Source organism: Rhizobium sullae (assembly GCF_900169785.1).
Classification (GTDB): domain Bacteria; phylum Pseudomonadota; class Alphaproteobacteria; order Rhizobiales; family Rhizobiaceae; genus Rhizobium; species Rhizobium sullae.
This window is the reverse complement of record NZ_FWER01000037.1, coordinates 1-57,671: the sequence shown is the minus strand read 5'-3', so window position 1 is coordinate 57,671 and position 57,671 is coordinate 1. Positions and strand designations below refer to the sequence as shown.

Sequence of the window (57,671 nt, the reverse complement as noted above, 5' to 3'; positions counted from 1 at the left end):
TTTCCGTTACCGGATGCGGGACAATGATGACGGGTGCGGACGTAAACGGCTGGATCGCCCGTTTGGTGAATTCCGACGGGACGAAGATCGCATTCATGTAACGCATGGCGTTCCGCCATTCGGCCGGCACTTCTTCCAGTTCCCAGGCCCAGTAACCGATATTGAAGGCACGAGGAAAATTCCCAATACCTTTCCTCAGGATAGCGCGCGGCAACATGGGGGGATTGAGATGCCAGATACGCGTACCCGGACGGGTGGCTGGCACCCGTGACGGCGCCCATTCGACAAGCGAGCTCTCGCCTGAACGTGTGCTGACATCGGCAGACTGGATGCCAAGTCCTGAATCAGACAAGGCGCCAACGCAGAGCCGAGCGGATTCCCCGACCCCCGCGGCCATGGAAAAATAGCCCACGACCTCCAACGGCTTGTCGGGATCGAAGGCGAGAGGTGATTTCGGGACGAGCCGCTGAAGTACATGGGCGCGGAGAAAGCGGTACGTCGTTCTCAAGCTGCAGCCTTTCCGGTTGTGTCGATCTTGGCCTTCTGCATGGATCGTTAAGCCTGAAGCCCGAAACGGCGCGAACTGCCTAGACTTCTGACATCGCCCGTCGGCACTTCATCTTCCGCCATCCCCCGGATGGGTCGCAGCTGCACGCGCTTGGAAGCGCCGGGCGCGAGGTGGAACCAATCCTCATCCACCCGGAAGCCATCGATATCGAGATGCACCGATTGTGCCAGCCGATCGGTCCTCAGATCGATTAGCCAGGCATCGCCATCCCTTAGGACCGATGCCTCGATCGTCGCGTCATGAAGCGCCTTCGACCGTCCGAGCGGGAAATGGAATGCTTCGGCAAGAAGGTCGCCATCGGCGGAGCGCAGCCGTGCGACGGTCACGTCATGGGAAGGCGGACCGAAACGGAAAGCATAAGTCGTGTCAAAAAATGCACCGAAGAGCTCGGTTGCCGCGAGTTTTTCCTTGGATCTTGGCGCGATTGCCAATGCACGGCTGCCGCCGACGGCCCTCTGCTTGCCGTCTCGCAGGCAGACGACTTCAAGTTCAACGGGCAAGCTTTCGCCGGTTTCATTGATGACATGGACGTCGAGGCCGTTCGTGCCCTCGTCCGTCAGCAGCACCTGAACCGTGCGGAAGGCGCGGCGCATGGCATACCAGACCGGCTTCGGCTCCCCGGTGGAATCGACAACGCCCCAGCCGGGACCGGGCAGAATATCTTGAAGCGTCCAGACAAGAGCACCATTGCAGTTCGAACCCTTGCGCCGCCATTCGGCGAAGGTTTCCGTTAGAACCTCGCCGGTGACGGCACGGGACAGATCGAGATAGTGCTCAGGATTTTCGCGGCGCAGCGCCGCTGGGTCGACGTCATAAAGTTCCTCCAGGTAGAAGTCGCGAACATCCTCGAAATCCCAGGAGGCACTTCGATCGCGCGGAACGCGAGCCTTCCACAGCGGACTATGGACCGCCGGGACATCCAGATGCCGCTGCAGCGTCTTTTGCTGCGGAACATGGGCGAAGGCGAGGCTTTCGGCGGCAAAGCGAACATCGGCGCGACGGGCGTCCTCGAGCGGGCGCATGTAGGCGCCGACGCCGTAAAAATGCGTGACGCCGGCATTTGGCGAGAAAGGCATGGCCCCACCATGAGGGGAGTTCGGCACATAGGGCACATCGGGGCGCATACGCGCTGCAATCGCCGGGATGACGTCCTCCGACAGTGGGCTGTTCCAGAATTCCTGCGGTAGCCCAAGCATCGCGGCTTGCTGATGAATCTCGCTCCCGCCGCAAAGAACCGCAAGCGAAGGAGAGGCCTGGACTCCATGAAGGAACCCTTCGACCTCTGCATGAACATGTCCCATGAATGATTTGTCGCTTCGCGGATAGTCGAAATTGGCGAACATGAAGTCCTGCCAAACGAGAATGCCGAGTTCATCGCAGAGCCCGAAGAACTCTGGCGTCTCATAGGCCATCGTGCCGCCGATGCGGATCATGTTCATACCCGCGCCGGCAGCAAGGCGCAGGAAGGGCTCGTAGTCGGCGCGCGCACCCGGCAGTCGAACGATGTCAGCCGTCGTCCAGACAGCACCACGGCAGAAGACGGGCTCGCCATTCACCCGAAGGCCGAACCCGTTGCCATCGACACCATGATCGACTTCGATCCGCCGGAAGCCGGTCTTGCCGAGCGAATATTCGATGCCATCCGCAACGAGCATCGGTCCGTAAAGATGCGGGGTCCCATGCGTATGTGGCCACCACGGCGTGACCTGCGGAAGTTTGAGGATCGCCGAATAATGATTTCCGCCGACCTTCTCGAAGTTTTGCTCCACCTCTCCGCAGCGAAACAGCATCTCGGGATTTTCAGCGTCCGTGTGCAGCGAAACGCTGAGACGGCCGATGCCGCTCTCTTCCAACACAGCCCGGATCGAGACGTTGTCGATCGACATCACGCTGCGGCGGACAAGCGTAATCGGCCGCCAAGGACCGACAGCATGAATTTCGGGGCACCAGCCAGGCATGTAGCCAAACAACGTCGTGCGAACATTCTTGAGCCCTTGCGGTACTATCATCTGGGGACGCCAGCGGGCGCGGGCGCCGGGCTCCGTTAGACGGGGACCGAGGGCACGGAAGCAAAGGGCGACATCATCGCCGCCCACAAGCGTGACCGGGATCTCATGCGCCGCAAACATGCTCTCGGAAAAAAGGATTTCCTGGCCGTTCAGAAAAACATGGCAGAGCGTCGCAAGCCCTTCAAAACGAAGGATAGCGTCGCCAGGCACGGCGTCGAAGAGCCTGCAGACATACCAAGCGTCCTTGGTATTCAGCGGCTCCGGATTTTCGCGATCGAAGAGACCCGCGCGCTCCAGAGCGTCAGCCACTGTACCGGGAACGGGCGCGGCAATGAACTTCGAAGAAGGCGGAATGTCGCGCGGCGTCGCGCAGGTTCCCGGTTCCGTCAAAACCAGATTCCAGCCTTCGGAAAGCAAGACCTCTTCGGCACCGACGCTCGCCAACCGCCCCCGCATGCTCAAGCCCCCGGTATCAAAGCCGATCGGAAATCGACGTCATCATGGCATCCCACGCATCTGCCGCCGGATCAAGCGCCGTCTGCAATGGCTCGAACTTCCTGCGCGTGACGGCCCGGGCAAGCTGGAATTGTACCGACTTCGCCACTTCGGAGATGCGCCGGGCACTCTCTTCGGCTTGCACGAACTTGCCCCGCGAAAGCCACGCGAGATGATCCGCAGCCAGCTCGAAATTGGCGCCGAACTGTCGCAATGTGTTGAAGGCGTATTTGTGAAAGAAGCCGAAAGGCCGCTCTGCGACAGCCTCCACCTGCTGCGGGAATTGTTTGGCGAAGGCGCGGATCGGATTTTCGGCGGGCCGGCGCGAAAAATGGACCTTGAAAAGACGGCCAGCCACATCCCGGATATAATTCTCGCCGGCAAACGTTCGCGGAAATTTTGCAAATTCGGTATAAGGCAGGAAGGGCCGATCCTTGTCCGTCAGTTGCGCTTGGAAGAGACCGTCGAAATCCTCGCCCTCGAGTTCAAAATAGCCGGCATTGTGAAAATACTCGACACGCTTCGCGGCAGTGTCCAGCCGATTGATGGCCACAGTCGTCTTGCCATGCTCGGAACGATAGGCCGTGCCCTGAGTGTCCGGCATATAGAAGGAGTCCATCTCGATCAGGCAGAGACGGCCCCGCCCGATCTGCGTTTCGATGTGATGCTCGACGCGGTCGAAGATTGCGAGTTCGGTGACACGGATGTCGTAGAGCGCCTCGAGATCTTCGAGCCGCACCTTGAAGAAGGTGAACTGATCCCCCTCGAAATCCTGCGTCAGCGTGAAGCCGAGCATCGCTTCAGGCGGCAGACCTAGCGTGTTCAGCACTTCGATCCAGAGGTCGATATAGCAGTTTGTTTCCGGCCACATGCGCTCGCTGGAGTGCAGGGCATGCTGGCGGTAGCCATCTGGACGGATGGCCAGGAAGACGGAGGACATGAGACCGCTCAGCCCCAGAGCGCGTTGCGGACATCCGCCGGCCATTCCTTCACGTCGAGTCCGTGATGATGGAACAGCGCAAGCGCGATGCGCTCGAGACCGAAGCCGACGCAGGCGGTGTGTGCGACGCTGCCGTCTTCGAGATTGAGACCCCACTTCTGGCCGAAGGAGTCCTGATGATAGTTGAAGCTCATGCAGGCCGTCGGCTTGGCGGTCGATGTGATCGGGATCAGCAGCTCGAACTTCAGGTTTTGATCACGCTGGTTATTGACCATCATCTTGCCCGCGCGACCGAAGAATGGGTCGTTGGCGACGTCGATGACGACTTCGAGGCCGACCTGCTTCATCATCTCGACACCGCGATCCATCCAGCGCTGGCGGAAGTCGGTGACGTGGCTTTCCGTGCCCATGCAGACATATTCGCGCATGCGGAAAAGCTGCTGGCGGGCGGGGTCCTTCGATGGTTCATGGCGGAAGCAATAGGACTGCAGGTCGAAGAGACCGCCTTTGGCAGGCAGATTGCCGCGCTTGGCGATCACTGGGTAAAGCGGATAGCAGGCGGCCGGCGTAAGCACGATATCCGTCGCTTCCTGGCCCTTTGTCCAGTCGTCGCCGACTTCTATGCACTGAAGCAGGCTCATGTGGTCAAGTTCGCTGCCGCAGAAGCTGTGGACAGTGCCAGCAAGCTGCGGGAAGCTTTTCATGTAACCACTCTTTTCGAAGAGGGCGCGGTTCATGCCGGGCGGAAAGCGCATGGCTTCGGCACCATCGGCACCGCCGAATTTGTCGATCAGCCGCTCGAAGGCAGTGATGACGTCTTCGAACTGTCCGCTGCGGCCATAAAGACCATCGATACCGGTATCGATCAAAAGGCCGGATTCGAAGAGCCGGTCCAAAAACGAGGTCTGCATATCCATGACTGTCACCCCAATAGGCTAGTGTCCTGCTTGTGGACGAGAAGCATGCTCGACGTGTTGCCGAGGATGCGGTCATTCGAGATCATAAGCTGTGCGGAATGGGCGTCGCGCAAATGACGGCCGAGGCTGAAGGGCGTGCCGTTCTTGTAGCCCATGATGCCGCAGATCAGCATGGCGTGGTTGACGATCTCCAGGATCGTTTCCGACGACGCAATCTTCACGTTGTTCATTGCCACCGCAAAGCCCATCGAGGAAAGCTTGTCCGGATCGGCCTTGGCATCTTCATAGGCTTTGAGACCGGCCACGACGTTCGATTTCACCATCTGCAGCAGGTTGGAGACTTCGGCGAGCCGCAGCGCACCGGGAGGTGGAGTACCGGGAGACTTGCGGGCGGCAGCGCGGACAAAAGCCTGCGCGCGGGAAACGGCATCGACCGCGATGCCATACCACACGCCGCTCCAGAGCAGGTGCGACGAAGCGAGCATCGATTGTGCGGCGATCTCGGCGAAAGGCTTCGGCAGGATCTGAACGGCGGGCGCTTCCCCCTTGAAGAGGAAGCCGTCGGAGCAGGTGCCGCGCATGCCGAGCGTATTCCAGACGTGCGTGCGCTCGAGTGTGTATTGGTCCTTGAGAAAGGCGGTCAGAACTTGATCGGAGGAGGCAGCCTCCGGATGGCTGCGCGAGGTAACAAGGATCGCGTCGGCATGCGAGCCGTAGGAGATGACGGTCGCGTCCTTTTCGAGACGACAGCTGTCGCTGCTGATTTCGATGGCGCAGATGCTGTTGCGCAGGTTGCCGCCGATACCGCCTTCGGTTGTCGCCGATGCGATCAGCAATTGCTCGGCCGCGATGCGCCGCATGAAGCCTGCATGCCATTCGCTTTCGGTACCGTGCTCGGCAACGCTCGAAAGCTTGATGTGGTGCATGGCAAAAACCATGGCACTCGCGGCGCAGGCCTGGCCAAGAACGGAGCAGAGTTCGGCGATTTCGGTCGTTGAAGCGCCCTCGCCGCCGAGATGGCGCGGCACCTGAATGCCGAGCAGCCGCTCGGCTTTCATTGCGTCGACAGCCTCGCGCGGAAAGCGGCTTTCGGCGTCGACATCGTCGGCATATTTCGCGGCGATCTCGGCAACGCGCGCCGTTCTGACGGTAAAACTCTCTTCCGTGATCTTGACCGGAAAGTTCATCATGCGACCTTCCGGTTGTCCTTGATGATATCGACGGTTTTTTCGATCGCGGAGATGCTGGCAAAGGACTTGCGGTTGAGGAGATTGTCCGGGAATTCAATATCGAAGGCTTCTTCGATACCGAGCATGAGTTGCACGGAAGCAAAGGACGTTAGACCAACCGCATAAAGATCGGCGTCGTCGGCCACCTGATCGATCGAAACGGGCAGCTTGCCGAATTTGGCGAGCAGTTCGCGGATTGTCTTGTTCATCCTTAGCACCTCCAAGATGTCATGATCCCGAGCTGGCGATTATCGCCTTCATCATGAGCGTTCTTTTAGGCCGGAAAACCAAATATTCCGCTAACTTGTCTGGTTAAATATGAGGAAGACTCGCACTTAAAGTTTTAGCAACTACCTTGCCGCAACAGCTTTTATCTTTTTCGTGACAGATACTTAGCCGTTACTCCTGCCGCAAATGATAAAATTGGTATCTGGGCTGAAAGTGCGGAAATGAGACATTTGTGTTTGCTTTCTGTCACTCGGAGGGAGGGTAGGAATGTTCGCCGCCCCGGTAATCCGACACGGAGAAGCAGCCATCCGCGCTCTTCCGGATAGCGCTCTCGCCGATCACTGCTTTCCCGTAACCACCTGGAATATCAAGAATATAGGCTGGCTGACAGAGGCCCGAGATGCGCCCGCGCAGCGAAGAAACGATCTTCTGACCCTCCTCGATCGTCAGCCGGAAATGGCTGGTGCCGGGTGCCAGGTCGGGATGATGCAAATAGTAAGGTTTGATGCGCGTCTCGACGAAGGCCTTCATCAAATCTGCCAGAACGGCAGCATCGTCGTTCACGCCTTTCAAAAGTACGGACTGGCTGATCATGACGAGACCGGCATCTACGAGCCGTGCACAGGCTGCGCGGGCCTCGCTTGTCAGCTCGCGCGGATGATTGGCATGGAGCGCGATATAAGTTGTCTTGCCGCTCGCTTTCAAGGCGGCGATCAATGCGGCATCGATCTTCGGCGGATCGACAACGGGTACGCGCGTGTGGAACCGGACGATCTTCACATGATCGATAGCTGCAAGCTCCCGCGTGATCTCATCAAGCCGCCGCGACGAAAGGACGAGCGGGTCGCCGCCCGTGAGGATTACTTCCCATATCTCCGGATGGCTGCTTATATAGTCGAAAGCAGCCTTCATCGCCGCCGGCTCAAGCGTGCCAAGCCCTTGAGGACCGACCATCTCTCGCCTGAAGCAGAAGCGGCAATAGACCGGGCAGACGTGCACGGCCTTCAGCAGCACGCGATCCGGATAGCGGTGTACGATGCCCTCAACCGGGCTGTGCGCATGATCGCCGATCGGGTCGGCGCGCTCTTCAGGTGTTGCAATAAGCTCGGCTATATCGGGCACGAATTGACGCGCGATCGGATCGGCCGCATCGGTCCGATCGATTAGCTTGGTAACGGTGGGTGTCAGAGCGATCGCATATCGTGCGGCCACCTCTTCCAATGCCTGCCGATCGCGATCGGATACCAACCCGGCGTTCGCCAGGTCATCGACGCTTTTGATCGGCCGGACGATATTCATCGACCGTACTCCGCAACCGGCGTCCAGAGCACCTGGTCGATACGCGATGCGCCCGTTGCCAGCATCACTAGCCGATCAAAGCCAAGCGCAATGCCGCTTGCCTCCGGCATGATCGAAAGCGCATCAAGGAAATCCTCGTCGAGCGGGTAGCGTTCACCGTATATGCGCGCTTTTTCAGCCATCTCGATCTCGAAACGGCGGCGTTGTTCTGCCGCATTAGTAAGTTCGCCGAAGCCGTTCGCCAACTCGACACCGCAGGCATAGAGCTCGAAACGCTCCGCAACTCGCGGATCGCGCGCCGAGGGACGGGCAAGTGCGGCCTCGGAAACCGGGTACTCGTCAAGAATGGTCACCCGCCCGAAACCTAAGTGCGGCTCTATCTTTTCAACAAGCGCGCGGCTGAAAAGATCAGCCCAGCCGTCGTCGGCAGAAACGCGGATGCCATTCCGGCGCAGTTCGGAGGCCAAATACTCCCGGTCCGTCGATCCATCTGCGGCGATCGACGCCAGCAGGTCAATGCCTCCATAGCGCTCGAACGCCTCTGCGACACTGATGCGTTCAGGCCCAGCAAAGGGGTCGGTCTCGGCGCCCCGGTAGGCCAGCTTCGGCGTCTTGATGGTTTCGGCGGCCAGCGCCAGAAGCCGCACGCAATCCATCATCAGCGTCTCGTAGCTTTCGCCGGCGCGATACCATTCCAGCATCGTGAATTCGGGATGATGCAGCGGGCCGCGCTCGCGGTTGCGATAGACATGCGCGAAGCAGGCAATGCGCTGCTCGCCGGCTGAGAGCAGCTTCTTGCAGGCAAATTCCGGCGAGGTGTGCAGGTAGAATGGCGTCGCCTGCCCGTCTGTCGTCAGCGCCTCGGTTGCGAAAGCGTGCAGATGCGCCTCGTTTCCCGGCGAAACCTGCAGTGTCGCCGTGTCAACCTCGATGAAATCCTCGCGAGCGAAGTAGCCGCGCAGCGCCCCCTGGATTGCATTCCGCCCGATCAGGAAAGGGCGGCGATCCGCATGGACGCTCGGCGTCCACCAGGGAGACGCTTTGGCGCTGACAAGGTTCATACTCAGCTTTCTTCGTCTAGCCAGCCAATGCGAGGGCTGGCCTTTTGCCGGATTTTAGGTTAGTTGCGCCCCAACGAAAAACAATGTGCGTCATTGAGGCCCTTTCGACAGTCCCTCTACGACGCCAAAAGCCGAGTTACAAGGAAGTCTTATGGTCAAGGTCATCGCCTCTTCGGTCCGCAAGGGCAACGTTCTCGACGTAGACGGCAAACTCTACGTCGTTCTCACCGCGCAGAACTTCCACCCTGGCAAGGGCACGCCAGTCACCCAGGTGGACATGCGCCGGATCGTTGATGGCGTAAAGGTGTCCGAGCGCTGGCGCACGACAGAGCAGGTCGAGCGCGCCTTCGTCGAAGACGTGAACTTCCAGTTCCTTTACGAAGACGGCGAAGGCTTCCACTTCATGAACCCGGCGAACTATGACCAGGTTGTCGTCGACAATGAAACGATGGGCGACCAGAAGGCTTACCTCCAGGAAGGTATGACGTGCGTTCTGTCGATCCATGAAGGCATTCCGCTGGCGATCCAACTGCCGCGCCACGTCACGCTCGAGATCGTCGAGACGGAACCGGTCGTCAAAGGGCAGACGGCGTCTTCCTCCTACAAGCCGGCAATGCTTTCGAACGGCGTGCGCACCATGGTGCCGCCGCATATCAACGCCGGCACCCGCGTCGTTGTCGCAACGGAAGACAACTCCTACGTCGAACGCGCCAAGGATTGATCCTTCGGACATGTCAGACAGAGAGGCCGGCCTGACGCCGGCCTTTTTTGTTGGGCTCAGAGGTGAGGATTACGCGGCCGGTATTTCTTGACGAGCTGCTGGTTGACGGCAGCAGCCCCCGGCATGTTGGCACTGAGATAGACCGGTGCATCGCCGGACTTCGAAAGCTCCGCCGCGACTTCCGCAAAGATCGCGTTCAGCACCGTTGCTCCGACTGCCGTCGACACCGGGCCGACCTTGAGGCCGCTTCCAGCCAGATCGAGCACGGCATCGCCGGGCGGAAGGCCGTTGTCCAGCACTACATCTGCGATATCCGCGAGCCGGCGGCGGCCGTTGGCAATCGCGCTTGAATAGGCAAGCGAGGTAATGGCAATCACCTTGGCGCCGATCTCCCGGCCATAATCCGCAGCCTCGATCGGTGCGGCATTCACGCCCGAGTTCGAAGCGATGACGATGACATCGCCCGGTTGCATGCCGTAGCGCTCCAACACCGGGCGGACGAGACCCTCTGTGCGCTCATAGACTGAGCTGATCACCGCCCCCTCGTGCAGCATGGCAGAGCCGACCAGAACTGGCACGGTGAAGGCCAGACCGCCGGCGCGATAGTGCACCTCCTCAGCCAGCATATGCGAATGGCCAGTGCCGAATACATAAACGCGCTTGTCGTTACGTGCCGCATCGAGGATTGCTGCGGCCGCCTTCGCCATCGGTTCTTCAAGACTTTTCTTCAAAACCTCCAAACGGCCGATCAGATTGGAAAAATAAGCATCCGTAACCGCGGTCATGGCATTTCCTTCACTTCAGGCCGCTTCGCCGCCGATCCAAGTGGCAGTAACTTCGATCGCATCCGTCAGATGCACGAGGTCGGCACGCGCTCCCGGCGAAAGATGGCCATAATCATCGAGCCGGAGAGAGCGGGCCGGATAAAGCGTTGCCATGCGCAGTGCCTCGGAAAGCGTCAGATCGAGATAGGTGACGCCATAGCGGATGGTCGACGCCATATCGACGTCGGATCCGGCAAGCGTTCCGTCCGAAAGCACCAGCTTCGAGCAGAAGCCCCCCTTCTCACGCCGCACGGTGCGGCCGTTCAATGTGAACGTATCTTTTTCGGAGCCAACCAGCGACATGGCGTCCGTCACGAAGAAGAGCTTACCCTCCCCGCGCTTGGCACGAAGTGCCGTGCGCAGCGCTTTCGGATCGACATGGTGGCCGTCGGCGATGATGCCGCACCACGTCGACGGATGGTCGATCGCGGCCCCGACCAGACCGGGCGCGCGATGGCCCATCTGGCTCATGGCGTTGAAAAGATGGGTGACGCCGCGTGCACCGGCATCGAACCGCTCTTCCGCGGCTTCGCTGGAACAATCCGAATGACCGATGCTAACGATGACGCCGGCTTCGCTCAGTTCGCGAACCTGCGCGACCGTCACCTGCTCGGCCGCCATCGTCACGAGCAGCGTACCGATGGCCTCGCGGGCTCGGATTAAGGCTTTGACATCCCTGTCTTCGACCGGGCGCATCAGTTCGGCAAGATGCGCACCTTTACGGGCGGGTGCCAGATGCGGACCTTCCAGATGAAGACCGGCCACGCCGCGGTTGGTTTTGACCGCATCCTTCGCTGCCTCGATCGCCGCCGCCGTCGCCTCTGCCGTATCGGTGATCAGCGTCGGCAGCAGTGCCGTCGTGCCGTAACGCCGGTGCCCCTCGGCGATGATATGCATTGACGATGCCGACGGCTCATCATTCAGCATACGCCCACCGCCGCCATTCACCTGCGCATCGACGAAACCTGCCGAAAGCACGCCGCCGTCAAGCAAGATCGTCTCGCGCTCGGGCAATCCGTTTCGCGGAACGATGGCCTCGACCCGGCCATTGACAACGATCAGCGCTCTTCCGTCGTGGAACCTCTCGCCATCGAAGATGCGGGCACCGGTGAAAATCTTGCGGGGCATCATATCGTCTCCGTGACTTTGAGCAGGTTCGCCGGCTTATCCGGATCGAAACCCTTGCGACGCGTAACCGACTCGATCAGGCGATAGTAGACGAGAAGCGACACCAGCGGATCGAGCAGGCCGCTGCCCGTCGTCGGCACGCGCAGATTGACGCCGGACAGCGGTTGCGCCGAAAACGGCACCGTCGTTGCGCCGAGCTTCTGCAACCGTTCCAGCGCCTGAACATTGTTGGCATAGGCCGCATCATCGGGCATGAAGGCGACGATCGGGAAACCCGGCTGTACGAGACGCATCGGGCCATGCATCAGTTCGGCCAGCGAGAAGGCTTCCGCGTGAAGGCCGGATGTTTCCTTGGCTTTCAGCGCGGCCTCAAGCGCGATCGCGAATGCCGGACCGCGGCCTGCTATATAAAGCGAGGTTGCATCGAAGAGCACGTCTTCTGCCGCACCCGTATCGATACCCACAGTCGCCGATAGAGCCTCCGGCAATTTCTCCAATGAGGCTTGGAGATCAGCCTTGCTGCCAATCGCAGCCGTCACGCCGGCAAGCGCTGCGACCGAGGCAATGAACGACTTGGTCGCGGCAACGCTCTTTTCCGCACCCGCATTGAGGTCCAGAACGATATCCGCCTGCTTCGCAAGCGGGCTGTCAGTGACGTTCACGACTGCGATCGTCTTCGCGCCGCCGCGTTTGGCGGCTTCCTGAAGGGCGACGATATCCGGGCTGGCGCCCGATTGCGAAACCGTGAAGTGAACGCCACCCTTCAGCTGCAGAGGTGTACCATAGACAGACGCGATCGATGGGCCGATCGAGGCCACGGGAACACCGGTGGTGATTTCAAAGAGATACTTGAAGAAGGTTGCGGCATGGTCCGAAGAGCCGCGCGCGGCCGTCGTCACCACGCTCGGACGAGCCGAGGAAAACAGCTTGGCGATCTCGGCGAACACCGGCTTTTCCTTTTGAAGCAGCGAGGCGACCACGTCCGGCGACTGACCCGCCTCCTGCAGCATCAGCGACTGGTTCTCACTCATAGGTCATCTCCAATTCTCAGTTCGGCTACGAAATCATAGGCATCGCCGCGGTAATGCGAGCGGGTGTATTCCACGACCCGCTGATCTTCCAGGCGGGAAATCCGTTCGATCAAAAGCGCCGGCGCACCGGTCTTCACATTCAGCATCGAGGCCGAGGAAGGGTCGAGCGTCACGGCGGTTAGCCGCTGCAGAGCACGCACCGGCTTGTGGCCGCTTGCCGCCAGCGCATCATAAAGCGATCCCTCGCCGCCGGCATTGTTGCCGAGGAACTTGACCGGCACAACCGCCCGTTCGATCGCCAGCGGCAAGCCATCCGCAAGGCGCAAACGATCCAAGCGCAGAACGGTCTCATCCTGCCCCAAACCGAGGAGGAAGGATTCTTCCGGCGACGGCGAATTGATCGTACGGGACAGTATCCTTGCGGCCGGCGAACGGCCACGTGACCGCATATCGGCCGAGAAAGACGAAAGACGCCAGAGCGGCTGCTCCATGCGCTCGACCTTGCTGGAAACGAAAGTACCGCTGCCGTGTCGCGACTCCAATGCACCGGAACTCATCAGATCACGATAGGCGGTCCGCACTGTCACGCGGCCAAGCTTCAGGGCCTCGGCGAGGTCACGCTCTCCGGGAAGAGGCGCCCCCGGCTTAAGAAGGCCTTCCTGAATGAGGCCCGTCAAAGCCAGCGCCAACCGCTTGTACAGCGGTCCCGCCATCACGTCATCGCGCAGACCGCGGGCATTGAGCTCCGCTACCAGACTGGTTCTATCCATGGATAGGCAATAGAACCTATTTAGAACCACTTTTCAAGTTGAATCTATATAGGCAAAATAAAACCCTCGTGACGGGCACGAGGGTTCAAGGGCGAGGCAATATCCCCGCAGAGATCAGCTCTTCGTGAAGATGTAGTCCGTCTCCTGCCGCAGCACGTCGCCTGGGCGCAGCACCGCATTCGGGAAGCCTTCGTGGTTGATTGCATCCGGCCAGACCTGCGTTTCAAGGCAGAAACCGGCAAAGGGCCCGTATTTCCGGCCGCCGATGCCCGGTACCGCAACGTCGAGCTTGAAGCCGGCATAGAACTGCACTCCCGGTTCAGTAGTCCGAACCTCCAGCGAGACACCTGAATTGACGCTGCGTGCCAGTACGACGGAGCGCTTTGCCATGCGTTCCGTCGAAAGGCAGAAATTATGATCGTAAAGCGCCTGCTCNGCGTGCCAGTACGACGGAGCGCTTTGCCATGCGTTCCGTCGAAAGGCAGAAATTATGATCGTAAAGCGCCTGCTCTCCACCTTCGAGCCGCTTCATCGGCGCCATTTCGCGGAAATCGAACACCGTGCCTTCGACGGGACGGACCTCGCCGGTCGGAATCTGCCTGTCATTGGTCGGTAGATAATGATCGGCAGCGATCATGATGTCGTGGCCGAGCGCATCCTCGCGGCCGTCGAGGTTGAAATAGGCATGCTGGCAGACATTGGCGAGCGTCGGCTGGTCGGTGGTCGTTTCATAGAGAACCGAGAACTCGCCATTGCCATGGACCCGGTAAGTCGCTTGGACCGTGCAATTGCCCGGATAGCCGGCACGGCCATCCGGGTCGACAATCTTCAGCACGACGCGATCGACCTCATGCTCGACGATCGTCCAGTTGCGCTTGGCGATATTGTCGCTTCCGCCATGCAGATGCGAAACGCCCTTCTCGTTGAGTTCGAGCTGATAGGCCTTGCCATCGAGCATGAATTTGCCATCGCCGATGCGGTTGGCGCAGCGGCCGGGCGTCGCGCCGAAATAGGCGGAATGGGCCGGATAGCTGGCAAAGTCGTCGAAGCCGAGCAGGAGAGGGGCATCATGCCCATCGAGCCGGAGATCCTGTATGACCGCACCCCAAGTCATGATCTTGGCGGTGAGACCACCGCCCTTGATCTCGACGCGATAGACGGTTTCGCCGTCTTTCGCCGTTCCGAAAACTTCCCGTTCGAGCTTTTCTGACATGGTCCGCCATTCCCAAATCTGTGTTGATTTCAGGTCGCGAACCTGCCCCCATTTGCCAAGGACCGCAACCACCAAGCACAAAAAGAAACGCTGCAGCCGCAAGGTCAGCGGCGGCTGCAGCTCAGATTTTTGTGCCGATTTCGTCGAGATTATAAGGCGTCGTCTGGTAAATCTCGTTGATCCAGTTGCCGAAGAGCAGATGCGCGTGGCTGCGCCAGCGGTTCTGGGGTGCGAGCGACGGATCGTTATGCGGGAAATAATTGTGCGGCATCTTGATCGGCACCCCGGCATTCACGTCGCGGAAATATTCGTCCGAAAGCGATGTGGAGTCGTATTCCACATGGTTGAACATGTAGAGCCGCTTGCCTTTTTCCTCGTGCGCGAGACACACGCCCATCTCATCGGATTCCATGAGGATTTCGAGGTTTGCGGATTTTTCGATATCGGCGCGCCGGACCTCGGTCCAGCGTGAAACCGGCACCTCGAAATTATCGGAAAAGCCGTTGAGGTAGACAGATGAGGGCTTGAGGTTCTTGTGACGATAGACGCCGAAGGCCTTTTCCTTGAGCTCGTATTTCGGAACCTTGTGGAAATGGTAGATCGCCGCCATTGCGCCCCAGCAAACATTCATGCTCGAATGAACGTTCGTCTCGGTCCAATCGAAGATCTGCTCCATTTCTTTCCAATAGGTCACGTCCTCGTAAGGCAGAGCCTCGATCGGTGCGCCCGTGATAATGAAGCCGTCGAACTTGCGATGCTTTACCTCTTCCCAGGTCTGGTAGAAGGCAAGCAAATGATCTTCGGACGTATTCTTGGCCCTATGGTTTCCAATGCGGACCAGCGAGAGCTCCACCTGCAGCGGCGAAGCGCCCACGAGGCGTGCCATCTGCAACTCCGTCTTGATCTTGTTCGGCATGAGATTGAGAAGCCCGATCTGCAAAGGGCGGATATCCTGACGGATCGCCGCCGTTTCGGTCATCACTCGCACGCCCTCATGAACGAGAGTTTCGAAAGCGGGCAGGGTATCGGGGATCTTGATAGGCATTGCGGTCACTCGATCAAACAAAGGTACCGGCAAACAAAAACCGGCGGCGAAAGAATCGCTACCGGTCCGCACGCGGCCCTTTAGCGATTTATTTAACGTGGCTGCAAGCCGGCCGGCCAAATCACCACGGAGCACACTAAATAGCGCTGGAGCCCACGCGAATCAATCGCGATTCTCGAAGTGGCGCGTTGAACCAAGGTAACTCACGCGTTAATGACTGGTAGAATCTGTTGATAGACAGGGCGCGTCACCATGTTAATCAAAGATCATGGTTCGCATGGAAGAGCATAATGGCAGACGACGTCAAAGTCAGACCGAGCATTCAAGGACAGGATAGGGTAGGTTACGATCTGAGCCTCGGATATCGCCTGAAGCTGATGTTTGCGGCATTCTGGAATTCGAAGGTCCGCAGCAAGATCGTACTTCTCGCGCTGATTCTAGTTGCTGTGATTCTGGCGACCGCTTATGGCCAGGTTATCTTGAATCGCTGGAATGCGCCGTTCTACGATTCCCTACAACGCCGGGACGTCACCGAATTCTTCCATCAGCTTGAGGTTTTCGCACTGATTGCCGGTTCACTGCTGCTCCTGAACGTCGGCCAGGCGTGGCTCAATCAGATGACCGCGCTTTACATGCGCGAAGGGTTAACCCGCGATCTCGTGGATCAATGGCTGAAGCGCAAGCGTGCGCTGCGCCTCGCTTCAACCGGCCTGATCGGCGTCAATCCGGACCAGCGATTGCATGAAGACGCCCGCAATCTTGCGGAAAGCACGACCGGCCTCACGCTCGGCCTCCTCCAGTCGACGATCCTGCTTGTCAGCTTCATCGGCGTTCTCTGGGAGCTTTCGAGCGGCTTCGTCTTCCATTTCCGCACCTATGCCTTTGCCATCCCAGGATATATGGTCTGGGCCGCGATCTTTTATGCGGCGTCCGCCTCGATTCTCAGCCAGATCGTCGGCCGGAAACTGGTGAGGCTGAACGCCGACCGCTTTTCCAAGGAGGCGGAGCTTCGCTTTTCGCTGATGCATGCCAACGAAAATATGCCAGCGATTACCGTTGCCCGCGGCGAGGAAAACGAACGTGAGCGGATCAATGGAGACATCACCTCGGTACTCGCCATCCTGAAGCGCCTGACGATGGCGACCACCAACCTCACCTGGGTTTCGGCCGGCTACGGCTGGCTGGTCATCGTCATTCCGATCATCGTTGCCGCTCCCGCCTATTTTTCGGGAAGCCTGACCTTCGGTGAACTGATGATGTCCGTCGGCGCCTTCAACCAGGTGAACACCGCACTGCGCTGGTATGTCGCCAATTTTGGTCCGATTGCCGAATGGCGTGCCACGTTGATGCGCGTGACTGATTTCCGCNCACTGCGCTGGTATGTCGCCAATTTTGGTCCGATTGCCGAATGGCGTGCCACGTTGATGCGCGTGACTGATTTCCGCCACGCCTTGCAGGGCATGGACGAGCCGCTCAATCCGAAGAATGCGATCGCCTACGAGGATAACGCGGATACGCTGACCCTCAGGAATGTCACGATCGCAGCCAAGCTCGGCGAGGAGATCGACCAGTGCGGCGGCTTTGCCGTTCGCGAGACGGATGTCACGATCAGGGCTGGCGAGAAGGTCATGATCAATGGCGATCACAATGTGAATCGCAAACTGCTGTTCCAGGCGCTCGCCGGCCTCTGGCCCTGCGGCCACGGCAAGATAGGGCTGCCGCCTGCCAAGGACATTCTCTTCTTTCCGCAGGTAGCCTATGTACCGGGCGGCACGCTACGCGAAGCACTGTCCTTCCCGGAGCCGGCGACCACCTACAATAAGGAAGATGTCGAAACAGCACTTGAAAAAGCCGGCCTTGGTCACCTCGTCACACGTCTCGATACACGAGCCCGCTGGGACAAGGTGCTGGATTCCGACGAGCAGAAGGCGATCGGCTTTGCCCGCCTGCTGCTCGTTCGCCCGCGCTGGATCATTTTCGATGAAGTGCTGGAAGGGCTTGAGCTGGAATGGCAATCAACGCTGATTGAGGTACTAACGATGCTGTCCGGGTCCACCATGATCTATATCGGAAGATCCGACGCTTACCTCGAAGCGTTCAATCCGCGCACCTTGCATTTGCACCCGCTGGCGGCAAAAATCGAGCAACCGACTGTTCCAAAGACCGGGACTGGCACAGCGCATGCACCGGCTCCTGCCCTTTGAATAGTTGGTTAACATCTGCCACATGAAACAGTAAGGCGCAATTTCCTATCAGCCTTCCAGCTCTTCGCGCAGCATTTCGAGCTCCAGCCATTCCTCTTCCATTGCCGTCAGGCTGTCGCGTAGCTTTTCCATCTCCGCCGCAAACCGATTGAAGGTGGCGGGATCCTTGCTGAATAGATTGGGGTCTGCCATCTTTTCTTCGCGCTTTGCGATTTCAGCTTCTGCTTTGGCTATCTCCTTCGGCAGGTTTTCGAGGGCGAATTTCTGCTTGTAGGAGAGCTTGACCTTGCCCTTCGAGGCGTCTGCTGCAGGTGTCGTGGGCTCAGCTCTCGGCTTTTCCGCGGCCTTTTCGGCCCTCCTTCGCTCCTCCATTGCGCCCTTGCGCTGGGCAAGCATGTCGGAATAGCCGCCGGCATACTCGATCCAGCGCCCATCGGGCGCATCGGGAACGGTGGGTGCAATGGTCGATGTCACCGTACGGTCGAGAAAATCGCGGTCGTGGCTGACGACGATGACGGTGCCGGGGAACCCGGCCACGATTTCCTGCAGCAGGTCCAGAGTCTCGAGATCGAGATCGTTGGTTGGTTCGTCGAGGATCAAAAGGTTGGTCGGCCGAGAGAGGATGCGCGCCAGCATCAGCCGCGCGCGCTCGCCGCCCGACAAGTTCTTGATCGGCGTGCGCGCCTGTTCCGGCTGAAAGAGGAATTCCTTCATGTAACCGGTCACATGCCGCTGCTCGCCGTTCACCAGCAGGCTCTCGCCGCGCCCGTCTGTCAGGTAGTTCGCGAGCGTATTCTCTGGATCGATATCGTCGCGCTTCTGGTCGAGTGTTGCAATTTCGAGGTTGGTGCCGAGCTTCACCGTGCCGCTATCCGGCGCGAGCTGTCCCGTCAGCATCTTCAGAAGCGTCGTCTTGCCCGCGCCGTTTGGCCCGACCAGACCGATGCAATCGCCGCGATGGACGCGGATTGAAAACGGCGCCACGATCAAACGGTCGCCGAAGGTCTTGGTAATCTTCTCTGCTTCGATCACGAGCTTGCCGGATTCCTGCGCGTCGGACACGGCAGCCTGCACAGTTCCCTGCGGCCNTCTTCTCTGCTTCGATCACGAGCTTGCCGGATTCCTGCGCGTCGGACACGGCAGCCTGCACAGTTCCCTGCGGCCCCTTGTGGCCCCGATACTGGGAGCGCATGGTTTGCAGTTCGCCGAGGCGGCGCATATTGCGCTTGCGCCGCGCCGTCACGCCGTAACGCAGCCAATGCTCCTCGCGCTCGATCGCCTTACCAAGTTTGTGTTGTTCCAGCTCTTCCGCCTCAAGCACTTGATCGCGCCACGCTTCGAAATGCGCAAAGCCACGGTCGAGCCGCCGCGACGTGCCGCGGTCGAGCCAGACGGTCGCGGTCGAGACCTTTTCGAGGAAACGACGGTCGTGGGAAATTAGGACCAGAGCGCTCCGGCTTTTCTGAAGTTCACCTTCCAGCCATTCGATGGTCGGAAGGTCGAGATGGTTCGTCGGCTCATCAAGTAGGAGAATATCCGGTTCGGGCGCCAGCACGCGGGCAAGCGCGGCCCGTCGCGCTTCGCCGCCAGAGAGGTTGTTCGGGTCCTCTTCGCCGGTGAGGCCGAGATGCGAGAGAAGGTAGGCCACGCGATAAGGATCATCGCCCGGTCCGAGACCGGCTTCCGCATAAGCTTGCACGGTCTTGAACCCCGCAAAATCCGGAGCCTGCTCCAGATAGCGCACCGTCGAGGACGGATGGCGGAAAACCTCGCCCGATTGCGCTTCAACGATCCCGGCCGCGATCTTCAGAAGGGTCGATTTGCCCGAACCGTTGCGGCCGACCAGACAGATCTTGTCGCCGGACTCGACTTGCAGGTTCGCGCCGGCCAAGAGAGGCGTGCCGCCGAAGTTCAGGAAGATATCATCGAGTTTCAGGATGGGAGGGGCCAAAATCAGACTCCGGAAAGATCATAGGGACGGGCAAGGATGATCGCCCGGCCGCTGCCGAGCGTGAAGCGAACCTTGCCTTCCGCAACGTTGGAAATGGTGCGCGAGGAGCCGAAGGGCAAATGAAAATCGGCGAGCGGGTAGCGTGCATTCTCGATGAAAAGACCATGCAGCTCGCTGAAGCCGGACACCGAAAACAAACTGTTCTTCGGCAAGTCGAGCACGATCGAACCGGCGAGAAGCGGCACGGCCTCCTCCGTTCCGGAGGTGAGCAGAATGTCAAAACCCTGTTCGGCGAGGCTGACGGCATAGAGCAGGTGCTGCAGCGCATGGTCCGAGCGCTCGCCACTGAGCGCGCCGGCAAGGACCAGGCGCCGTGCACCGCGGGCAATTGCCTCTGCCACGGCGATTTCGCCGTCCGTTGCGGCTTTGGCGGCGGGGTAGGGCTGTTTCGGGACGTCCGGAAACGTGCCTTCCAGATCCGGCGGCGTCGAATCAAAATCCCCGACCCAAAGCTCCGGAACCACGCCGAGTGCTGCCGCATGCCGCATGCCGCCGTCGGCCGCGATGAAGCGGCTGCCCGAGATTGCAGAACGCAGACGTTCGGTCGGGCTGAGTTCGCCGCCGAGCAGGATCGTGAAGATGGATTGGCTCATGGGCATGCCCATAGCGCAAAGCGGGGGTCAAGGGAAAGGGGCAGGTCAGCCGGGCATATCCTTGTCGCGCGACAGGAAGACCTTTTCGTAGCCGCCGATGAAACGCTCGAAGAGCGCGGCAAAGGCATCCACATCCTCTCTCGGCCAATCGGCCACGATCTCGGAAACGATCGACAGCTTCTGCGCCTTCATTTCCGAAAGAAGCCGCTGTCCAAGCGGAGTCATCACGACGATGATGCGCCGTGCGTCCGCCTGCGATGCCTCGCGGCGAAGCACGTTGCGTCCGACCATATCCGCGACCACGCGGCTTGCGCGAGATGGGTCGATGCGCAGCATCTCGGCGATCGCGCCAACTGTGACTTCGCCGGCCGGCTGGGCCCTGCGGATCGCATCCAAAACATCGAGATGGGAGAGTTCGAGACCCGGCGCCACACTCTGGATCGCCAGCCGCCCAATCAGCCGGCGGCCGGTCATCAGGCGCATGCGGGTCATGCTCCGGCCAATGCGGGGAACGCCGTCCACATCAAGAGACGTGGCGTCGGATTCATCAGGTTGGGACGCGGTTTCGCTCATATATGAATCATAACAGAGCGTTTGCCAAATGAGAACATGCTTGTGTCATTCGCATGCCATTGACATTTATATGCTATAGGCACATAACCAACCGGTAAAAGTCGGAACAATGTTTTCATGGATATGCAAACAGTGCCCACGCCGCTCGTGACGGATCACCGGCGGCGGCTCATACTCTTCTTTTTCCTGATGACGGCCATGTTCATGGCGACGCTCGACAATCAGATCGTCTCGACGGCACTTCCAACGATCGTCGGGGAGTTCGGCCATCTGGAACGCTTCGGATGGATCGGCTCGGCCTATTTGCTGTCGCTGAGCGCCGTCATGCCGGTCTACGGCAAGCTCGGCGATCTGTTTGGCCGCAAATATGTGATGATGACGTCAGTCGCCATATTCACCATCGGCTCGGCCGTATGCGGTTTGGCCGTATCGATGAATACGCTGATTGCTGCTCGCATTCTGCAGGGGCTTGGCGGTGGTGGCATTATGGTTTCAATCTTTGCCGTCAACGCCGATCTCTTCGAACCGCGCGAAAGAGCCCGCTACCAGAGTTACTCCAGCCTCGTCCTGATGGCGTCGAGCGCCGTTGGACCAGTTCTTGGCGGCATGATGAGCGACCTCTTCGGCTGGCGTTCGATCTTTCTCATCAATGTGCCCATCGGCTTTGCCGTGCTCGCGGGCCTTGCCTTCATGCTACCCTACCGCAAGCCGCATCGCCGCCCGAAGATCGACTACGCCGGCGCAGCACTTTTGGCGATGACAACGACGAGCATTGTGTTGACGGCCGATGGCAGCCAACTTTTCGGCTCTCTCGTTTCGCCTCTAAGTCTGAGCATCATCGGCTTCGGCGCCATCTGCGCGATCGCCTGGGTTTTTGTGGAGCGTCGTGCGCCCGAGCCGATCCTGCCGCTGCCGCTCTTTCGCAATTCGACCTTCAGCCNGTGGAGCGTCGTGCGCCCGAGCCGATCCTGCCGCTGCCGCTCTTTCGCAATTCGACCTTCAGCCTCTTGCTGGTGATCTCCGTCATGAGTGGTGGAATCGCGATCGGCATGGTGAATTATTTTGCGCTGTTTCTGCAGACGACCACGGGCCTTTCGCCATCGCGGGCGGGCTTGCTCTTCATTCTTCTCACGGGCGGGCTGGTTTGCGGTTCGCTTTCCGCCGGGCGGATCATTTCGAAGACAGGACGCTACAAACCCTTCGCAGTTGCAAGCTTCTCGTGCAGTGCGGTCGCCTTCGCCACGCTCTCGCAAGTTCATGCAGGTACCCCGATCGCCTTCATCGGCGCGCTCATGATGATACATGGGATCGGCATCGGTCTCGCTCAGCAGGTGCCGGTGATCGGCGTGCAGAATGCAGCTCATGCCGGTGATGTCGGCGCCGCGACCGGCTCTGTGACCCTTTCGCGAATGGGCGGCGCCTCGATCGCCATTTCGATCTATGGCGCGATTATCGGCTCGCAGCTTGCAAAAATCGGCCACTCCATTCCCCTTGTTGCCGATGTCGAGCAACTGACGCCGAAGATGATGGCTGCCCTTCCCGAAGCAAGCCGCCTGGCTGTCGCCGATGCTTATGCCGCAGCCTTCATGCCGCTCTTCATGACCTCCTGCGCCATTGCCCTGATAGGGCTTGCAGCGGCACTCATGCTGAGGCCGGTTCAGCTCCCTCGATCGCGTGAAGAGATAAGTCCGGCAACAGCGGCCGCCGAAGCTGCCGAATAGGCGCGGAAGCTCCGCTTCGCCCTTGTCACAGCGACTTCATGACGATACATCTGCCGACGCTCTAACGGGGTGCCGCGTGTCCGAAGACATCCGGCTGAGAGGCTTCGAGCCAACCCGCGGAACCTGATCCGGTTAACACCGGCGGAGGGATTAGACGCGTGACATTCGGCAACGCCCTTTTCCCGTTCAAACGAAACTCAAGGAGGAGGCGTGCCATGTCCGGCCGCACATCGATCATCTCTTCGCTGACCGCAGCATTTTTCGCCGCGACGCTTGGCTTGTCTGCCGCGCACGCCGCGGGAAAGACGCTCACCATCTATACTTATGAAAGCTTCACGTCCGAATGGGGACCTGGACCTAAGGTCAAGGAGGCTTTTGAGAAGACATGCGGCTGCACGGTCAATTTCGTCAGCGTTGCCGATGGCGTCGCACTGCTTTCGCGCTTGAAGCTCGAGGGGGCCTCCACCAAAGCTGACGTCGTCCTCGGCATCGACACGAGCCTTGTCACCGAAGCCAAGGAAACCGGCCTGTTCGACGCAAGCGGTGTCGATGCCGGCGCTCTGAAGGTGCCGGGCGGCTTCGTGGACGATGTCTTCGTTCCCTACGACTACGGCCACTTTGCGATCATCTACGACACACAGACGATCAAGAACCCGCCGCAGAGCATGAAGGATCTGGTCGAGGGCGATCCCGCGCAGAAGATCGTCATCGAGGATCCGCGAACCTCGACGCCCGGTCTTGGCCTGCTGCTCTGGATCAAATCCATTTACGGCGACAAGGCGCCGGAAGCTTGGGCCCGACTCAAGAACCGCATCCTGACGGTCACGCCCGGCTGGTCCGAAGCCTATGGCCTGTTCACCAAGGGTGAGGCACCGATGGTGCTCTCTTACACCACGTCCCCAGCCTACCATATGGTCGTCGAAAAAACTGATCGCTATCAGGCCGCAGCTTTCTCTGAAGGCCATTTTATCCAGATCGAAGTCGCAGGTCTTCTGAAGAATGCGCCGACCAAGGATCTCGCTCGCGATTTCCTGAAATTCATGGTGACACCCGCCTTCCAGGATACCATCCCGACGAACAATTGGATGATGCCCGTTTCCGCAACCTCTGAGCCGCTCCCCGACGCCTTTAACAAGCTCGTCAATCCGGCCAAGACCTTCTCGATGAGCCCTGACGACGTCGCCAGGAATCGCAAGGCCTGGATCGACGAGTGGCTCGCAGCGATGAGCATGAACTGATGCTGCAGACCGCAGCTGAACAACAGCGTGCATTGACCGGCGGGGTGATCAGCCTCGCCGCCGTCACGTTGTTTGTCGGCCTTGCAGCATTCTCGTTGCTTTTTGCCGGTGGGGGATCGGCCATCGCCGGCATTCTTTTCGATCCTTATATTCTGCGTGTGCTGCGCTTCACGCTGCTGCAAGCGCTGCTTTCAACCGCACTTTCCATCGCCTTAGCAATTCCGGTTGCACGCGCGCTCGCTCGCCAGCCGCATTTTATAGGCCGCATCTGGATCATCCGCCTGATGGCGATTCCAATGGGGCTGCCAGTGCTGATCGGAGCACTCGGCCTGATTGGCATATGGGGCAGGCAGGGGTTGTTGAACTCTCTGCTGGTGAAGGTCGGGCTCGACGAACCGATAAGCATCTATGGGCTCACGGGCATCCTTCTCGCCCATATCTTCTTCAACCTGCCGCTTGCCTGCCGGCTGATCCTCGCGGGTCTCGAACGAGTGCCTGCCGAATACTGGCTGATGGCAAGCGGTCTCGGCATGCGGCCCCGCTCGGTTTTCCGCTTCATTGAATGGCCGGCGATCCGCCCGCTCATTCCCGGGATCGGTGGATTGATCTTCATGCTCTGCGCCACCAGCTTCACACTGGTGCTGACCCTCGGCGGTGGCCCGGCGGCGACCACGATCGAAGTTGCGATCTACCAGTCGCTTCGCTTCGATTTCGATCCCGGCCGCGCAATCGCCTTGTCGCTCCTGCAGATCGCGCTCACGGCGGCGATCCTGGGCGCGATGGCATTCTTTCCACCGGCCGGAGATGAAGGCTTGACCACAGGCAGGGACATCAAGCGGCTGGATGGCAAAGGCCCAGGTGCCCGATTGGCCGACAGGCTCTTGTTGCTGATCGCCGTGCTTTTCCTCGGCTTGCCGCTTCTATCCGTTATCACGGCAGGATTGCATGCCGATCTCATAAAGCTGCTGCAGGAGCCGATCTTCTGGCAGTCGGCCGGAACGAGCTTCGCAATCTCGCTCACCGCGGCTCTGCTTTCAGTCGCCCTTTCGATGGCCATGATACGTGCCCGGCATGCAATTGTATCGAAACGGCGGCGAGGCATTACCGACCGATCCTTCTTTACGGCCATGGGCAGCGCTTCGTCGATGGTCCTGCTCGTGCCGCCGATCGTGCTTGCGACCGGATGGTTCATGGCACTGCGGCCTTTCGGCGATGCGACGCGCTTTGCGGCCTTGCTCGTCGTTCTCATCAATATGCTGATGGCGCTTCCCTTTGTCATGCGCGTACTGGAGCCGGCCTATGTTGTGCATCAGCGCCGGACGCAGAAACTGTCCGCAAGCCTGGGTATTGCGGGCGCTGCCCGATTGAGATTCATAGATTGGCCGGGCTTGAAGAAGCCGCTGCTCACTGCCTTGTCATTCGCCATGGCGCTCTCACTTGGCGATCTCGGCGCCGTCGCGCTCTTTGGCTCCGAGGGTTTTGTCACATTGCCCTGGCTCGTTTATAGCCGCATGGGCAGCTACAGGACGAACGACGCCGACGGCCTTGCGCTTATCCTCGGCGTTGTTTGTCTACTGCTGACGATCGCTGGAACCGCAGGCCAGCCAAGGCGGGAGAATGGCAATGACGGCCGCTGATCAAGCCGGGATCGAAATGGAGGACGTGCGCTTGAAGCTCGGCACGCACGCTTTCCATTTCGATTGCCGTCTGCCGGCCGGCCGGATCGTCGCGGTGAGCGGCCCTTCCGGCGCCGGAAAATCAACCTTTCTCAATCTGCTCGCCGGCTTTGAACGACCTGACGTCGGCCGCATTCGGATGCACGGCGCCGATGTGACGGCGGCCTATCCGGCGGAGCGTCCAGTCTCGGTCGTCTTCCAGGACAACAATCTCTTTGCCCATCTCGATCTCTTCACCAATGTCGGTCTGGGGATCGATTCGACATTGAAGCTCACTGCCGAGGACCGGCGAAACATTTCTGAGGCGTTCGAGAAGGTCGGCCTCGCCAATTTCGAACGGCGTATGCCCGCAACGCTTTCCGGCGGGGAGCGGCAGCGAGCAGCGTTTGCGCGGGCGCTCGTGCGAAAGCGCGCCGTTCTGCTCCTGGATGAACCTTTTGCCGCACTTGATCCGGGCTTGCGCGCAGACATGGCCGAGCTGCTGCTCGGCTTGCATATGGAGACCGGCAACACGGTGATCATCGTTTCGCATGATCCCGACGAGGTGCGTCGAATCGCCGACTACGGTGTCTTTATCGATAAAGGGGCGATCGTTCTTGCCGCGCCACTCTCCGATTATCTCGCGCGGGAGGACATGCCTGCGCTACGGCAATTTCTGCGCCGCTGACGAATCTCACGCTTGCACTGGCACTTTCGCCACAATTTCATCCGAGCGAGAGGACACCCTAACGATGCCACGCTTGCTAAAATACAACGGCGCTACAATTAAGCAGAGTCTCGCTATGCAACCGATGCGGAAATCAGTTACAGCAATGGCTTGTGTCTTCCCGTTGTGCAGTGCGAGAACCGGGATGGACGACTGTTGAACCCCGTTGGAAGCGGCCGGATCAGACATGCGGCAAACCGGCCTAAAAGCAAGATGACTCGGAGAGCCAGACTGGACAGCATGACGACGTGGAAACGCCCCGCGCCCTCCAGTAACGTGCTTTCTGTGCCATACCGGTGGAGCCGCCGCGCATTACTCGTGTCTGCGGCCGCAGTTGCGCTTAATGGCTGCCAGTCGATCATCGAACAATCGTATCAGCCGACCGTCTCTCCCTCTGCCAATCCGCAGATCGTCGATGAAGTACAAAAGAACGATCCACGTGCCGCCATGGGTGCGCGCGAACATCCGCGTATCGTTGCGAGCTACGGCGGCGAATACAAGGATGCCAAGACCGAACGCCTCGTTGCCCGCATTGCCGGCGCGCTGACGGCGGTTTCGGAAAATCCGAGCCAGTCCTATCGCATCACGATTTTGAATTCACCGGCGATCAATGCTTTTGCACTGCCGGGCGGCTATCTCTATGTAACCCGCGGCCTGCTGGCACTCGCCAACGATGCTTCGGAAGTCGCAGCCGTGCTGTCGCATGAAATGGGTCACGTGACGGCCAATCACGGCATCGAGCGGCAGAAGCGCGAAGAGGCTGAGGTCATTGCAAGCCGCGTGGTTGCCGAGGTGCTGTCGAGCGACATCGCTGGTAAGCAAGCTCTCGCGCGAGGCAAGCTGCGTCTTGCGGCTTTCTCCCGCCAGCAGGAACTGCAGGCCGACGTGATTGGTGTGCGCATGCTTGGCGAAGCGGGTTATGACCCTTATGCCGCCACGCGCTTCCTCGATTCGATGGCTGCCTACAGCCGCTTCATGTCTGCCGATCCTGACGCCGACCAAAGCCTGGACTTCCTTTCGAGCCACCCGAACTCGGTGCAGCGCATCGAGCTTTCGCGCGATCACGCCCGCGCCTTCGGCCAGGAAGGGACGGTCGGTGACAAGGGAAGGGGCTACTATCTCGATGGCATCGACGGTCTTCTCTATGGCGACAGTCCGGAGGAAGGCTATGTTCGCGGCCAGACCTTCCTGCATGGCGGTCTCGGCATTCGCTTCGACGTGCCGCCGGATTTCAGCATCGACAACAAAGTCGAAGCCGTCATGGCAACCGGTCCGGGAGACGTGGCTATCCGCTTTGACGGCGTTGCCGGCAACGACAACCAGAGCTTGACGAATTACATTTCGAGCGGCTGGGTCACTGGTCTCGATCCTTCGACGATCCGGCCGATCACCGTTAACGGCATGGAAGCGGCAACGGCCCGTGCCACAGCGGATCGATGGGATTTCGATGTTACGGTGGTGCGCAATAATTCGCAGATCTTCCGCTTCCTGACGGCCGTTCCAAAGGGCAGTGCCGTCTTGCAGCAGACGGCAGACGTGTTGCGCGCCAGCTTCCGCCGCATGACGCCGCAGGAGGCGGCAACGCTGAAGCCCCTGAGAATCCGCGTCGTCACCGTTCGTCCCGGCGAAAACGTCGCAACGCTGGCGGCCCGAATGCTTGGCACGGATCGTAAACTCGACCTCTTCAAACTGATCAATGCCCTGCGGGCCGGCGGCACGGTTTCGCCCGGCGACCGCGTGAAGATCATTTCCGAATAAAAAAGAACCCGGCTTTCACCGGGTGAGTTTGTGCTGCTGGGAGTAAAGGCTCTTAGGCGTGAGCCGCCATATGCGGATCCGCATTGACAAGCGCGCTGCGCAATTTTTCCATGGCGCGGCTTTCGATCTGGCGAACGCGTTCCTTCGAAATTCCGAGATCGGCGCCGAGTTCCTCGAGCGTCGCGCCTTCTTCGGCAAGGCGGCGCGCTGCAATGATCTTCATTTCGCGCTCATTGAGATGTTTCAGCGCCGATGTCAGCCAGATACGGCGGCGTTCACCGTCAATCATGTTGGAAACCTGCTCGTCCGGCAGCGGATCATCGCTGACAAGGAAATCCATCTTCTCCGCGCTGTCAGCATCGCCGGAGACCGAAGGTGCCTGCAGCGAGGCGTCATTGCCCGAAAGACGCGCATCCATCGTCTGAACGTCGGCAAGGCTGACACCCAAGGCAGCCGCGATCTCCTGATGGATGGATTGAAGGGTGAGATGCGAGTCGCCTCTGGCAAGCTTGGCGCGGAGGCGGCGCAGATTGAAGAAAAGGGCCTTCTGCGCGGAACTCGTGCCGCCGCGAACAATCGACCAGTTGCGCAGGATATAGTCCTGGATCGACGCGCGGATCCACCAGCTTGCATAGGTGGAGAAGCGCACCTCGCGCTCCGGCTCAAAGCGGGCAGCGGCCTCAAGAAGTCCGACATAACCTTCCTGTACGAGATCGCTCATTGGCAGACCGAAATTCCGGAACTTGCCCGCCATGGAAATAACGAGGCGCATGTGAGCCATCGCGATCTGGTTTCGGGCGCCGCGATCCTCATTGTCCTTCCAGCGAATAGCGAGGTTATGTTCTTCTTCCCGAGCAAGATAGGGAGCCGCCATGGCGATTTTGATCATACGCCGGTCTGCAGACATGTTCTTCATATCGGTCTCCTAAAAATCAGGCCTCGTGCCCCTGAAAGAAACAAACAAGATCCGTTTCCGGAACATCGCTGTCCGAACCAATCCAGCGTCTGAATTGCATAAAGGCCCCGCTTCTGGATTTTTCAGGAGGGGGCCCTATCTCTTCGTCATGTGCCGTTAAGGCAGTAAAGCTGGACCTGTTTCTTCAAGTTGCCGGCAGGGCAATTTGGGGAAGGCATGATCCGCTCCTCATCGAACGTTGACAGGAATGCGAACGTTCGAGGGGACGAATATTTCCCGATGCAGCCCGCATTTACGTTATTTAAACGCGGCTGGCCGGGAAAAGTTCCACAAAAAAAACCCGGCACGCAGGCCGGGCTTTTTCCTAGGGAAAACAATGCTGTATTAAGCGGCTTCGTCCTGCGACTCGTCCTCTTCGGTTGCCTTGCCGCGCTTCGGACCCTTGTTGAGGTTCGTCTCGACAAGGCGGACGGCTTCAGTTTCCGACATCTTGTTCACCGCAGCGATTTCACGCGCCATGCGATCGAGTGCGGCTTCGTAGAGCTGGCGTTCGGAATAGGATTGCTCAGGCTGGTTCTCAGCGCGATAGAGATCGCGAACGACTTCGGCGATGGAAATCAGGTCGCCGGAATTGATCTTGGCATCATATTCCTGCGCACGGCGGGACCACATGGTACGCTTGACGCGCGCCTTGCCCTGCACAACCTTCAGAGCGCGCTCGACGAAATCAGTTTCAGACAGCTTGCGCATGCCGATGTTCATTGCCTTGGCAACCGGAACCTTCAGGCGCATCTTGTCCTTCTCGAAATCGATAACGAAAAGTTCGAGCTTCATGCCGGCGACTTCTTGCTCTTCGATAGCGGTGATGTTACCGACGCCGTGAGCGGGGTATACGATCGATTCACCGGTCTTGAAGCCGTGGCGTGCTGCTGAAGGTTTTTTCTGCTGGGTCGTCATACTAGTCAAAAACTCCCTGTTACGCGTCCGGCAGCGGCCGGAGCCGGGTCAGTCAGGCCCGGATGAGACGGATCCGCTCCGTCGGGTGACTTCACTCTGGTCTCACCAGACAGAAGCAAAAGAAATCCTTGCGCGCGATCGACGATCGAACGGCTCAAGGTGTTGATATCTCACGGGGAACCGCGTACGGATTTCTCTTGCTTTCGTGATGGCTTCGGCACGCTTCGTGCCTCAAATGGATCAGTTTCCGAAAACTATCATAAAAATATGAGGAAATCAATAATTTGCTTAATGTGAGCCATGCGGGCAACACATGGCACCTATATGAACGGAGCATCATATAAACGTTTACGCCCGGCTCTGATCCCGATTTCAATCGCCGGAGCCGGGCTTTTCGGAGAAATACCTCTCGAATTTGCCGACCTCTCCGTCCATTTCCTTGGCCTCCGCCATCGGTTCTTTCTTGATCGTGATGTTGGGCCAGATGCTGGCATATTCCGCATTAATCTTGAGCCACTTGTCGAGCCCCGGTTCGGTATCCGGCTTGATGGCCTCGGCGGGACATTCGGGTTCGCAGACACCGCAGTCGATGCACTCATCCGGGTGAATGACGAGAAAATTTTCGCCTTCATAGAAACAATCGACGGGGCAGACTTCCACACAATCGGTATATTTGCAGCGAATGCAATTGTCGGTCACGACATAGGTCATGAAGAACTCCAGGATTTTCACGAAAGCGGGGCCGGGCAACCTGGAACGTCGCGCCTTTCCCCTGGCCGGAGGACAGCGTGGACAGGCTTGGGAGGCAAGCACACTGTCCGGCAAGTTGACTGTGACGTATCGGCTTTGTGGCCGGATTTCAAGAATAAACGATCTGCCAAGCAGGCTCTGGCTGATAGAGTTTTCTAATCCTCGTCGGGCAATAGCCGATCGGTTGCACGCCGCTCCTTTTTCGTCGGCCGGCCGCTGCCGGCTGCACGGATGGCTTGCTCATAGGACGTGAGACGTTTTGTCTCACCCTGCGGCGGCGTCAGATCCTCGTAAAGCAGTTTTGCTTCCTCGAAAGGCCCGCGCCTCTCGCCCGGTGCCTTCACGATCAGAACCACATCCCGGCGCTCGAGTGCCAGCTCGACACGGTCGCCTGCCTTTACGATCTGGCTGGGTTGCTGTACGCGCTCGCCGTTGATACGAACGCGGCCTGATTGGATGTGGCTTTGCGCCAGAGAGCGTGATTTCACCATGCGCGTGAAGAACAGCCACTTGTCGATGCGCTGCCGCGAACCGCTCCCTGGCTGTGTCTCCCCGCTCATTGGCTACTTCTTCATCTGCTCCTTCAAGGCAGCGAGCTTTGCGAAAGGAGAATCCGGGTCGATCGGCTTTTCCTTGCGCGGCGGCTTTGCCTCGAAGCGCAGCGGCTGTGCGCCGTTGCGATTGTTGTTGCGATCCTTGCGGTCGCCGCGATCCTGACGATCACCCCGCTTCTCGTTGCGATCGCCACGGCCCTGGTGCGGCTTGCTGCCGTCGCGGTCCCGTTCCTGGCGTTTGCCGTCACGGCCTTCGCCACGATTGCCTTCTGCGCCTTCGCCCCCGCCGTGACGGCGGGTGCCATGCTGCTGACGGTCACCGCTGCGGCGTTCACCTTGACCGCGTGCTTGGCGATGGTTGTCGTTGCGCCCGCCAAGACGCCACAGAAGGACAGGTTTCTGTTCGACAGGCTCCACGGCTTCCGCAGGTTCAGCCGCGGATGAGTCGGCAGTCGCGGCCTCGACAGCAGGCTTGTCTTCTGTAGCCGTCCCATCGGAAGCAGCTTCTTCCGATGTGCTGTCGGCATCGTCATGATCTGCCTTCTCGGCCGCTTCGTCCACAGGGATCTCCGCTGCCGGGGCGGCAGAAGTGTCTTGAGCAGCAAGATGAGCTGCCGCCTCCTCGGCGGTCACGGCATCGGCGCGATAACCGAGGCCCTTGAGAATCTCTTCCATATCCTCCAGCGTCGCGCCGAGAATCGAAAGCATCGCGGTGGTCGTCGTGAAACGGCGGCCATCATAAGCTCCTTCCGGCCGATTCACCTGACCCGGCCTCCACTGCAGCAATGGACGGATGATATCCGCAAGCCGCTCGAGAATGTCGATGCGAACGGCACGTTTGCCGAGAAAACGGAAGCCGGCAAGCTTATAGAACATGCGCTCGAAGCCCGGGTCGGTCACGACGGACGTGCGGCCGGCAGCCAGCACCGGAATGAGGTCGCCATAGCCCGGTTTTTCGAGGCCGTCATTTTTCAAGGCCCAGAGCAGCGTGATGAGTTCAGCCGGAGCCGGCTTCAAAAGCGCGGGCACGAAAATGTGGTAGGCGCCGAAGCGAACACCATAACGGCGCATGGAAGCACGCGCGTCCTGATCCAGCGACTTCACCTCTTCCGTCACGTCGCGGCGAAAGAGTACGCCGAGATTTTCGACGAGCTGGAAGGCAAGGCCCTTGGCCAAGCCCTGCAGGTCTTCGGCACGCGAAAGATCATCGAGCGGCTTCAGGATCGTGCTGATGTGGTGATTGACGAAGCGCTCGATGCGGGCTGCAACGTGATCGCGCGCATTGCCCGTCAGTTGTTCGTCGGCAAGCAGGATGACGCGAGGACGCATGATGTGTTCGCTGCCCGCAAGGCGCGCAACCGGATCGCCGAGCCAGCGGATAAGGCCGTCGGCGCTGATCGCCAGATCGCTGTTGCCTGCAGCATGGAGGCGCGCGGCGCGCGCCTCGAATTCCAGGGCAAGCGCCTTTTGCGATGCGGTCTGGATCGCCTTGCCGTCCGGTCCGTCCGCACCCGAAAGGGGCGTGAACCGGAATCCGGACAATTGCCCCACATGATGTCCTTCAACAAAGACATCGCCATTCACACTGATTTCAGCTTCCAGCATCGCATTCTCTCTCAGGCGCTTCATGAGCACAGATGTCCTGCGATCAACAAAGCGTTTCGTCAACCTTTCATGTAACGCATCGGACAATCGATCCTCGATTTCCCGCGTCTTTTCCTGCCAGTGTGTCGGATCGGCAAGCCAATCGGGTCGATTCGACACATAAGTCCACGTTCTTATCTGCGCGATTCGCGCCGAAAGCGTGTCAATTTCGCCATCCGTCCGATCCGCTCGATGCACCTGCTCTGCGAGAAACTGCTCGTTCACCGTGCCATGGCGCACAAGATCGGAAAAGAGCGTCGAGATCAGGTCGGCATGCTGTGCCGGCGCGATACGCCGATAGTCAGGCAGTGCGCAAATTTCCCAAAGCTTCTCCACGCGCTGCGGATTTGTAGCCAGATCAATAATTTCCCGATAGCGCGCCAGATGTTCGAGCGCTTGCTGGTCAACGGCGGGCAGGGCTCGCGTTAAACCTTGGGCGGTCGGAGGCGTTTCGAGGCTCGCCCGCAATGATTGTATTGAGGAGAAATCAAGCTCCTTCGTCCGCCACTGCAAAACTTTGACACTGTCGAATTCGTGGGCCTCGATCCTCTCCGCCAATTCCTCGTCGAACGGATGCACCTGGCCCGTCACTCCGAATGTGCCGTCACGGACATGACGGCCAGCACGTCCCGCGACCTGAGCGAGTTCGGCAGGATTGAGATTACGGAACTGATACCCGTCGAACTTGCGGTCCTGCGCGAAAGCCACGTGATCGACATCGAGATTGAGGCCCATGCCGATCGCATCGGTTGCGACGAGATATTCGACATCGCCGGCCTGGTAGAGCGCGACTTGAGAATTTCGGGTGCGGGGGCTGAGAGCGCCGAGAACGACCGCGGCACCCCCTCGCTGACGACGGATCAGCTCTGCAACGGCGTAGACCTCATCTGCCGAAAAGGCGACGATAGCCGACCGTTGCGGAAGACGGGTGATCTTCTTTTGGCCCGAGTAGAAAAGTTGCGAAAGCCGCGGCCTTTCGACGACCGTGATGCCAGGCAGGAGCTGCTGTAGGATCGGCCGCATCGTGTCGGCCCCCAGAAGCAGCGTTTCGTCGCGTCCGCGCAGATGCAGAATACGGTCGGTGAAGATGTGGCCACGCTCGAGGTCGCCTGCAAGCTGAACCTCGTCAATCGCGACAAATGCGGCCTTTGTTTCGCGCGGCATGGCTTCGACCGTGCAAACGGAAAAGCGCGCATTCGCCGGTGAGATCTTCTCCTCGCCGGTCACAAGCGCAACGTTCTGCACTCCCACCTTTTCGACAACGCGCGTATAGACCTCACGTGCCAGCAGACGCAGTGGCAGGCCGATTACGCCGGTGCCGTGCGCTACCATGCGCTCGATGGCGTAATGGGTCTTGCCTGTATTGGTCGGCCCGAGCACCGCGGTCACGCCGCGCCCGCTCAATATCATCGGCTGCGATGTCAGTGTCATTGTCCGTGCAAGTGAGGCGGGGAGCCTTAAGGTCAAGTGCGCTTCGTTCCCGAAGCAGACAACACATGGACAGCCATCCGGCCAAACGCAAGAGCCGGGCTTCAAAATGAGCTGCAAACTCGATTCAAAAAATGTCGCTAAATGGTTGTTTTAAGATTCGGAACAGCGTGAGAACGAATCAGCGACGAATCGGTGACTCGCGGTGATTCAGCTTTTGTTCACGGCTAAGTATTGGTTTTGAATCGATTTTTCCTACTAGATGCTGAATCGCCATTGGACGCGGCAAGAGCTGGAGCGCCACGCGGTTAACATTTCTTACCGAACAGAGAATATCACCAGAAGCGGTTGGAAAAACTGCCGGGAAATAATGCTTCCGTGGAATTCGGAACGACTCGGCGGCGAATCGCGGAGGCAACTCTGGTGTCTGTTTCGGAAGCCGGATTCATAGTTGATTAACGCCTGCGCCCGGCTCTATTAACACTTCGACCAAAGACGGAACGAATCGCCGACGAATCAGCGACATCGGGATTTTCCCGGTTCGTTCACCGCAACATGTTGTACATGAATGCAATTTTAACCATAAAACAATTGCAAGATTCTGGTCGCGCGGCACTTCTGATCGCAGCCCTATTAAAGATTTTTAGGTTTCTTGATCGCCCGGTTCAAGCAGAAACCAGCGCCCTTCGCACCGTGCGGAGTTTAGCCGGGAACAAAAATCGCGGATGCGTGTTTATTGTCCATTCGGACTCACAATGAGTTGAAGGAACCGGAACATGCTCGGAACGATACTTCTCATTATCCTTATTTTGCTTTTGATTGGTGCCCTACCGAATTGGGGATATAGCCGTGGTTGGGGCTATGGACCTTCCGGCGGTTTAGGGCTAGTCCTCATCATCATTATTATTCTTGTCCTAATGGGCCGGATATAGCGGCTTGGTAACATAGGGAGTGAAGTTCATGATGAAAAAAATTGCAATTGTTGCCGCCTTCGTAGGCGCGCTTGCCTCCTGCACACCGACCGAAAAAGGAACGGCAATTGGCGCCGGTACCGGCGCAATTATTGGCGGTGCTGTCTCCGACAGCTGGGGTGGCGCTGCAATCGGCGCCGTTGCTGGCGGTCTCGCTGGCGCCCTGATCGGCCAGTCGGTAGAGCGCCGCGGCTACTGCGTCTATCGCGATCGTTACGGCCGCCGCTACGAAGCACGCTGCCCACGCCGTTACTAAACATCGCCGTTTTGTATGCAAAACGGGCGCTTCGGCGTCCGTTTTTGTTTATGCGCATCGTCAATGGTATGTTGACGATCGGTCCCGAAATCCAAATCTACTGCGTTGCGGGAAACGGGCTCATATTCCCCTCATGAACACGGCAACAGTACGCCGGGTATGAAAGGAATGCCTTATGGCCCAGATTGTCTTAAATTCCGCTGTCGCTATCCTTGTTGCGGCAGCATTTCTCACGACAGCTATCGCCGCGCTTCGCGATGCAGACAGACGGTTGCAAAGAGTGCCCGTCAAGGCAAAGACCAAGCATCCGCGTAGCAAGTAAGCTTAGACGAAGAATTGCCCACCGTTTGCCGAAAGTGTCGAGCCCGTGATAAAGCCGGCATCGTCGGAGACGAGGAAGGCAACGCAGCGCGCGACCTCCTCCGGCTCACCAAGGCGTCCGACCGGAATCTGGGGAATGATCCTCTCGTTGAGCACTTTCTCCGGAACGGCGAGAACCATTTCCGTGCCGATATAACCGGGGCAGACAGCGTTCACGGTGATGTTCTTCGCAGCCCCTTCCTGGGCGAGGGCCTTCGTAAAGCCGAGATCCCCCGCCTTGGCAGCCGAGTAATTCACCTGCCCCATCTGGCCCTTCTGGCCGTTGATGGAAGAGATGTTGACGATGCGTCCGAAGCTCCGATCGCGCATTCCGCCCCAGACATGGTGCGTCATGTTGAAGAGGCCCGTGAGGTTGGTATTGATCACCTCATGCCACTGCTGCGCCGTCATCTTGTGAAACATTGCGTCGCGTGTGATACCGGCGTTGTTGACCAGCACCTCGACACCGCCAAGTTCCGCTTCCACCTTCGCGACACCCTCGCCGCAAGCGACATAATCGGACACGTCCCACTTGAAGACCGGAATGCCGGTCACGTCATGAAAGGCCCTCGCCTTCTCATCGTTGCCGGCGTAGTTGGCGGCGACCTTATAACCCGCATTCCTGAGCGCCATCGAAATCGCTGCACCGATACCGCGCGTGCCACCGGTGACCAAAGCCACTCTGCTCATGTTTCGCTCCCCTCGAGGCTATTTCGCCTTTGATCAGGCGTTTTGAATCATCAATCGCATGCTATTATAATGCTTCGAAGCACATGGCGACGCCCATGCCTCCGCCGATGCAAAGCGTGGCAAGTCCTTTCTTTGCGCTACGCCGCTTCATTTCGAAAAGCAGCGTGTTGAGAATACGCGCCCCGGATGCGCCGATCGGATGGCCGATCGCGATTGCCCCGCCGTTAACATTGACGATGGCCGGATCCCAGCCAAGGTCCTTGTTCACGGCGCAGGCTTGGGCCGCAAAGGCCTCGTTCGCCTCGATCAGGTCGAGATCACCAACAGACCAGCCGGCTTTCTCGAGCGCTTTGCGCGACGCGGGAATCGGTCCGGTTCCCATGACCTGAGGATCGACGCCAGCCGTTGCCCAGGAAACGATGCGTGCCAGCGGTTGGATTCCGCGCCTTACGGCCTCTGCTTCCGTCATCAGTACTGCGGCTGCGGCTCCGTCATTGAGACCCGATGCGTTGGCAGCTGTCACTGTGCCCTCTTTGTCGAAAGCCGGACGAAGCTTCCCCATCGCATCGAGCGTTGCGCCGTGGCGGATATACTCGTCGGCATCCACCGTCACATCGCCCTTGCGTGTCTGGATGACGAAGGGAACGATCTCATCCTTGAAGCGGCCTTCCTTCTGGGCCGCTTCCGCCTTGTTCTGAGAGGAAACCGCGAACTGATCCTGATCGTCGCGGGAAAGTTGCCACTGGCGGGCGACGTTCTCGGCCGTGATGCCCATGTGATAGCCGTAAAAAGCGTCGATCAGGCCGTCCTTGATCATGGTGTCGACCATCTTCATGTCGCCCATCTTCGTACCGCCACGCAGATGCGCGGCATGCGGAGCCATCGACATGGATTCCTGGCCGCCGGCGACGATGATCTTCGCGTCCCCAAGCGCGATCTGTTGCATACCGAGCGCTACGGCGCGAAGGCCTGAGCCACAAAGCTGGTTGACACCCCAGGCCGTGGCCTCCTTTGGAACCCCCGCCTTCATGGCCGCCTGCCGAGCTGGGTTCTGCCCTTCGCCTGCTTGCAGCACCTGGCCGAGGATCACCTCGTCGACTTCCGCCGCCTCGACGCCTGCGCGTTCGAGCGCAGCTTTGAGGGCGGCAGACCCAAGCTCATGCGCTGGGACGGTTGCGAATGCACCATTGAAAGAGCCGACCGCTGTGCGGGCCGCGCTGGCGATGACGATGGACGAACTGCTCATAAAGGCCTCCTCGTTTCCTTCAGCATATATAAGCTGAAACTGGCAAAGGTTCAGCCCTAAGTCAAACGGCAAGACGATTGCGGCAATTTTTGCAGCCGCTGACGAAGATACGAATTATCCCTTTTATCAAAGGGGTTGCCGCATCGCACAAAGAGATTGTCACCAGGCTTCTTTTGCGTCTACAGTCTGTGGTGGAGGAATATCCATAACAATCAGACGGGGTTCAGGAGAACTGATATGGCGAAGAATGAGGGCCAAATAGTTATCAAGAAATACGCCAACCGCCGCCTCTATAATACAGGCACCAGCACCTATGTGACGCTGGAAGATCTGGCAGAGATGGTGAAGAAGGGTGAGGATTTTACGGTACAGGACGCAAAGAGCGGTGATGACATTACGCACTCCGTATTGACCCAGATCATTTTCGAGCAGGAATCAAAGACCGGGAACACGCTGCTGCCGATTTCCTTCCTGCGCCAACTCATCACCTATTACGGCGATCAGATGCAAATGGTCGTTCCAACTTTCCTCGAACATTCCATGCGTGCCTTTGCCGAACAGCAGTCGCAGATGCGCGAACAAGTGACCCGCGCCTTCGGTGAATCGCCGCTCGGCAAGAACCTGCAGCTCCCGATGCAGATGGTCGAAGACCAGGTCCGCCGCAACACCGAGATGTTTCAGCAGGCCATGCAGATGTTCTCTCCTTTCATGACCCCTCCCGCCAAGGAAACGAAGAAGGCGGAGGCGAAGGATATCGATGAGTTGAAGGAGCAGCTGCGCGCCCTGCAGAATAAGCTCGACAATCTCTAAGGCTCAAAGCCCAATCGAAACATCGCGCCCGGCACTACGGATCGAGACGGCAAATCCGCCGATCACGTCGATCAGTGCAATCGTCATCAAGATGAAGAAGACCTGTGTTGCTGCGTCCTGGACGAGAAGGAATTCGACCAGGAAGGCGATGAAGACCAGCATTGACAGCATGTGGTTGATCAGGCTGCCAGATCCATTGCTGGTGGCCTTCAGTATCTCGACGAACAGAATGACCAGCGCCACGACGATGAAGAGATCGCCAAGTGCCATGCTCCAGATCGCCCCGGAGATCATCGAAAGCACGATGATGTCATGCTGGAGCGCGGGAATGCCTCCGCCGCCCATCAAACCGGCAATCGTCATATTGTAAAGAATATACGGAATTACCATCAGCGGCATTACAGCGATCATTTCAGCATGTCCCCCTACTCGACGGGAATACTGCAGCAAATCACAGCGCCACTTCAAGGCATCAGAAATATAATAGTTCTCAAAACCGAAAAGGCCGGCGCTTAAAGCCGGCCTTTTCAATCCTGGCCATGCCAGAATTTGGAAACTTATGCGCTTTCCTTCGGCGTCAGAACCTGGCGGCCGCGATACATACCGGTCTTCAGATCGATATGGTGCGGGCGGCGCAGTTCGCCGGAGTTCTTGTCTTCCACGTAGGTCGCGGCCTTCAGTGCGTCTGCAGAACGGCGCATACCGCGCTTGGACGGGCTTGTTTTTCTCTTCGGTACAGCCATTTTACATACTCCAATTCACAGGCAACACATTCCCCGGCCAAGCTGGCGGCCGAAACGGACGTGTCGCGATTTCGGAAATTTCGCGCGCTTATACATGCCCTGAAGGTGGTTGACCAGTCCCAAAACGGATTTTTTGTGATTCTCGCGGATTGAAGATCAGATCTCGTCTTCCGGCACAATCCAGGGTTCGGCCCGGGCCGCTGTTTCCCACTTCTGCCAGGCAGGATGCGCCTTCATCGCCGACATATAACTCAACGTATCGCTGGCAGTCACAAGGTCATAGGTATCGAAGCGGTTGACAACCGGCGCAAACATTGCGTCGGCTGCCGAAAATCCGCCAAAGAGAAACGGCCCGCCCGAGCGGCCGCGCAAGTCGCGGAAAATGGTTTCGATCCGCAGGACGTCAGCCATCACGCCGTCCGCAAGTGCGATCTTGCCGCGAGCACGCCGGATATTCATCGGACAAGCGCCTCTGAGCGCTCGGAAACCCGAAAGCATCTCCATCGAGACCGAACGCGCCACCGCGCGCTGTGCGCGATCCTTGGGCCAAAGCCCCGCCTCGGGATAGAGCTCGGAGACGTAGTCGATGATCGAGAGCGATTCCCATACCCGCAGGCTGCCATGGTATAGAACCGGCACTCTGCCCGTGGGAGAGATCTCCCTGATGCGCGGATTGCCTGCGGGAAAATCAAAGGGGATCAGAATTTCTTCGAACGGAATGCCCGTCGCTTCCATCGCAATCCATGGCCGGAACGACCATGAGGAGTAGTTCTTGTTTCCGATATAGAGGGTAAGGCTATCCATGAAGCATCCGCAAATTGATTTCGAGGCCGAATTTACCGGCGCCCGGCTAAAGCGACCAATGAATAATTCATGCCTCAATCATAAAGGCATCTGATGTAATCGCCGGAACCTTGAGCCCGGCGCTCGATGACCGAGGCAAGCGTGCGAAGGCCGCGACGGGGCTTTCCGGCGTTCCGGTCGATCGGGTTCGGAAGAGAAACGGCCAAAAGCGCTGCTTGGCGTCGCGAGAGCTTGGAAGCCGGTACCTTGAAATGATAGCGTGCTGCCGCCTCGATGCCATAGATACCCGGGCCCCATTCGGCGATGTTGAGATAGATCTCCATCAACCGGCGCTTTGTCCAGACGAAGTCAGAGGTAACCGCGAGCGGCAGCTCGAGCGCCTTGCGCACAAAGGAACGGCCGTTCCAAAGAAACAGGTTTTTGGCAGTCTGCATGGGTATGGTGCTGCCGCCGCGGGTCGATTCACCGTCGAGCGTGTCTAGAACCAGCATGCGCATTTCCCCCCAGTCGACACCACCGTGGAAACAGTATTGGCCGTCCTCGGACATCATCACCGACCGGACAAGAACCGGCGAGACGTCGTCCAGGGACACCCATTGCCGGTCATAGCCACGCAGAAGCAGGAGATCGCGCAGCATCAGTGTCGAGACGGGATGAATAAAGGGAATGAGATAAATAAAGATCAGCACATAAGGCAGGATCAGAAGTCCGGCGATTGCAAGGACGATGCGCATCATCATCGGCTGGCTTCGCAGCCAAGCGAATAAACGGCGATGAGCCGGCATCGCAATGCTGTCCTCTCTCTCCGGCGCTATGTCCAATATATAAGCCCAATACCTGTTCCCTGCGTTCTCATACCGTTTGCCGGTTCGGAAGGCCAGTGCACAGACGAAATCTTGCCGTGACCATCGACAATTCCGTTGCAACTGCGCCGCCGCTCGTGCCAAAGAGCGCGCATGAACGCGAGCCCCGCAGCCTTCGAAGCACGTTTGAAGACCAACGCCCGAGAGATCGAGACGTTGCTGGACGCGCTGCTTTCCAAAGGCATGCGAGAGGATGAAATAGCCCGGCCCGAAAGCCTGAGGACGGCAATGCACTATGCCGTGTTGAACGGCGGCAAGCGGCTTCGCCCGTTTCTCGTCGTGGAGAGCGCGCTGCTCTTAGGCGGAGATAAAGAGGCGGCCTTGAGAGTGGGTGCGGCACTTGAATGCATTCACTGCTATTCGCTCGTCCATGACGATCTTCCGGCGATGGACGACGACGATCTGCGCCGCGGCAAACCGACGGTGCACATCGCCTTCGACGAGGCGACCGCGATCCTCGCAGGCGACAGCCTTCTGACCTATGCCTTCGACATTATCGCTGCCGACGAGACGAAACTTCCCGAACAAAGCAAGGTGGCGCTGATCCTTGCGCTTGCGCGCAGCGCTGGTCTGGGCGGAATGGCTGGCGGACAGGCACTCGACCTCGCCGCGGAAGAAAATACGCCGGATGAATGTGGTATCGTTACATTGCAGTCTATGAAGACGGGAGCGTTAATCCGCTTTGCTTGCGAAGCGGGTGCGCTCATCGCCGGCGCTTCGACTGATGACCGCAAACGCCTGCGCGCGTTCGGCGAAAAGATCGGCCTTGCCTTCCAGCTCGCCGACGATCTTCTGGATGTTACATCCGACGCCACCACCATGGGTAAGGCAACTGGCAAGGACATAAGCCGCGGCAAAGGCACGCTCGTCGCTCTCCGTGGTATCGAATGGGCGGAAGCTGAGCTTCGGCGGCACGTCGAGGATGCCACACAGCTTCTGGCGCCTTACGGCGATGCCGCTGCGACGCTCGCCGCCACCGCGCATTTTGTTGCCGACCGCAAGAACTAACACAAGCTGGCGTCTCTTGGCGTCAGCGGCTGAGCCTATTCAGCGGCAGTCTTCTGGCCGAAACGCTTCTCGATGTAATCGGCAACAAGCGTCTCGAAATCCGAAGCAATGTTCGGCCCACGCAACGTCAGCGCCTTCTTGCCGTCGATGAAGACGGGAGCAGCCGGCGTCTCGCCGGTGCCAGGCAGCGAAATGCCGATATCAGCATGCTTGCTTTCGCCCGGACCGTTGACGATGCAGCCCATGACTGCGACGTTGAGCGCTTCTACACCAGGATATTTCTCACGCCAGACCGGCATGTTCTTTCGGAGGTCGTTCTGGATATTCTGCGCCAGCTCCTGGAAAACCGTCGATGTCGTGCGGCCGCAACCCGGACAGGCGGCGACCACCGGCACGAACTGCCGGAAGCCCATGACCTGCAGCAGTTCCTGTGCTACCTGCACTTCACGTGTACGATCGCCATTCGGCTCAGGCGTCAGCGAAACGCGGATCGTATCGCCGATGCCGTGCTGCAGAATATAGGCCATGGCCGCCGACGAAGCGACGATGCCCTTAGTGCCCATTCCCGCTTCGGTGAGTCCCAGATGCAGCGCGTGGTTGGAGCGGTCGGCAAGCATGGAATAGACAGCGATTAGGTCCTGGACCTGGCTGACTTTGGCCGACAGGATGATGCGGTTGCGTGGCAGGCCGATCTCTTCGGCAAGGTTGGCCGAGATCAGCGCCGATTGCACGATCGCCTCCCGCGTCACCTGACGTGCTGAAAGCGGCGAGCCCGCCTCGGCGTTCTTGTCCATCAGTGCCGTCAGAAGATCCTGGTCGAGCGAACCCCAGTTGACGCCGATACGCACGGGCTTGTCATAGCGGACCGCCGTCTCGATGATTTCGGCGAACTGCTTGTCCTTCTTGTCCTTGAAGCCGACATTGCCGGGATTGATCCGGTATTTCGCCAGCGCTTCGGCACAGGCGGGATGATCGGCAAGCAGCTTGTGGCCGATATAGTGGAAGTCGCCGACAAGCGGCACATCCATGCCAAGGCGCAGCAATCGCTCGCGAATCTTCGGAACGGCAGCAGCACTCTCGTCACGATCGACGGTGATTCGCACGAGCTCAGAGCCTGCCTTGAAGAGGGCTGCAACCTGCGCGACGGTCGAATCGATATCCGCCGTATCCGTATTCGTCATCGACTGTACGACGACCGGTGCACCGCCGCCGACGACGACACCGCCCACGTCGACCGCGACGGAAGCGCGGCGCGGTTTCGGATCAAAATCGGTAGCTAAAGACATGGATCGAGCTCTTGAACCCTTGAATTTGTGCCTTTCAGGTGGATCATACCCGCTTTCTTGTCAACGCCCAAAGCATCACTTTCGCTTGGCAGCCCTAGTGGCTGCCGCCGGAGATGCCGTCTGCGTAGCGTGCAAGCTTCGAAAAGATCAGCACCACCAGCAGCAACACCGGCAGTGCCATGAAAACGGCGCTAAAGCCGACATGCTCGGCAGCGAAGCCGATTGCAGAAGGCGCGACCAGCATGCCGGAATAGCCCAGGGTCGTGACGACCGAAAGGCCGATCCCGGCCTTCAGGTCAGGGATATTGCCTGCGGCGGAAAAGGCGATCGGCACCATGTTCGAAATACCGATGCCGCAGAACGCGAAGCCGACGATGGCGAGTTCGGCATTCGGCGCCAGGGCTGCGATCAGCATGCCGGCGATGGCAAAGAGGGTGCAGATTCGCAGCGTCCTGACGCCACCGAGCCTGTCGCGCACCAGATCGCCGGCGAAACGCATGATTGCCATGGTCAGCGAAAAGGCCGCGAAACCAAAACCGGAAAGAGCCACGGATGCATTCATTTCCTGGCGGAGATAGAGCGCACCCCAGTCCAGCACCGCACCTTCCGGAACCATCGAAAAGAGCGCCATCAACCCGAGCAGCCATGGCAGAGGCGTCATCGGCAGACGTGCCTTCTCTTTCTTCTCGTCCGGATGCGGCGGATCGGCAAGGATCATCGGCCAGGCGATCACGAGGAAAATCGACGCGAACACTGTGGCGAGCTCGGCATGGCCGAGGACGCCGAGCTTGGCGATAACGAAGCCGCCGAGGCCCGCACCGATCAACCCGCCGAGGCTCCAGAAGGCATGGCAGGACGACATGATCGCCCGCCGCATCGATTTCTCGACGGCGACTGCGTTGGCGTTCATCGCAACGTCCATCGCACCAATGAACCCGCCAAACAGGAAGAGCGCGATTGCGCCGGTAACTACATTCGGTGCCAGCGTCAGGGCCAGAAGAATTGGCAGCAGGCAGATCGCAGTTGCCCGCGACACCACGCGCGAGCCGTGCCTGGCGATCTGCGCGCCGGCAATCGGCATCAGTGTCAAAGATCCAACGCCGAACACCAGGATCATCAGCCCAAGCTCGAATTTTGTCAGTTCCAGCCGCTCCGCAAAATCCGGAATCTTCGGCGCCCAGCAACCGACGACAAAGCCGTTCATCAGGAAAAGCAGCGACACCGCCACCCTGCTCTTCGGCAGGAAGCCGCGCCGAACTCCGTACGCTATATTCGTCGAATTATCCATTTTATTACCGTCTTCCTCCTGCCGCCTACGCTACGAGTCGGCTCCTCATCTCAATTCATCGAGCCTTCCGGCCTTGACGGTCCGGCAACCCCGCTCACGGTAGGCTGCAAGCAGGGCCTCATCGGCATCGTGCTCGACCACAAGGCATTCGCAATGCGCAACCGGCAAAACGCTGTGCGGCGCCGCTGTCCCAAATTTTTCCGAAGTCACCGCAACCAGAACCTTCCGGCTCCTTGATGTCGCAAACCGCTTGAACTCCGCATCCTCGAAACCGAAGGTCGTGACACCTGCTTCCAGATCGATGCCGCAGGCGCCGAGAATGCAAAGATCGGGCGAGAGCTGCTCCATATCCCGCATCGCCTTGGCGCCGAGCGCGCCGCCCACCTGCCGGTTGACCATACCGCCGATCACGATGACGTCGACACCGCCGTTGTCCATCAGCGCCGCGGCGATCGCCGGAGCATTCGTTGCAGCCGTCAGTCTCATGTCTGATGGAAGTGCATTGGCAATCGCAAGATTGGTGCTCCCGGCATCGAAGAATACCGTCGACCCGGGCGCAATCTGCGAGACGGCGGCCTGCGCCAGCCGTTCTTTGCGATCAAGGGCAATATCCATTCGCTGCTTGAGGCTGCCGCCCGCCGGCGAAATCGGCAGCGCACCACCATAGACCCGCTCGCAAAGCCCAGCAGCCGCCATCTCGCGCAGATCCCGGCGGATCGTGTCTTCTGAGACCCTGAATTCCAGAGCGAGTTCAGCTGCAAGCACGCGGCCGTTTGCTTGAAGCTTGCCCGATATGATGTTCTGCCGCTCCTTCAACAGCATCTCTGTCGTGTTCATGCCTGTTTAGCTCACAAGTTGGCATTAAATTCTAAGAACGTGCATAAACGTATATCAACGTGCACACAATAGGCATCGGACGCACGTTTTCTGACGCCCTGAAACAGGCCGCGTCAAAAGCCAGACAAATGAGAAAAATATTTGCAGTTGCCCAATTTCTTTGCAGTTTTCTACGCTTCGCGACGCCCTATTTTCTGCGATCTATCTCTCATTGAATTCCTCCCACATTGGACCTGCAAAACATGAAACTCCTCAAGACCATCGCCGCAGCAGCCCTTATCTCAGCCGCTGCTTTCGTCTCCGCCCAGGCCGGCGAAAATCTCAACGCCATCAAGTCGGCAGGCGTTTTGAAGATCGGCACCGAAGGCACCTACGCGCCTTTCACCTATCATGATGAAAGCAACAAGCTCGTGGGCTTCGACGTCGAGATCGGCGAAGCGATTGCCGCCAAGCTCGGCGTCAAGGCTGAGTTCGTTGAAGGCAAGTGGGACGGCCTGATCGCCGGCCTCGATGCCAAGCGCTACGATACCGTCATCAACCAGGTCGGCATCACCGAAACCCGCAAGCAGAAGTACGACTTCTCCGAGCCCTATATCGCATCCAAGGCCGTGCTCATCGCCCGCGCAGACGACGACAGCATCAAGAGCTTTGCGGACCTGAAGGGCAAGAAATCTGCCCAATCGTTGACGAGCAACTTCGGCAAGCTCGCCGAGCAATCCGGCGCAGAACTCGTCGGCACCGAAGGTTTCGACCAGTCTATCCAGCTCGTGCTGACCGGCCGCGCCGATGCGACGATCAACGACAGCCTCTCTTTTCTGGATTTCAAGAAGCACAAGCCGGACGCAAATGTGAAGATTGCAGCCGAGCAGGAAAACGCCGACTACTCCGGCATCATCATCCGCAAGGGAGAGCCGGAACTGCTCGAGGCGATCAACAAGGCGCTGGCAGACATCAAGACCGACGGCACCTATAAGAAGATCGCCGATAAATATTTTGGCCAAGACGTCTCGAAGTAAGCGCTCCAGAGGAGCGGTTTCCTGCCGCCGGCACATCCTCTATATCTGCTAAAGAGCGTCCAGCGAAATCCCGCTGGACGCCCTTTTATCAAGGAACACACCCGTGCCGCACTGGCTTCAACTGATGGCGGAATCACTCCCCACCCTTTTGTGGGCCGGACTGATCTTCACCATACCGCTGACCCTGCTCTCCTTCGTCTTCGGCCTGGCGCTCGGGCTGGTGACTGCCGTGGCTCGCCTCTTTGGCCCGGCTCCGGTTGCTTCAATCGCGCGGTTCTACGTCTGGGTGATCCGTGGCACGCCGCTGCTCGTGCAGCTCTTCGTCATTTTCTACGGCCTCCCGAGCGTCGGCATTCTGCTTGACGCCTTTCCGGCGGCTCTGATCGGCTTCACGCTGAATATCGGTGCTTACAGTTCTGAAATCATCCGGGCCGTCATCTCCTCCGTTTCGAAGGGACAATGGGAAGCTGCCTATTCGATCGGCATGACTTGGCGGCAGGCAATGAGCCGCACGATTCTGCCGCAGGCCGGCCGCGTTGCCGTGCCGCCGCTCTCGAACACATTCATTTCATTGGTGAAAGATACCTCGCTGGCAGCAGCAATCACCGTGCCCGAACTTTTCCAGGCTGCACAGCGCGTCGTTGCGACAACCTATGAGCCGCTGATCCTTTATATCGAGGCGGCGCTGATCTACCTCGTGCTGAGCTCTGTTCTCTCAGCGCTGCAGGTGCGCCTCGAGCGCCGCTTCGCGCGCTACGGCGGCACGCTGGAGACAAATGCATGATCGAGCTTTCCAACATCGAGAAACGTTTCGGCGATGCCGTCATCCTCAGGGATATCACCATCCGCATTCCGGAAGGCAGCGTCACGGCCCTCGTAGGTCCCTCCGGCGGCGGCAAGAGTACGCTTCTCCGTTGCATCAACCTGCTTGAGATACCGACAACAGGATCCATCAGGATCGGCAAAGAGAAGCTGGATTTTGTACCCGGCAGGAAAACGGGTTGGCCAGCGATCCAGAAGATTCGCCGCCAGACGGGGATGGTCTTCCAGAATTTCCAGCTCTTCCCGCATCAAACCGCAATCGAAAACGTCATGGAAGGTCTGGTGACCGTTCTGAAGTGGCCGAAGGAAAGGGCCCATGCCCGCGCCATGGAACTGCTGACCAAGGTAGGAATGGCGCATAAGGCCGATGCGTGGCCTTCGACGCTTTCCGGCGGCCAGCAGCAGCGTGTCGCGATCGCCCGTGCATTGGCCCCCTCGCCACGCGTCTTGCTCTGCGACGAGCCGACCTCGGCGCTCGATCCCGAACTTTCGGCGGAAGTCGTCGATGTTCTTGCAAAGCTGGCCAGCGAAGGCACGACCATGGTCATCGCAACGCATGATTTGCGGCTCGCCTCGAAAATCGCCCACAACGTCGTCTTCTTAGAAGCAGGAAACGTCGTCGAAACCGGGGCGGCGAAGGCCATCTTCACCGCGCCAGAGCGTGAGCGTACCAAGCGCTTCATTTCGACGATCAACGCCGCACATACCTACGAAATCTAGTGGTGAAGACTCATGCTACTTCAATAATATGCACATCACGGGCGAAAAAGGTCTAAGTGGTCAGTGCCGTTGGGAGGACGCGATGACAGTTCCCACACTGGATCGTGTGTTTGGTCGTGTGGCATTCGGGGCCGAACCGTCCAACTATCATGCTGCCCGCCCGCGCTATCCTGAAGAAACATGGCAGCTGTTGCGCGAACGCTCTAACCTTGGACCCGGCATTGATATTTTGGAGATCGGCGCTGGTACTGGCCTTGCAACGGCAGAATTGCTGGCGCACAAGCCGCGGCGGTTGGCAGCGGTTGAACCTGACATGCGGCTGGCAGACTTCCTGCAAACCTCGATTGCGGACGACTGCCTGCAGGTGCTCGCGCTGCCTTTTGAAGACGCAAACCCGGAGCCTGCCTCGTTCGACCTGGTTGCCAGTGCGACGGCTTTTCACTGGCTGGAAGCTACGCCTGCTCTGAGACGAATTCATGAATTGCTGCGACCGGGCGGCGCGGTCGCCCTTTGGTGGAACGTCTTTGGCGATGTAAGTCGGCCCGATCCCTTTCATGATGCCACCAAGCATTTGTTCGTTGGCCATCGTGCGAGCCCGTCAGCGGGTGGGGCCGACAGTTCTCCTTATGCGCTTGATACGGATGCACGAATTCAGGAGATGACGGATGCTGGGTTCGTACCCGATCCTCCTGAATTTATCCGCTGGACATTGAGGCTTGATGCGGCTGGCGTGCGTAGCCTCTATGCCACGTACTCTAATGTTTCCGCCCTTGCGCCAACAGAGCGCGCCCATCTGCTCGATGCTTTGACCGAAATTGTAACAGGGCAGTTTGCGGGCCGCGTAGATCGTAACATGACAACTGCAATATATACCGCCCGACGCGCGCAGCTCCAGCCAAGCGCTGCCGGCTTGGGACGCATTTCCGGGTTGAAAAGATAGGACTTCGTGCGCGATCCAGCTCCGACAGCTCAAACGCTTGTCCGATTGAAGGCCTCGAAAATGGTTTTTCGGCTCCGGATCCGAGCGTCAGATTTTCACCACGCGGCCCAGCACTGCAGCTCTCGTTTACTGCGAGCGCGCCGCCTTCAGTGCTTTGCCCCACCAGGCCAACTGATCGAGCTGGTTCTTCGCCGCTTCGACAAGGTGCGGATAATCGCTGAGGCTTTTGCCTTCCTTGGCAACGGCGAGATATTCCGGGAACGATATATGGACGCCGGTCTTTACCGAAGCAGCGCCCATTTCAACGAAGACCAGCCGCAATTGCTCGACGGCACGCGCACCGCCGACGCCGCCATAGCCGACAAAGGCAACCGGCTTCTGGATGAAGTCGCCGAGGTCGATGGCATTCTTGAGCACGGCCGTCGGCCCGTGATTGTATTCGGCAACAGTGAAAATGAAGCCGTCGAACTCGCGCAGCTTCTTCTTCCAGCGCTCCGCCGTTTCGCTCTCAGCTTCCACCGCACGTGCTTCACCGAAGAAAGCCATGGGGTAGTCGAGAAGATCGAGCACTTCGACTTCAAATTTCGGCCGCTGCGCGGCAATCTCTGCAATCCACTTCGCCGGATGATCGGCAAAGCGACGGATGCGTGTGCTTCCGACGACAACTGCAATCTTGAGCTTGTTCATTTTCGGCCTTCCTTACAACGAAAGGGCGACCTTGGCGCCACCCTAACCCTTCGGCTTCCGGTTAGCCGGCATAGCTGACCAGCAGATCCTTGGCGTCGATCTGGTCGCCGGCCTTGACGAGCACTTCGGCGACCGTGCCGTCTTTTTCCGCGTGGATCGCTGTCTCCATCTTCATGGCCTCTATCGAGACCAGCACGTCGCCGGCGCTGACCGCCTGGCCCGGCGAAACGAAAACGCGGGAAATGACGCCCGGCATCGGCGCGCCGACATGGGCGGCGTTTCCAGGCTCGGCCTTCCGGCGGGCAGCGGCACCGGAAGCGCCATGCGCACGATCCGGCACCTTGATGCGGCGCGGCTGGCCGTTAAGCTCGAAGAAAGCCGTCACCATGCCCTGGCTGTCCGTACCGCTCATCGCCTGATTGACGACAACCAGCGTCTTGCCCTTTTCGATATCGGCAAAGAGTTCCTCGCCGTCCTCCAGGCCGTAGAAATAGGCGAGCGTAGGGATAACCGAGACCGGGCCGTAAGTATCGGAAGCGAGCGCAAAATCCGTGAAAACCTTCGGATACATAAGGTAGGAGGCAAATTCGAAATCGCTGACCGTCCGTTCGAGTTTGGTCTCGATCACCTTGCGCTCGGCGTCGAGATCGGCGTCTTCGAGCAGCGAGCCCGGACGAACCGTATAGGGCTTCTCGCCCTTCAGCGCCTTCTTCTGCAGCGCTTCCGGCCATCCACCCGGCGGCTGGCCTAGATCGCCCTTTAGCATCGAGATGACAGATTCCGGGAAGGAGACTTCCTTATCCGCACTGACAACATCGGCAACCGTCAGATCCTGCGAAACCATCATCAGCGCCATGTCGCCCACTACCTTGGAAGACGGTGTCACCTTGACGATATCGCCGAACATCTGGTTGGCGTCGGCGTAAGCCTGCGCCACCCTATGCCAGCGGGTTTCGAGGCCGAGCGAGCGGGCCTGCTCCTTGAGGTTGGTGAACTGCCCACCGGGCATTTCGTGCAGATAGACTTCCGACGCCGGCCCCTTGAGATCACTCTCAAAGGCTGCGTACTGGTTGCGTACCGCTTCCCAATAGAAGGAGACGCGCCGGATCCATTCCGGATCGAGCCCGGGATCCCGATCCGATCCGCGCAGCGCTTCGACGATCGAACCGAGACAGGGCTGCGAGGTATTGCCGGACAGCGCATCCATGGCGGCGTCGACCGCGTCGACACCGGCATCGACGGCTGCAAGCACGGTTGCAGCGGCAATACCGGAGGTATCATGCGTATGAAAATGGATCGGCAGGGTTGTCGCGTCACGCAGGGCCTTGAAGAGGACTTTCGCGGCGGCGGGCTTCAGCAGGCCGGCCATATCCTTCAGCGCGATAATGTGCGCGCCGGCCTTTTCGAGCTGAACGGCAAGATCGGTATAGTATTTTAGATCGTACTTCGGGCGCGCCGAATTCAGGATATCGCCGGTATAGCAGATGGCCGCTTCACAGAGCTTGTTCTCTTCCGCTACGGCATCCATCGAGACACGCATGTTCTCGACCCAGTTCAGGCAGTCGAAGACACGGAAGAGGTCGATGCCGCCCTTGGCCGCCTGACGGACGAAGTATTTGACGACGTTATCCGGATAGTTCGTGTAGCCGACGCCATTGGCGCCGCGCAGCAGCATCTGCAGGAGCAGGTTCGGTGCACCTTCACGGATCAGCGCCAGACGCTCCCATGGATCTTCCGTCAGGAAGCGCATGGAAACGTCAAACGTCGCACCACCCCAGCATTCGAGCGACAGCAGGTTCGGTAACGCATGTGCGTAGGTGCCGGCGACGCGGGCGATATCATAGGTGCGCATGCGCGTCGCGAGCAGCGACTGATGGCCGTCACGCATCGTCGTATCGGTCATCAGAACACGCTTTTCATTGCGCATCCACTCGCCGAACTTCTTCGGGCCGAGCTTGTCGAGAAGCTGTTTGGTGCCGTCCTGGACCTTGCTGCCGTTGGCGTAGGGCACAACAGGCTTGGCTGCATCTTCCGAAGGCCGTGGGCGGTCCTTTGCCTCCGGATGGCCGTTGACTGTGACGTCGGCAAGGTAGGTCAAAAGCTTCGTCGCGCGGTCCTGACGCTTGACCTGCTGGAAGAGCTCCGGCGTCGTATCGATGAAACGGGTCGTATAGCTGTTGTCCTTGAACTTCGGGTGCCCGATGATCGCTTCAAGGAAGGTGAGGTTGGTCGCCACGCCACGGATGCGGAATTCACGCAGCGCCCGATCCATGCGGGAGATCGCCTCCAGCGGATTCGGCGCCCAGGCCGTCACCTTGACGAGCAGTGGATCGTAATAGCGGGTGATGATCGCGCCCGAATAGGACGTGCCGCCATCAAGACGGATGCCGAAACCCGAGGCCGAGCGATAGGCGGTGATGCGGCCGTAGTCCGGAATGAAGTTATGTTCCGGATCTTCCGTCGTGATACGGCATTGCAGCGCGTGACCGTTGAGTTTGATATCCTGCTGCTTGGGAACACCCGATTCCGGTGTACCGATCGCGTAGCCGTCGAGGATATGGATCTGCGCCTTGACGATATCGATGCCGGTCACAACTTCGGTAACCGTGTGCTCGACCTGGATGCGCGGGTTTACTTCGATGAAGTAGAACTTGCCGGTATCGGCATCCATCAGATATTCGACGGTGCCGGCGCCGATATAGTTCGTCGCCTTGGCGATCTTCAGCGAGTAGGCGGCAAGCTCCTGGCGTTGGGCTTCTGCCAGGTAAGGTGCCGGCGCACGCTCGACGACCTTCTGGTTGCGGCGCTGGATCGAGCAATCGCGCTCAAAGAGATGCACGACATTGCCGTGGGTATCGCCGAGGATCTGGCTTTCGACGTGGCGGGCACGCTCGACAAGCTTTTCCAGATAGACTTCATCCTTGCCGAAGGCCGCCATTGCCTCGCGCTTGGCTTCCGTCACCTCACGGGCAAGGTCCTTCGGGTCACGAATGGCCCGCATACCGCGCCCGCCGCCGCCCCAAGAAGCTTTGAGCATCACCGGATAGCCAATCTGCTCGGCCATCTTGGCGACCTCCGCCATGTCGTCCGGCAGCGGCTCAGTTGCCGGAACCACTGGCACGCCGACCGAGATCGCCAGATTGCGCGCGGCGACCTTGTTGCCGAGCTGACGCATCGTATCGGCCTTCGGGCCGATGAAGGTGATGCCGGCCTTGTTGCAGGCGTCCACGAATTCGGGGCTCTCGGACAGGAGGCCATAACCCGGGTGGATTGCATCGGCACCAGAGAGCTTGGCGACGCGGATCACCTCATCGATCGAAAGATAGCTTTCGATCGGCCCGAGGTCGCGGTCAAGATGCGGGCCGCGGCCGACCTGATAGCTTTCGTCCGCCTTGAAGCGATGCAGCGCCAGTTTGTCCTCTTCCGCCCATATCGCGACCGTTTTTATCCCCAGCTCATTGGCCGCGCGGAACACGCGGATGGCAATTTCGGAACGGTTGGCAACGAGTATCTTGGAAATGGGCAATGCGCTCTCCTCACGGCATCGAAACGGGCAATGCTGCACCCGCGAAGAAAATTCTTAACGCGCCGTTACGAAAAGTTCAATTTCCCTTGCGAAATAGAGTTTCCCAAATGCGAGGGTCAGATAACGAGCCCATGACGGAAAGCCAGCGCCACCGCCTGCTGGCGATTCTTGGCTTTCAGCTTGTCCTGCAGCCCATTCATATACCAATCGACCGTATGGTTCGATATATTCAGCACCTTGCTGATCTCGATCGAGGTGAGGCCGTCCGCCAGATAGTGGAGGATTTCCAGTTCCCGGCGCGTCAACGGCATCTCGAGCAATGAAGTGCTTTCGAGTGCCTTCGCTTCGCCCTTGAGATCAAGCAGCCGCCAGAACGCTTTGCGTGCAACCGTTTCGAACAACGACATCTCGACCGGCGACAATTCCACAGGCCCACCGCCGACGCTCAGATTTCCGAGCACGCCGCTCTTTCCGTGAATGGGGAAGATGTACCCGTCGCGGAGGCCGTGGGCATGGGCATCCGCCATCATCTGCTCCATGCGCCGCTGATGCGGGTCGCGACGGTAGGCGGCAAGGCTGTCCTTCCATCGAAACGGCCTTTGCGCCTGCGCCAGATACCTGACCGTTGGATCTATGAGGACATATTTTTTTGCAACGTATGTTTGCGGCCACTGCTCGGGCCAATGCCCCGCAAGAACGAGGCCCCATGGATCTTGGCTCTGCTTCAGGTGGCGAAGCAGTCCATAATATTCGAAGCCATAGGAATGGACGGCCCGCCGGAGCTCCTCAACGACGTTTTCCGGCTTCTTGCATTCTTCTATGACGACAAGCAATTGAACCAAAGAATGGATATTCACAAAATGCCCCTTGCCCGGCAATGGGCGATAGGTGAGATCCGCCGATCGGACCACCTGGACGTGGCGGCGACGGTCTTCGATTAACAAGCTGGCTCCATATAAGGTTTATGGATTGCTAAAGCTTGGTTTAAATACAAGTGGAAATTGTTGCACTCCCGATCGGTTGGGCAGCTTTCCACCGCAGTTGCCTCGTCACATCCTGCAGAAACACCTCACCTGAATGCGCCGTTAATCGTCGGTTCAGGTGTCTTTTCATAGCATCGCGCCATCCCGTTTTTGCAGATCCACACAAGAGGTACCGCCGTGTCGTTATTCAAGGTCTATGCCAGAGCTTTGCGCTACCTTGGCGCTTACAAGCTCCGCGTATCCCTGGTGGTCGTTGCGAACATTGTTCTGGCCGCGATCACGATTGCGGAGCCTATCCTGTTCGGTCGCATCATCGATGCCATCTCAGGCAAGGGTGAGGTCAAGCCCATCCTGTTCATGTGGGCCGGATTTGCCGTCTTCAATACGATCGCCTTCGTTCTTGTCGCCCGCGAGGCAGACAGACTAGCCCACGGCCGGCGGGCGACTTTGCTGACGGAAGCATTCGGCCGCATCATCTCGATGCCGCTCTCCTGGCATCACCAGCGTGGCACGTCGAACGCGCTGCATACGCTGCTGCGCGCTTGCGAAACGCTGTTCGGCCTCTGGCTCGAATTCATGCGCAATCACCTCTCGACTGTCGTCGCCATTGCACTCCTGGTGCCGACCGCCATGTCCATGGACCTGCGATTGTCAGGCGTTCTGGTCGTGCTTGGTCTTGCCTACTGGCTGATTGGCCGTCTGGTCATGAGCCGCACGAAGGACGGCCAGGCTTCGGTCGAGAACCACTACCATACCGTTTTCTCGCATGTGAGCGACTCAATCAGCAACGTTTCGGTACTGCACAGCTACAACCGCATCGAGGCTGAAACCAAGGCGCTCAGGGGCTTTGCCGACCGGCTCCTGCAGGCTCAGTACCCGGTGCTCGACTGGTGGGCGCTTGCCGGTGCGCTGAACCGCATGGCATCGACCATCGCCATGATGATTATCCTTGTGATCGGCACGCTGCTGGTTCAGGCCGGCGAACTGCGGATCGGTGACGTCATCGCCTTCATCGGCTTTGCAAACCTGCTGATCTCCCGCCTCGACCAGATGCGCCAGTTCGCTACGCAGATTTTCGAAGCCCGCTCGAAGCTTGAAGACTTCTATATGCTCGAAGACTCCGTCCGCGAGCGCGAAGAACCGGCGGGCAATGCCGACATCAAGGATGTCAAGGGCGAAGTCGAATTCCGCGACGTCTCCTTCGGCTTCGGCAACTCGTCGCAGGGCCTGCACAATGTCTCCTTCTCGGTGAAGGCAGGCCAGACGGTCGCGATCGTAGGCCCAACCGGCGCGGGTAAGACGACGCTCGTCAATCTGCTGCAGCGCGTCTACGATCCGGATAGCGGCAAGATCCTGGTGGATAGTCACGACATCACCAAGGTCACCCGCAAGTCGCTGCGCCGTTACATCGCCACCGTGTTCCAGGATGCGGGTCTGCTGAACCGCTCGATCAGCGACAACATTCGTCTTGGACGCGAAGGTGCCAGCGAGGAGGAGATGCGCCGCGCTGCTGAAGCGGCAGCTGCTGCGGACTTCATCGAGACGCGCGAGGCGCAGTATGAAACGCATGTCGGCGAGCGTGGCAACAGGCTTTCAGGCGGTGAGCGTCAGCGTGTGGCCATCGCCCGCGCGATCCTCAAGGACGCACCAATCCTGGTTCTCGATGAGGCGACCAGCGCGCTGGACGTGGAAACCGAGAACCGGGTGAAGGCTGCGATCGACAACCTTCGCCAGAACCGCACCACCTTCATCATCGCGCACCGCCTGTCGACGGTTCGCGAAGCAGATAAGGTGCTTTTCCTCGACAATGGCCGGATCGTCGAACAGGGTAGCTTCGATGAACTCAGCCACAGCAATGGTCGCTTTGCCGCACTGCTTCGCGCTAGCGGTATCCTGACGGACGAGGAAGTCCGCAAGGCTCACACGACCGAAGCTGCTTAACCAGGTTCGAAAACGAAATTAAAGGGTCGGAGGGAAAACCTTCCGGCCTTTTTGATTTGATTTCCTCGGACTTTGTTCGGTGACCGCTGATGAATCGTAAGCGTTTACCCGCTCACACCTTGACCAGCAGTGTCGAGGGCTGGAGCCATGACGGGGACGGCAACTATGCACCCAAATGCGATCATATTGTTTTCATGATATTTTCGCCGTAACTGCCTGTCGGGGGAAACAACATGCGTCCAGTCCAGCAGGAACAACTTCAGCGGATATTGATCTTCGGGAATGGCGGGACAGGTAAGACCTAGCTCGCTCGTCAGATTGGTATCTTGATCGGCCGTCCAACGATTCATCTCGATGATTTACGTTGGGTTCCCGGTCAGTATGGCGTAGCGCGAAACAATCGACTCGTGTTCGACGAGGTCGTTGAAGCTGCAAAAGCAGAGGCCTGGTTGATGGAGGGGGTCTATGGCTGGCTGGCGGAGGGTGTGCTGGGACGAACGACGACGCTGGTGTGCATCGACCTCCCCGAGGATGAGTGCGTTGCGAATGCTACGGCTAGAGGCAATCAAGGTGGTGGCAGCGAAAAAGGTCTGAAAGAACTGATCGAGTGGATAAAAGAATATCGCCAGCGCGAGAACTCTTCGACCTCCTATTCAGGCCATCAGAAGCTATTCGATGCATTTGTAGGTTCTAAAATAATTTTCAGGAATAGGGCTGACATTGTCGCATACATAGAGTGTGTCCGTGCGATGACCGCTTAGGGCGGTGGGTTCAACTAATCGCTGCAACACACTCTGCAAACCTCTCCGCGGGCGTCTGATAAAGCAAGGTCTTTCTTGGACGTTCGTTGAGCTGCCTTGCGATAGCACTGAGCTTGGCTTGGCTGTGGATGGACAGGTCGGTGCCGCGTGGGAGATATTGGCGCAGCAACCGATTGGTGTTTTCATTCGAACCGCGCTGCCAGGGTGATCGAGGATCGCAGAAGTAGATCTCAACGTCAGCGGCGATTGCCAGTCGCTGGTGGTCGGCCAGTTCCTTTCCCCGATCCCAGGTCAGTGATTGATAGAGTTCAGCCGGTAGTTTTTGCGACTGCCTGATCAAGGCAGAAACCACGCTTTCGGTATCCTTATTGGCGACCTTGATCAGCATCACATAGCGCGAGTGACGCTCGACCAGCGTCGCTATGTAGCTGTTCCGGGACCCGCCGATGAGGTCGCCCTCCCAATGGCCGGGAACGGCACGATCTTCGACAGACGGAGGTCTCTCGCTTATGGATATCGCATCCTTGATCTGGCCCAATCCACTCCGTTTGATGCTGGCGTGCCGGGAACGACGGATTGTCCTTCTTGCCCTAAGGTGTTCAAGCAATTCCTTTTTCAGCACCCCGCGGGCCTGAATGTACAGGCTGCGATAGATCGTTTCGTGCGACACCTGTTTGAGTGGCTCCCCTGGGTAAGTACGCTTGAGCCAGCCAGCAATCTGCTCTGGCGACCATTTCCGCTGTAGCTTGGCAGATACTGTGCGGGCCAAGGAAACATAGCAAGCCAGCTTGCACGGCTTGGGACGCAAGGATCGATCCCAGGCAGCCTGATCGGAACGTGCTGCCCGATAGCAAGCCAGCCCACCATTGCGACGGACTTCACGACTGATCGTAGAGGGAGATCGAC

The 57,671-nt window shown here is 58.9% G+C and carries 49 protein-coding genes, 3 pseudogenes and 2 riboswitches (1 of these 54 running past the window's edge); of the genes and pseudogenes, 17 read left to right on the top strand and 35 right to left on the bottom strand.

Annotation, left to right across the window (positions count from 1 at the left end; all coding sequences use genetic code 11):
* The 8 genes from BN1800_RS26655 to epmA form a co-directional block, all read right to left on the bottom strand.
* On the bottom strand, positions 1-508 hold the beginning of the coding sequence (locus BN1800_RS26655; protein ID WP_027512105.1) for a glycosyltransferase family 4 protein. The gene continues 677 nt to the left of window position 1, outside the view; only the first 508 of its 1,185 coding nucleotides appear in the window; its start codon is at positions 506-508; its stop codon lies off the left edge, out of view.
* Between the two features lie 47 nt (positions 509-555).
* Positions 556-3,033 carry a glycosyl hydrolase 2 galactose-binding domain-containing protein gene (locus tag BN1800_RS26650; RefSeq protein ID WP_087001842.1) on the bottom strand — a complete coding sequence of 826 codons (2,478 nt, stop codon included), beginning with the start codon at positions 3,031-3,033 and terminating at the stop codon, positions 556-558.
* A gap of 16 nt (positions 3,034-3,049) precedes the next feature.
* Positions 3,050-4,012, bottom strand: a complete 963-nt coding sequence (locus BN1800_RS26645; protein ID WP_087001841.1) for a DUF1839 family protein — start codon at positions 4,010-4,012, stop codon at positions 3,050-3,052.
* A gap of 8 nt (positions 4,013-4,020) precedes the next feature.
* Positions 4,021-4,929: an amino acid--[acyl-carrier-protein] ligase gene (locus tag BN1800_RS26640; RefSeq protein ID WP_087001840.1), complete on the bottom strand. Its 909-nt coding sequence runs from the start codon at positions 4,927-4,929 to the stop codon at positions 4,021-4,023.
* Between the two features lie 5 nt (positions 4,930-4,934).
* Entirely contained in the window at positions 4,935-6,116 is a 1,182-nt protein-coding gene (locus tag BN1800_RS26635; RefSeq protein ID WP_087001871.1) for an acyl-CoA dehydrogenase family protein, read from the bottom strand.
* Positions 6,116-6,367 carry an acyl carrier protein gene (locus BN1800_RS26630; RefSeq protein WP_027512100.1) on the bottom strand — a complete coding sequence of 84 codons (252 nt, stop codon included), beginning with the start codon at positions 6,365-6,367 and terminating at the stop codon, positions 6,116-6,118. Before BN1800_RS26630 ends, BN1800_RS26635 begins: the two co-directional genes overlap by 1 nt.
* A 265-nt stretch (positions 6,368-6,632) precedes the next feature.
* Positions 6,633-7,685, bottom strand: a complete 1,053-nt coding sequence (locus BN1800_RS26625; protein ID WP_087001839.1) for a lysine-2,3-aminomutase-like protein — start codon at positions 7,683-7,685, stop codon at positions 6,633-6,635.
* Entirely contained in the window at positions 7,682-8,746 is a 1,065-nt protein-coding gene (epmA, locus tag BN1800_RS26620) for an EF-P lysine aminoacylase EpmA (protein WP_087001838.1), read from the bottom strand. Before epmA ends, BN1800_RS26625 begins: the two co-directional genes overlap by 4 nt.
* A 151-nt stretch (positions 8,747-8,897) precedes the next feature.
* Here epmA and efp point away from each other — a divergent pair, with 151 nt between their 5' ends.
* Positions 8,898-9,467 (top strand): elongation factor P, encoded by a 570-nt coding sequence (efp, locus tag BN1800_RS26615; RefSeq protein WP_027512097.1) that lies wholly within the window; start codon positions 8,898-8,900, stop codon positions 9,465-9,467.
* 56 nt (positions 9,468-9,523) lie between these two features.
* Here efp and BN1800_RS26610 read toward each other — a convergent pair whose 3' ends face one another.
* From BN1800_RS26610 to metA, 6 genes and pseudogenes are all read right to left on the bottom strand, one after another.
* Positions 9,524-10,252, bottom strand: a complete 729-nt coding sequence (locus tag BN1800_RS26610; protein ID WP_087001837.1) for an SIS domain-containing protein — start codon at positions 10,250-10,252, stop codon at positions 9,524-9,526.
* A gap of 15 nt (positions 10,253-10,267) precedes the next feature.
* Positions 10,268-11,419, bottom strand: a complete 1,152-nt coding sequence (nagA, locus tag BN1800_RS26605) for an N-acetylglucosamine-6-phosphate deacetylase (protein ID WP_087001870.1) — start codon at positions 11,417-11,419, stop codon at positions 10,268-10,270.
* Positions 11,419-12,450, bottom strand: coding sequence for an SIS domain-containing protein (locus tag BN1800_RS26600; protein WP_087001836.1), 1,032 nt, complete (start codon positions 12,448-12,450; stop codon positions 11,419-11,421). Before BN1800_RS26600 ends, nagA begins: the two co-directional genes overlap by 1 nt.
* Positions 12,447-13,220 (bottom strand): GntR family transcriptional regulator, encoded by a 774-nt coding sequence (locus BN1800_RS26595; protein WP_027512093.1) that lies wholly within the window; start codon positions 13,218-13,220, stop codon positions 12,447-12,449. Before BN1800_RS26595 ends, BN1800_RS26600 begins: the two co-directional genes overlap by 4 nt.
* Before the next feature lie 114 nt (positions 13,221-13,334).
* A pseudogene (locus BN1800_RS26590) lies at positions 13,335-14,433 on the bottom strand (aldose epimerase family protein).
* Positions 14,434-14,554: 121 nt separating this feature from the next.
* Positions 14,555-15,478 carry a homoserine O-acetyltransferase MetA gene (gene metA, locus BN1800_RS26585; RefSeq protein WP_027512091.1) on the bottom strand — a complete coding sequence of 308 codons (924 nt, stop codon included), beginning with the start codon at positions 15,476-15,478 and terminating at the stop codon, positions 14,555-14,557.
* A 60-nt stretch (positions 15,479-15,538) separates the two neighbouring features.
* A riboswitch (SAM riboswitch) is annotated at positions 15,539-15,616 on the bottom strand.
* A gap of 152 nt (positions 15,617-15,768) precedes the next feature.
* On the opposite strand from metA, the gene BN1800_RS26580 reads away from it, so the two are divergent.
* A complete protein-coding gene (locus BN1800_RS26580) occupies positions 15,769-17,682 on the top strand; it encodes an ABC transporter ATP-binding protein/permease (RefSeq protein WP_087001835.1) in 1,914 nt (637 codons plus the stop codon).
* A 48-nt stretch (positions 17,683-17,730) separates the two neighbouring features.
* Here BN1800_RS26580 and BN1800_RS26575 read toward each other — a convergent pair.
* The 3 genes and pseudogenes from BN1800_RS26575 to BN1800_RS26565 all read right to left on the bottom strand — a co-directional run bounded on the left by BN1800_RS26575 (position 17,731) and on the right by BN1800_RS26565 (position 20,859).
* Positions 17,731-19,633 (bottom strand): annotated as a pseudogene (locus BN1800_RS26575) (ATP-binding cassette domain-containing protein).
* Positions 19,634-19,635: 2 nt separating this feature from the next.
* Positions 19,636-20,292, bottom strand: a complete 657-nt coding sequence (locus tag BN1800_RS26570) for a thiamine diphosphokinase (protein WP_244564652.1) — start codon at positions 20,290-20,292, stop codon at positions 19,636-19,638.
* A gap of 39 nt (positions 20,293-20,331) precedes the next feature.
* Entirely contained in the window at positions 20,332-20,859 is a 528-nt protein-coding gene (locus BN1800_RS26565; protein ID WP_087001834.1) for a MarR family winged helix-turn-helix transcriptional regulator, read from the bottom strand.
* A gap of 117 nt (positions 20,860-20,976) precedes the next feature.
* Here BN1800_RS26565 and BN1800_RS26560 point away from each other — a divergent pair.
* From BN1800_RS26560 to BN1800_RS26540, 5 genes and pseudogenes are all read left to right on the top strand, one after another.
* Positions 20,977-22,580 (top strand): annotated as a pseudogene (locus tag BN1800_RS26560) (MDR family MFS transporter).
* A gap of 55 nt (positions 22,581-22,635) precedes the next feature.
* Positions 22,636-22,747: riboswitch (TPP riboswitch) on the top strand.
* 48 nt (positions 22,748-22,795) lie between these two features.
* The gene (thiB, locus tag BN1800_RS26555; RefSeq protein ID WP_087001833.1) at positions 22,796-23,818 is read left to right on the top strand and encodes a thiamine ABC transporter substrate binding subunit; all 1,023 of its coding nucleotides are present in this window, start codon (positions 22,796-22,798) and stop codon (positions 23,816-23,818) included.
* The gene (thiP, locus tag BN1800_RS26550; RefSeq protein ID WP_087001832.1) at positions 23,818-25,455 is read left to right on the top strand and encodes a thiamine/thiamine pyrophosphate ABC transporter permease ThiP; all 1,638 of its coding nucleotides are present in this window, start codon (positions 23,818-23,820) and stop codon (positions 25,453-25,455) included. Before thiB ends, thiP begins: the two co-directional genes overlap by 1 nt.
* Positions 25,442-26,161 carry a thiamine ABC transporter ATP-binding protein gene (locus tag BN1800_RS26545; RefSeq protein ID WP_087001831.1) on the top strand — a complete coding sequence of 240 codons (720 nt, stop codon included), beginning with the start codon at positions 25,442-25,444 and terminating at the stop codon, positions 26,159-26,161. The genes thiP and BN1800_RS26545 overlap by 14 nt, the downstream gene beginning before the upstream one ends.
* 252 nt (positions 26,162-26,413) lie before the next feature.
* Positions 26,414-27,958: a M48 family metalloprotease gene (locus BN1800_RS26540; protein ID WP_143534096.1), complete on the top strand. Its 1,545-nt coding sequence runs from the start codon at positions 26,414-26,416 to the stop codon at positions 27,956-27,958.
* 52 nt (positions 27,959-28,010) lie between these two features.
* On the opposite strand, the gene BN1800_RS26535 is transcribed toward BN1800_RS26540, so the two are convergent.
* The 5 genes from BN1800_RS26535 to BN1800_RS26515 form a co-directional block, all read right to left on the bottom strand.
* Positions 28,011-28,874 carry an RNA polymerase factor sigma-32 gene (locus BN1800_RS26535; RefSeq protein ID WP_027512081.1) on the bottom strand — a complete coding sequence of 288 codons (864 nt, stop codon included), beginning with the start codon at positions 28,872-28,874 and terminating at the stop codon, positions 28,011-28,013.
* Positions 28,875-29,258: 384 nt separating this feature from the next.
* On the bottom strand, positions 29,259-29,831 hold the full coding sequence (locus BN1800_RS26530; RefSeq protein ID WP_027512080.1) for a CarD family transcriptional regulator: 573 nt from the start codon (positions 29,829-29,831) through the stop codon (positions 29,259-29,261).
* 372 nt (positions 29,832-30,203) lie between these two features.
* Entirely contained in the window at positions 30,204-30,542 is a 339-nt protein-coding gene (gene fdxA, locus BN1800_RS26525; RefSeq protein ID WP_027512079.1) for a ferredoxin FdxA, read from the bottom strand.
* A 194-nt stretch (positions 30,543-30,736) separates the two neighbouring features.
* The gene (locus BN1800_RS26520) at positions 30,737-31,141 is read right to left on the bottom strand and encodes an RNA-binding S4 domain-containing protein (protein WP_087001829.1); all 405 of its coding nucleotides are present in this window, start codon (positions 31,139-31,141) and stop codon (positions 30,737-30,739) included.
* Between the two features lie 3 nt (positions 31,142-31,144).
* Positions 31,145-34,210 (bottom strand): helicase-related protein, encoded by a 3,066-nt coding sequence (locus BN1800_RS26515; RefSeq protein WP_087001828.1) that lies wholly within the window; start codon positions 34,208-34,210, stop codon positions 31,145-31,147.
* Between the two features lie 773 nt (positions 34,211-34,983).
* Here BN1800_RS26515 and BN1800_RS26510 point away from each other — a divergent pair.
* Positions 34,984-35,139, top strand: coding sequence for a DUF3309 family protein (locus BN1800_RS26510; RefSeq protein WP_022717477.1), 156 nt, complete (start codon positions 34,984-34,986; stop codon positions 35,137-35,139).
* Between the two features lie 28 nt (positions 35,140-35,167).
* Positions 35,168-35,434 carry a YMGG-like glycine zipper-containing protein gene (locus BN1800_RS26505; RefSeq protein ID WP_027512076.1) on the top strand — a complete coding sequence of 89 codons (267 nt, stop codon included), beginning with the start codon at positions 35,168-35,170 and terminating at the stop codon, positions 35,432-35,434.
* A 324-nt stretch (positions 35,435-35,758) separates the two neighbouring features.
* Here the strand turns inward: BN1800_RS26505 and phbB are convergent, their stop codons facing one another.
* Together phbB and BN1800_RS26495 are read right to left on the bottom strand one after the other, a co-directional pair.
* Complete coding sequence (phbB, locus tag BN1800_RS26500) at positions 35,759-36,484, bottom strand: beta-ketoacyl-ACP reductase (protein WP_087001827.1); 726 nt, start codon at positions 36,482-36,484, stop codon at positions 35,759-35,761.
* Between the two features lie 64 nt (positions 36,485-36,548).
* Positions 36,549-37,730 carry an acetyl-CoA C-acetyltransferase gene (locus BN1800_RS26495; RefSeq protein ID WP_087001826.1) on the bottom strand — a complete coding sequence of 394 codons (1,182 nt, stop codon included), beginning with the start codon at positions 37,728-37,730 and terminating at the stop codon, positions 36,549-36,551.
* Between the two features lie 237 nt (positions 37,731-37,967).
* Here BN1800_RS26495 and phaR point away from each other — a divergent pair, with 237 nt between their 5' ends.
* The gene (gene phaR / locus BN1800_RS26490; RefSeq protein WP_087001825.1) at positions 37,968-38,540 is read left to right on the top strand and encodes a polyhydroxyalkanoate synthesis repressor PhaR; all 573 of its coding nucleotides are present in this window, start codon (positions 37,968-37,970) and stop codon (positions 38,538-38,540) included.
* A 3-nt stretch (positions 38,541-38,543) separates the two neighbouring features.
* Here phaR and BN1800_RS26485 read toward each other — a convergent pair whose 3' ends face one another.
* From BN1800_RS26485 to mtgA, 4 genes are all read right to left on the bottom strand, one after another.
* Positions 38,544-38,951 (bottom strand): hypothetical protein, encoded by a 408-nt coding sequence (locus tag BN1800_RS26485; RefSeq protein ID WP_027512072.1) that lies wholly within the window; start codon positions 38,949-38,951, stop codon positions 38,544-38,546.
* A 146-nt stretch (positions 38,952-39,097) separates the two neighbouring features.
* The gene (gene rpmF, locus BN1800_RS26480; protein ID WP_016556742.1) at positions 39,098-39,283 is read right to left on the bottom strand and encodes a 50S ribosomal protein L32; all 186 of its coding nucleotides are present in this window, start codon (positions 39,281-39,283) and stop codon (positions 39,098-39,100) included.
* A 156-nt stretch (positions 39,284-39,439) separates the two neighbouring features.
* A complete protein-coding gene (locus BN1800_RS26475; RefSeq protein WP_087001824.1) occupies positions 39,440-40,087 on the bottom strand; it encodes a glutathione S-transferase family protein in 648 nt (215 codons plus the stop codon).
* 74 nt (positions 40,088-40,161) lie between these two features.
* Complete coding sequence (mtgA, locus tag BN1800_RS26470) at positions 40,162-40,908, bottom strand: monofunctional biosynthetic peptidoglycan transglycosylase (protein ID WP_027512070.1); 747 nt, start codon at positions 40,906-40,908, stop codon at positions 40,162-40,164.
* Positions 40,909-41,043: 135 nt separating this feature from the next.
* Between mtgA and BN1800_RS26465 the strand changes: the two genes are divergently transcribed.
* Positions 41,044-41,958, top strand: a complete 915-nt coding sequence (locus tag BN1800_RS26465) for a polyprenyl synthetase family protein (protein ID WP_087001823.1) — start codon at positions 41,044-41,046, stop codon at positions 41,956-41,958.
* Between the two features lie 35 nt (positions 41,959-41,993).
* Here the strand turns inward: BN1800_RS26465 and ispG are convergent, their stop codons facing one another.
* The 3 genes from ispG to BN1800_RS26450 form a co-directional block, all read right to left on the bottom strand.
* Positions 41,994-43,244, bottom strand: coding sequence for a flavodoxin-dependent (E)-4-hydroxy-3-methylbut-2-enyl-diphosphate synthase (gene ispG, locus BN1800_RS26460; protein ID WP_087001822.1), 1,251 nt, complete (start codon positions 43,242-43,244; stop codon positions 41,994-41,996).
* 94 nt (positions 43,245-43,338) lie between these two features.
* Positions 43,339-44,532: an MFS transporter gene (locus BN1800_RS26455; RefSeq protein ID WP_027512067.1), complete on the bottom strand. Its 1,194-nt coding sequence runs from the start codon at positions 44,530-44,532 to the stop codon at positions 43,339-43,341.
* A 45-nt stretch (positions 44,533-44,577) separates the two neighbouring features.
* Complete coding sequence (locus tag BN1800_RS26450; RefSeq protein WP_087001821.1) at positions 44,578-45,369, bottom strand: DeoR/GlpR family DNA-binding transcription regulator; 792 nt, start codon at positions 45,367-45,369, stop codon at positions 44,578-44,580.
* 242 nt (positions 45,370-45,611) lie between these two features.
* Here BN1800_RS26450 and BN1800_RS26445 point away from each other — a divergent pair, with 242 nt between their 5' ends.
* From BN1800_RS26445 to BN1800_RS26430, 4 genes are all read left to right on the top strand, one after another.
* Entirely contained in the window at positions 45,612-46,385 is a 774-nt protein-coding gene (locus BN1800_RS26445) for an amino acid ABC transporter substrate-binding protein (RefSeq protein WP_087001820.1), read from the top strand.
* Positions 46,386-46,488: 103 nt separating this feature from the next.
* Entirely contained in the window at positions 46,489-47,169 is a 681-nt protein-coding gene (locus tag BN1800_RS26440; protein WP_087001819.1) for an amino acid ABC transporter permease, read from the top strand.
* Positions 47,166-47,927: an amino acid ABC transporter ATP-binding protein gene (locus BN1800_RS26435; RefSeq protein ID WP_087001818.1), complete on the top strand. Its 762-nt coding sequence runs from the start codon at positions 47,166-47,168 to the stop codon at positions 47,925-47,927. The genes BN1800_RS26440 and BN1800_RS26435 overlap by 4 nt, the downstream gene beginning before the upstream one ends.
* 82 nt (positions 47,928-48,009) lie before the next feature.
* Complete coding sequence (locus BN1800_RS26430; protein WP_087001817.1) at positions 48,010-48,867, top strand: class I SAM-dependent methyltransferase; 858 nt, start codon at positions 48,010-48,012, stop codon at positions 48,865-48,867.
* A gap of 126 nt (positions 48,868-48,993) precedes the next feature.
* On the opposite strand, the gene BN1800_RS26425 is transcribed toward BN1800_RS26430, so the two are convergent.
* From BN1800_RS26425 to BN1800_RS26415, 3 genes are all read right to left on the bottom strand, one after another.
* Positions 48,994-49,554 carry an NADPH-dependent FMN reductase gene (locus BN1800_RS26425; protein ID WP_087001816.1) on the bottom strand — a complete coding sequence of 187 codons (561 nt, stop codon included), beginning with the start codon at positions 49,552-49,554 and terminating at the stop codon, positions 48,994-48,996.
* Between the two features lie 61 nt (positions 49,555-49,615).
* A complete protein-coding gene (gene pyc / locus BN1800_RS26420) occupies positions 49,616-53,080 on the bottom strand; it encodes a pyruvate carboxylase (RefSeq protein ID WP_087001815.1) in 3,465 nt (1,154 codons plus the stop codon).
* Positions 53,081-53,196: 116 nt separating this feature from the next.
* Positions 53,197-53,937: a LuxR family transcriptional regulator gene (locus tag BN1800_RS26415; protein WP_027512059.1), complete on the bottom strand. Its 741-nt coding sequence runs from the start codon at positions 53,935-53,937 to the stop codon at positions 53,197-53,199.
* Between the two features lie 303 nt (positions 53,938-54,240).
* Between BN1800_RS26415 and BN1800_RS26410 the strand changes: the two genes are divergently transcribed.
* Together BN1800_RS26410 and BN1800_RS26405 are read left to right on the top strand one after the other, a co-directional pair.
* Positions 54,241-56,004, top strand: a complete 1,764-nt coding sequence (locus tag BN1800_RS26410) for a glucan ABC transporter ATP-binding protein/ permease (RefSeq protein ID WP_087001814.1) — start codon at positions 54,241-54,243, stop codon at positions 56,002-56,004.
* Positions 56,005-56,330: 326 nt separating this feature from the next.
* Entirely contained in the window at positions 56,331-56,765 is a 435-nt protein-coding gene (locus tag BN1800_RS26405; protein WP_244564651.1) for a P-loop NTPase family protein, read from the top strand.
* 10 nt (positions 56,766-56,775) lie between these two features.
* On the opposite strand, the gene BN1800_RS26400 is transcribed toward BN1800_RS26405, so the two are convergent.
* On the bottom strand, positions 56,776-57,671 hold an 896-nt coding region (locus tag BN1800_RS26400), incomplete at its 5' end, for an IS30 family transposase (RefSeq protein ID WP_087001867.1).

What these genes read in the sequence shown, in the direction of transcription:
- ispG (WP_087001822.1), bottom strand. Translation starts at nt 43,244, where the DNA reads ATGTCTTTAGCTACCGATTTTGATCCGAAACCGCGCCGCGCTTCCGTC.
- phbB (WP_087001827.1), bottom strand. Translation starts at nt 36,484, where the DNA reads ATGAGCAGAGTGGCTTTGGTCACCGGTGGCACGCGCGGTATCGGTGCA.
- BN1800_RS26435 (WP_087001818.1), top strand. Translation starts at nt 47,166, where the DNA reads ATGATCGAGCTTTCCAACATCGAGAAACGTTTCGGCGATGCCGTCATC.
- BN1800_RS26510 (WP_022717477.1), top strand. Translation starts at nt 34,984, where the DNA reads ATGCTCGGAACGATACTTCTCATTATCCTTATTTTGCTTTTGATTGGT.
- BN1800_RS26425 (WP_087001816.1), bottom strand. Translation starts at nt 49,554, where the DNA reads ATGAACAAGCTCAAGATTGCAGTTGTCGTCGGAAGCACACGCATCCGT.
- thiP (WP_087001832.1), top strand. Translation starts at nt 23,818, where the DNA reads ATGCTGCAGACCGCAGCTGAACAACAGCGTGCATTGACCGGCGGGGTG.
- BN1800_RS26545 (WP_087001831.1), top strand. Translation starts at nt 25,442, where the DNA reads ATGACGGCCGCTGATCAAGCCGGGATCGAAATGGAGGACGTGCGCTTG.
- BN1800_RS26595 (WP_027512093.1), bottom strand. Translation starts at nt 13,220, where the DNA reads ATGGATAGAACCAGTCTGGTAGCGGAGCTCAATGCCCGCGGTCTGCGC.
- metA (WP_027512091.1), bottom strand. Translation starts at nt 15,478, where the DNA reads ATGCCTATCAAGATCCCCGATACCCTGCCCGCTTTCGAAACTCTCGTT.
- BN1800_RS26485 (WP_027512072.1), bottom strand. Translation starts at nt 38,951, where the DNA reads ATGATCGCTGTAATGCCGCTGATGGTAATTCCGTATATTCTTTACAAT.
- BN1800_RS26565 (WP_087001834.1), bottom strand. Translation starts at nt 20,859, where the DNA reads ATGAGCGAAACCGCGTCCCAACCTGATGAATCCGACGCCACGTCTCTT.
- BN1800_RS26430 (WP_087001817.1), top strand. Translation starts at nt 48,010, where the DNA reads ATGACAGTTCCCACACTGGATCGTGTGTTTGGTCGTGTGGCATTCGGG.
- rpmF (WP_016556742.1), bottom strand. Translation starts at nt 39,283, where the DNA reads ATGGCTGTACCGAAGAGAAAAACAAGCCCGTCCAAGCGCGGTATGCGC.
- BN1800_RS26640 (WP_087001840.1), bottom strand. Translation starts at nt 4,929, where the DNA reads ATGGATATGCAGACCTCGTTTTTGGACCGGCTCTTCGAATCCGGCCTT.
- BN1800_RS26635 (WP_087001871.1), bottom strand. Translation starts at nt 6,116, where the DNA reads ATGAACTTTCCGGTCAAGATCACGGAAGAGAGTTTTACCGTCAGAACG.
- BN1800_RS26520 (WP_087001829.1), bottom strand. Translation starts at nt 31,141, where the DNA reads ATGAGCGGGGAGACACAGCCAGGGAGCGGTTCGCGGCAGCGCATCGAC.
- BN1800_RS26530 (WP_027512080.1), bottom strand. Translation starts at nt 29,831, where the DNA reads ATGACGACCCAGCAGAAAAAACCTTCAGCAGCACGCCACGGCTTCAAG.
- BN1800_RS26570 (WP_244564652.1), bottom strand. Translation starts at nt 20,292, where the DNA reads ATGCCCATGAGCCAATCCATCTTCACGATCCTGCTCGGCGGCGAACTC.
- BN1800_RS26505 (WP_027512076.1), top strand. Translation starts at nt 35,168, where the DNA reads ATGATGAAAAAAATTGCAATTGTTGCCGCCTTCGTAGGCGCGCTTGCC.
- BN1800_RS26540 (WP_143534096.1), top strand. Translation starts at nt 26,414, where the DNA reads ATGACTCGGAGAGCCAGACTGGACAGCATGACGACGTGGAAACGCCCC.
- BN1800_RS26630 (WP_027512100.1), bottom strand. Translation starts at nt 6,367, where the DNA reads ATGAACAAGACAATCCGCGAACTGCTCGCCAAATTCGGCAAGCTGCCC.
- BN1800_RS26650 (WP_087001842.1), bottom strand. Translation starts at nt 3,033, where the DNA reads ATGCGGGGGCGGTTGGCGAGCGTCGGTGCCGAAGAGGTCTTGCTTTCC.
- BN1800_RS26475 (WP_087001824.1), bottom strand. Translation starts at nt 40,087, where the DNA reads ATGGATAGCCTTACCCTCTATATCGGAAACAAGAACTACTCCTCATGG.
- BN1800_RS26645 (WP_087001841.1), bottom strand. Translation starts at nt 4,012, where the DNA reads ATGTCCTCCGTCTTCCTGGCCATCCGTCCAGATGGCTACCGCCAGCAT.
- efp (WP_027512097.1), top strand. Translation starts at nt 8,898, where the DNA reads ATGGTCAAGGTCATCGCCTCTTCGGTCCGCAAGGGCAACGTTCTCGAC.
- BN1800_RS26600 (WP_087001836.1), bottom strand. Translation starts at nt 12,450, where the DNA reads ATGAGTGAGAACCAGTCGCTGATGCTGCAGGAGGCGGGTCAGTCGCCG.
- nagA (WP_087001870.1), bottom strand. Translation starts at nt 11,419, where the DNA reads ATGCCCCGCAAGATTTTCACCGGTGCCCGCATCTTCGATGGCGAGAGG.
- fdxA (WP_027512079.1), bottom strand. Translation starts at nt 30,542, where the DNA reads ATGACCTATGTCGTGACCGACAATTGCATTCGCTGCAAATATACCGAT.
- BN1800_RS26455 (WP_027512067.1), bottom strand. Translation starts at nt 44,532, where the DNA reads ATGGATAATTCGACGAATATAGCGTACGGAGTTCGGCGCGGCTTCCTG.
- BN1800_RS26515 (WP_087001828.1), bottom strand. Translation starts at nt 34,210, where the DNA reads ATGACACTGACATCGCAGCCGATGATATTGAGCGGGCGCGGCGTGACC.
- thiB (WP_087001833.1), top strand. Translation starts at nt 22,796, where the DNA reads ATGTCCGGCCGCACATCGATCATCTCTTCGCTGACCGCAGCATTTTTC.
- epmA (WP_087001838.1), bottom strand. Translation starts at nt 8,746, where the DNA reads ATGAACCTTGTCAGCGCCAAAGCGTCTCCCTGGTGGACGCCGAGCGTC.
- BN1800_RS26610 (WP_087001837.1), bottom strand. Translation starts at nt 10,252, where the DNA reads ATGACCGCGGTTACGGATGCTTATTTTTCCAATCTGATCGGCCGTTTG.
- BN1800_RS26495 (WP_087001826.1), bottom strand. Translation starts at nt 37,730, where the DNA reads ATGAGCAGTTCGTCCATCGTCATCGCCAGCGCGGCCCGCACAGCGGTC.
- BN1800_RS26465 (WP_087001823.1), top strand. Translation starts at nt 41,044, where the DNA reads ATGAACGCGAGCCCCGCAGCCTTCGAAGCACGTTTGAAGACCAACGCC.
- BN1800_RS26535 (WP_027512081.1), bottom strand. Translation starts at nt 28,874, where the DNA reads ATGAAGAACATGTCTGCAGACCGGCGTATGATCAAAATCGCCATGGCG.
- BN1800_RS26450 (WP_087001821.1), bottom strand. Translation starts at nt 45,369, where the DNA reads ATGAACACGACAGAGATGCTGTTGAAGGAGCGGCAGAACATCATATCG.
- BN1800_RS26445 (WP_087001820.1), top strand. Translation starts at nt 45,612, where the DNA reads ATGAAACTCCTCAAGACCATCGCCGCAGCAGCCCTTATCTCAGCCGCT.
- phaR (WP_087001825.1), top strand. Translation starts at nt 37,968, where the DNA reads ATGGCGAAGAATGAGGGCCAAATAGTTATCAAGAAATACGCCAACCGC.
- BN1800_RS26625 (WP_087001839.1), bottom strand. Translation starts at nt 7,685, where the DNA reads ATGAATATCGTCCGGCCGATCAAAAGCGTCGATGACCTGGCGAACGCC.